At 43.5% G+C, this 57,671-nt stretch carries 40 protein-coding genes and 2 tRNA genes (1 of these 42 cut by a window edge); 2 read left to right on the top strand and 40 right to left on the bottom strand.

The genetic code is table 11. The features are described from left to right. The 12 genes from QM351_RS07360 to rsgA form a co-directional block, all read right to left on the bottom strand. Positions 1-1,635, bottom strand: partial view of an endo-beta-N-acetylglucosaminidase gene (locus tag QM351_RS07360; protein WP_414327105.1) — the 5' portion only. It extends 3,156 nt beyond the left edge of the window; the window shows 1,635 of its 4,791 coding nt (coding positions 1-1,635); it begins with the start codon at positions 1,633-1,635; the stop codon falls past the left edge of the window. A 234-nt stretch (positions 1,636-1,869) separates the two neighbouring features. Then, positions 1,870-2,880 (bottom strand): type I glyceraldehyde-3-phosphate dehydrogenase, encoded by a 1,011-nt coding sequence (gap, locus tag QM351_RS07355; RefSeq protein WP_006154814.1) that lies wholly within the window; start codon positions 2,878-2,880, stop codon positions 1,870-1,872. Between the two features lie 279 nt (positions 2,881-3,159). Further along, complete coding sequence (gene fusA / locus QM351_RS07350; RefSeq protein WP_414327104.1) at positions 3,160-5,241, bottom strand: elongation factor G; 2,082 nt, start codon at positions 5,239-5,241, stop codon at positions 3,160-3,162. Between the two features lie 285 nt (positions 5,242-5,526). Further along, positions 5,527-5,997 carry a 30S ribosomal protein S7 gene (gene rpsG / locus QM351_RS07345; RefSeq protein ID WP_003003105.1) on the bottom strand — a complete coding sequence of 157 codons (471 nt, stop codon included), beginning with the start codon at positions 5,995-5,997 and terminating at the stop codon, positions 5,527-5,529. Positions 5,998-6,016: 19 nt separating this feature from the next. Beyond that, positions 6,017-6,430, bottom strand: a complete 414-nt coding sequence (gene rpsL, locus QM351_RS07340) for a 30S ribosomal protein S12 (RefSeq protein WP_003003125.1) — start codon at positions 6,428-6,430, stop codon at positions 6,017-6,019. 205 nt (positions 6,431-6,635) lie between these two features. Continuing rightward, positions 6,636-7,208, bottom strand: coding sequence for a hypothetical protein (locus QM351_RS07335; protein ID WP_024054651.1), 573 nt, complete (start codon positions 7,206-7,208; stop codon positions 6,636-6,638). 23 nt (positions 7,209-7,231) lie between these two features. Continuing rightward, entirely contained in the window at positions 7,232-8,047 is an 816-nt protein-coding gene (gene purR / locus QM351_RS07330) for a pur operon repressor (protein WP_003012466.1), read from the bottom strand. Between the two features lie 135 nt (positions 8,048-8,182). Further along, complete coding sequence (locus tag QM351_RS07325) at positions 8,183-9,127, bottom strand: 3'-5' exoribonuclease YhaM family protein (RefSeq protein WP_227038433.1); 945 nt, start codon at positions 9,125-9,127, stop codon at positions 8,183-8,185. After that, positions 9,114-10,364 (bottom strand): DNA recombination protein RmuC, encoded by a 1,251-nt coding sequence (locus QM351_RS07320; protein WP_003012406.1) that lies wholly within the window; start codon positions 10,362-10,364, stop codon positions 9,114-9,116. The genes QM351_RS07325 and QM351_RS07320 overlap by 14 nt, the downstream gene beginning before the upstream one ends. Before the next feature lies 1 nt (position 10,365). Beyond that, positions 10,366-10,998: a thiamine diphosphokinase gene (locus tag QM351_RS07315; protein WP_414327115.1), complete on the bottom strand. Its 633-nt coding sequence runs from the start codon at positions 10,996-10,998 to the stop codon at positions 10,366-10,368. Continuing rightward, on the bottom strand, positions 10,991-11,650 hold the full coding sequence (gene rpe, locus QM351_RS07310; RefSeq protein ID WP_414327103.1) for a ribulose-phosphate 3-epimerase: 660 nt from the start codon (positions 11,648-11,650) through the stop codon (positions 10,991-10,993). The genes QM351_RS07315 and rpe overlap by 8 nt, the downstream gene beginning before the upstream one ends. A gap of 14 nt (positions 11,651-11,664) precedes the next feature. After that, positions 11,665-12,543 (bottom strand): ribosome small subunit-dependent GTPase A, encoded by an 879-nt coding sequence (gene rsgA / locus QM351_RS07305; RefSeq protein WP_414327102.1) that lies wholly within the window; start codon positions 12,541-12,543, stop codon positions 11,665-11,667. A 248-nt stretch (positions 12,544-12,791) separates the two neighbouring features. On the opposite strand from rsgA, the gene QM351_RS07300 reads away from it, so the two are divergent. Continuing rightward, positions 12,792-12,874 (top strand) — tRNA-Leu (locus tag QM351_RS07300). Between the two features lie 4 nt (positions 12,875-12,878). Then, positions 12,879-12,968, top strand: a tRNA-Ser gene (locus QM351_RS07295). 44 nt (positions 12,969-13,012) lie between these two features. On the opposite strand, the gene rsmA is transcribed toward QM351_RS07295, so the two are convergent. From rsmA to QM351_RS07155, 28 genes are all read right to left on the bottom strand, one after another. Next, positions 13,013-13,888 carry a 16S rRNA (adenine(1518)-N(6)/adenine(1519)-N(6))-dimethyltransferase RsmA gene (gene rsmA, locus QM351_RS07290; RefSeq protein WP_414327101.1) on the bottom strand — a complete coding sequence of 292 codons (876 nt, stop codon included), beginning with the start codon at positions 13,886-13,888 and terminating at the stop codon, positions 13,013-13,015. A gap of 19 nt (positions 13,889-13,907) precedes the next feature. Then, a complete protein-coding gene (locus QM351_RS07285) occupies positions 13,908-14,621 on the bottom strand; it encodes a hypothetical protein (RefSeq protein WP_003002998.1) in 714 nt (237 codons plus the stop codon). 88 nt (positions 14,622-14,709) lie between these two features. Then, on the bottom strand, positions 14,710-16,119 hold the full coding sequence (locus QM351_RS07280) for an SseB family protein (RefSeq protein WP_414327100.1): 1,410 nt from the start codon (positions 16,117-16,119) through the stop codon (positions 14,710-14,712). Positions 16,120-16,252: 133 nt separating this feature from the next. Then, complete coding sequence (gene rnmV / locus QM351_RS07275) at positions 16,253-16,819, bottom strand: ribonuclease M5 (protein ID WP_414327114.1); 567 nt, start codon at positions 16,817-16,819, stop codon at positions 16,253-16,255. 17 nt (positions 16,820-16,836) lie between these two features. Next, positions 16,837-17,310 (bottom strand): hypothetical protein, encoded by a 474-nt coding sequence (locus QM351_RS07270; RefSeq protein ID WP_214259318.1) that lies wholly within the window; start codon positions 17,308-17,310, stop codon positions 16,837-16,839. A 10-nt stretch (positions 17,311-17,320) separates the two neighbouring features. Then, positions 17,321-18,103, bottom strand: coding sequence for a TatD family hydrolase (locus QM351_RS07265; RefSeq protein ID WP_414327099.1), 783 nt, complete (start codon positions 18,101-18,103; stop codon positions 17,321-17,323). A gap of 125 nt (positions 18,104-18,228) precedes the next feature. Next, a complete protein-coding gene (gene rpmH / locus QM351_RS07260) occupies positions 18,229-18,363 on the bottom strand; it encodes a 50S ribosomal protein L34 (RefSeq protein ID WP_003003086.1) in 135 nt (44 codons plus the stop codon). A gap of 147 nt (positions 18,364-18,510) precedes the next feature. Continuing rightward, complete coding sequence (locus QM351_RS07255) at positions 18,511-19,140, bottom strand: HI_0552 family protein (protein WP_414327098.1); 630 nt, start codon at positions 19,138-19,140, stop codon at positions 18,511-18,513. A 75-nt stretch (positions 19,141-19,215) separates the two neighbouring features. Further along, positions 19,216-20,163, bottom strand: coding sequence for an RNA-binding cell elongation regulator Jag/EloR (jag, locus tag QM351_RS07250; RefSeq protein ID WP_037615603.1), 948 nt, complete (start codon positions 20,161-20,163; stop codon positions 19,216-19,218). A 15-nt stretch (positions 20,164-20,178) separates the two neighbouring features. Then, positions 20,179-20,994 (bottom strand): YidC/Oxa1 family membrane protein insertase, encoded by an 816-nt coding sequence (locus QM351_RS07245; protein WP_003015944.1) that lies wholly within the window; start codon positions 20,992-20,994, stop codon positions 20,179-20,181. A 1-nt stretch (position 20,995) separates the two neighbouring features. Then, a complete protein-coding gene (gene rnpA, locus QM351_RS07240; RefSeq protein WP_003002960.1) occupies positions 20,996-21,337 on the bottom strand; it encodes a ribonuclease P protein component in 342 nt (113 codons plus the stop codon). Positions 21,338-21,415: 78 nt separating this feature from the next. After that, the gene (locus QM351_RS07235; RefSeq protein ID WP_269796376.1) at positions 21,416-22,093 is read right to left on the bottom strand and encodes a CPBP family intramembrane glutamic endopeptidase; all 678 of its coding nucleotides are present in this window, start codon (positions 22,091-22,093) and stop codon (positions 21,416-21,418) included. Between the two features lie 85 nt (positions 22,094-22,178). Continuing rightward, entirely contained in the window at positions 22,179-23,072 is an 894-nt protein-coding gene (locus QM351_RS07230) for a TDT family transporter (protein WP_269796377.1), read from the bottom strand. A gap of 366 nt (positions 23,073-23,438) precedes the next feature. After that, positions 23,439-23,663, bottom strand: coding sequence for an accessory Sec system protein Asp5 (gene asp5, locus QM351_RS07225; RefSeq protein WP_414327097.1), 225 nt, complete (start codon positions 23,661-23,663; stop codon positions 23,439-23,441). Between the two features lies 1 nt (position 23,664). Next, a complete protein-coding gene (asp4, locus tag QM351_RS07220) occupies positions 23,665-23,856 on the bottom strand; it encodes an accessory Sec system protein Asp4 (RefSeq protein ID WP_003003066.1) in 192 nt (63 codons plus the stop codon). Beyond that, a complete protein-coding gene (gene gtfB, locus QM351_RS07215) occupies positions 23,849-25,204 on the bottom strand; it encodes an accessory Sec system glycosylation chaperone GtfB (RefSeq protein ID WP_118095593.1) in 1,356 nt (451 codons plus the stop codon). Before gtfB ends, asp4 begins: the two co-directional genes overlap by 8 nt. Continuing rightward, positions 25,188-26,702: an accessory Sec system glycosyltransferase GtfA gene (gtfA, locus tag QM351_RS07210; RefSeq protein WP_414327096.1), complete on the bottom strand. Its 1,515-nt coding sequence runs from the start codon at positions 26,700-26,702 to the stop codon at positions 25,188-25,190. The genes gtfB and gtfA overlap by 17 nt, the downstream gene beginning before the upstream one ends. A gap of 11 nt (positions 26,703-26,713) precedes the next feature. Continuing rightward, complete coding sequence (secA2, locus tag QM351_RS07205; RefSeq protein ID WP_414327113.1) at positions 26,714-29,098, bottom strand: accessory Sec system translocase SecA2; 2,385 nt, start codon at positions 29,096-29,098, stop codon at positions 26,714-26,716. A 25-nt stretch (positions 29,099-29,123) separates the two neighbouring features. After that, the gene (asp3, locus tag QM351_RS07200) at positions 29,124-29,594 is read right to left on the bottom strand and encodes an accessory Sec system protein Asp3 (RefSeq protein WP_223325379.1); all 471 of its coding nucleotides are present in this window, start codon (positions 29,592-29,594) and stop codon (positions 29,124-29,126) included. Further along, positions 29,591-31,135, bottom strand: a complete 1,545-nt coding sequence (gene asp2 / locus QM351_RS07195; RefSeq protein WP_223325378.1) for an accessory Sec system protein Asp2 — start codon at positions 31,133-31,135, stop codon at positions 29,591-29,593. Before asp2 ends, asp3 begins: the two co-directional genes overlap by 4 nt. Continuing rightward, positions 31,128-32,717 carry an accessory Sec system protein Asp1 gene (gene asp1 / locus QM351_RS07190; RefSeq protein WP_414327095.1) on the bottom strand — a complete coding sequence of 530 codons (1,590 nt, stop codon included), beginning with the start codon at positions 32,715-32,717 and terminating at the stop codon, positions 31,128-31,130. Before asp1 ends, asp2 begins: the two co-directional genes overlap by 8 nt. Positions 32,718-32,725: 8 nt before the next feature. Next, a complete protein-coding gene (gene secY2, locus QM351_RS07185; protein ID WP_414327094.1) occupies positions 32,726-33,943 on the bottom strand; it encodes an accessory Sec system protein translocase subunit SecY2 in 1,218 nt (405 codons plus the stop codon). Between the two features lie 221 nt (positions 33,944-34,164). Then, a complete protein-coding gene (locus QM351_RS07180) occupies positions 34,165-35,169 on the bottom strand; it encodes a sugar transferase (protein WP_414327093.1) in 1,005 nt (334 codons plus the stop codon). Positions 35,170-35,356: 187 nt separating this feature from the next. After that, positions 35,357-42,613: an accessory Sec-dependent serine-rich glycoprotein adhesin gene (locus tag QM351_RS07175; protein ID WP_414327092.1), complete on the bottom strand. Its 7,257-nt coding sequence runs from the start codon at positions 42,611-42,613 to the stop codon at positions 35,357-35,359. Positions 42,614-42,809: 196 nt separating this feature from the next. Beyond that, positions 42,810-48,593, bottom strand: coding sequence for a KxYKxGKxW signal peptide domain-containing protein (locus tag QM351_RS07170; RefSeq protein ID WP_414327091.1), 5,784 nt, complete (start codon positions 48,591-48,593; stop codon positions 42,810-42,812). Between the two features lie 181 nt (positions 48,594-48,774). Beyond that, complete coding sequence (locus QM351_RS07165) at positions 48,775-55,002, bottom strand: accessory Sec-dependent serine-rich glycoprotein adhesin (RefSeq protein ID WP_414327090.1); 6,228 nt, start codon at positions 55,000-55,002, stop codon at positions 48,775-48,777. 237 nt (positions 55,003-55,239) lie between these two features. Continuing rightward, positions 55,240-56,697: a glutamate--tRNA ligase gene (gene gltX, locus QM351_RS07160; protein ID WP_414327089.1), complete on the bottom strand. Its 1,458-nt coding sequence runs from the start codon at positions 56,695-56,697 to the stop codon at positions 55,240-55,242. Positions 56,698-56,867: 170 nt separating this feature from the next. Next, positions 56,868-57,650: an alpha/beta hydrolase gene (locus tag QM351_RS07155; protein ID WP_195623595.1), complete on the bottom strand. Its 783-nt coding sequence runs from the start codon at positions 57,648-57,650 to the stop codon at positions 56,868-56,870. Positions 57,651-57,671 lie beyond the last annotated feature (21 nt).

The following is a 57,671-nucleotide window of genomic DNA, read 5'->3' as shown; positions in this document are numbered from 1 at the left end:
AAAATCATAACGACCTTTCAATTGAGCACTATCCTCACTATGCTCTACCCACCAACGCCATGTTGGAAGGTAGCCAGAAACAGAACGGTAGTTCCACTCCCCTTCTTTAGAAATCTTGCCATCCACAAACCAGTGTTTTCCGTGTCCAGTATTAAAGGAAGTATTGAAATCTTCACTAGTGATTGGGGTTTTGTCCACTACTAGATTGGACATACCGTACCAAGATTGGTCTGCTGGTTTTCCTTTAGTCGGATCTCCTTGGAAACCTGTCCAGAATAGATCTTCATGGGTATGGTATCCTTCTCCAGTCTTTCCTAGCCCTGTAATCGTATCTGGCGCATAAAGACCAAGGGATAGACGCAACTTGCCATGTTCATCTAAAATGGCATTCCAGTCTACATTAGTCTTATAAGAGCCTCCTTTTTGGAGCTCGAGTCCAGCTAGAACATCATAAGGATTCCGATGAATCCATTTAGCTGTGCTGATGGAATAATCAACTTCTGATTTGCCCCAGTTAAAGTTAGCAAAGAAGGTATCCACTGGGTTTTCCCCATTTTCTGGCTGCATGAAATTGTAGTTGTATTCTCCCAGCGCATTCTCATGGTAACGGCCATATTCATAGGTCATAGCATCATACCAGGAATACTTAATCGGATAGTTCAGACTCTTCGCATATTCCTTGGTATAAAGAAGGAAATCTCTCAATTTTGGACCCAATGGTTCTACAAGATTTCCGGTTGTTTCTTGGTTGATAAAGTAACCATCAAAGCCATAGTACTTAGCAAGTTCAACTAATTTACGGGCGATCGGGAAAGTTTTAGAGCCTTCACTATCTTCTTTCAAGGTTTCTGCAAAATGTTCTTGATCCTTGATGCTGCTAGACCAGTTATAAAAGAGTGTTCCATAAATAGGAACCCCATTTCGGTGGGCAGCATCGATCACATCTGCTGATGGAACCAGCCCTTCCCAAAAGACCATGGAATCCAAATATTGCCAGTAATCAAAAGCATAGGCCTTAAACTCTTCCCCGCCGACAGACGCATGATCCTTGGCTTTAGAGTTCATGTTTGACAGCGCTTGGATCTTCGCTTCAGGGTTGGCTTGTTCATTAATTTGTTTTCCTTGGAAACGACTCGCAAGTGGGACGCTTGCTCTGTTCATATCGTCATCCACTCGTTTTCCTGGTTCCCACTTCAAGAGATCATCCCAGGTATCGAACTTAACTTCTTTGGGCCTTAATTGTTTTTCTTCATTGGTTGGTAAATCGGCCACTTTTTCAGCAGTAGCTTTCGGTTTTTCAGTCTCTGAAACAGCTGGAGTATCTGTAGTCGTCGAGCTAGCTTCTGTACTTGTAGGACTAGCCTCTGGAGTGACCGCTTCTGTGGCCGGTTTTGCAGGATCAGCCGTAGGAAGTGCCGCATCTGCAGTATAGACGCCAGCTTCTCTCACTAGATGATTAACATCTTCAGTCGCTACTGAAGAGGTTTCCAAGGGTTGTTCACTAGTAGAAACCGTCTCATCTGCAGAGACAGCGCCTGTTCCTAAAAATGCTAACCCAATCAATGCGGAACAAACTCCCACACTGAATTTTCGTATACTAAATCGTTCTTTCTTTTCAAATAGATGACCCTTCATCTTGACCTCCTTGTATGGTTTTTTTCTTTTTCTTGAGCGATTTCCATTGGCTCCTTTCTCCACGACCTGTAATCGCTTTCATTTCGTTGTATTAGAAATCTCCAATCAAGGATAGGATACCCTAATCTATTTAGCACTGTCAATCAATTTTAGCAATTCCTATAATATGATGAGAAAGCCCTAAAAAAAGTACAAAAAAAGAGGAGGTTTCCCTCCTCTCATCATACGCATGAATTATTTAGCAATTTTTGCGAAGTATTCAAGAGTACGAACAAGTTGTGCAGTGTAAGACATTTCGTTGTCATACCATGAAACAACTTTAACCAATTGTTTACCGTCAACGTCAAGAACTTTAGTTTGAGTTGCGTCAAACAATGATCCGTAAGACATACCTACAACGTCTGAAGAAACGATTGGATCTTCAGTGTAACCGTATGATTCGTTAGCTACTGCTTTCATAGCTGCATTTACTTCATCAACAGTAACGTTCTTTTCAAGAACAACTACCAATTCAGTAACTGATCCAGTTGGAGTAGGAACGCGTTGTGCAGCTCCGTCCAATTTACCGTTCAATTCAGGGATAACCAAACCGATTGCTTTAGCAGCACCAGTTGAGTTAGGAACGATGTTAGCAGCACCAGCGCGTGCACGACGAAGGTCACCTTTACGGTGTGGACCGTCAAGGATCATTTGGTCACCAGTGTAAGCGTGGATAGTAGTCATCAATCCTTCAACAACACCGAAGTTATCTTGAAGAGCTTTAGCCATTGGAGCCAAGCAGTTTGTAGTACATGAAGCACCTGAGATAACTGTTTCAGTACCATCAAGAATATCGTGGTTAGTGTTAAATACGACTGTTTTAACATCTGATCCACCAGGAGCAGTGATAACAACTTTCTTAGCACCACCAGCATGCAAGTGTTTTTCTGCAGCTGCTTTAGTAGCAAAGAAACCAGTTGCTTCAAGAACGATTTCTACACCGTCGTTAGCCCAGTCGATTTGTTCTGGATCGCGTTCAGCAGAAACTTTAACGAATTTACCGTTAACTTCGAATCCACCTTCTTTAACTTCCACAGTACCGTCGAAACGACCTTGAGTTGTATCGTATTTCAACAAGTGTGCAAGCATAACTGGATCTGTAAGGTCGTTGATGCGTGTAACTTCAACACCTTCTACGTTTTGGATACGACGGAAAGCAAGACGTCCGATACGACCGAAACCGTTAATACCAACTTTAACTACCATTCGTGATTTCCTCCTTATGAAAATCAAAAAAATTTTTTGTGAAAAGAGTAACTTGACACAGCGCCAAACATCTTTTAACAGTCTCTATTATATACTTTATTGCATTAAAAAGCAACTATTTCCCAACGAAAAGCAAGATTTATCATAGATCACCACCTCTTTTATTAAAGTTTTTCACAAAGTCTTGATCGATAGGAAAAGCGCTATTTTACTTGTACTCACTTTTGGAACAAAGAAAAACTCTTCCCAAAGTGGGAAGAGTTTTTAAGCATTGGTAAATTAAGCTTCACCTTTAGCTTTTTTAATGATTTCTTCTTGTACTGATTTTGGTACATCTTCGTAGTGGTCAAATACCATCATGAAGGTACCACGTCCTTGAGTTGCAGAACGAAGGACAGTAGCGTAACCAAACATTTCAGCAAGTGGCACATAAGCACGAACGATTTGGCTTGCACCGTGTGCTTCCATACCATCTACACGTCCACGACGAGCAGTTACGTGACCCATAACATCCCCAAGGTTTTCTTCAGGAACTGTGATGGTTACAAGCATCATTGGTTCAAGGATAGCTGGTTGTGCAGTCTTAGCAGCTTCTTTAAGCGCAAGAGATGCAGCGATCTTGAAGGCAGTTTCAGATGAGTCGACATCGTGGTATGAACCATCGTAAAGCTTAGCTTTCACGTCAACCATTGGGTAACCAGCAAGAACACCGTTCGCCATAGATTCTTGAAGTCCTTTTTCTACTGCAGGGATGAATTCACGTGGAACCACACCACCGACGATCGCATTTTCGAACTCGAATCCTTTACCTTCTTCGTTTGGAGTGAATTCAATCCAAACATCACCAAACTGACCTTTACCACCAGATTGACGTTTGAAGAATCCACGTGCTTGTGTAGAAGCGCGGAATGTTTCACGGTAAGATACTTGAGGAGCACCAACGTTAGCTTCAACCTTGAATTCACGTTTCATACGGTCAACAAGGACATCCAAGTGCAACTCACCCATACCAGAGATAACTGTTTCACCAGTTTCAGGGTTTGTTTCAACGCGGAATGTTGGATCTTCTTCAGCCAATTTTTGAAGGGCAATACCCATCTTGTCTTGGTCTGCTTTAGATTTAGGCTCAACCATCAATTGGATAACTGGTTCTGGAACTTCGATTGATTCAAGGATGATTTTTGCTTTTTCATCTGTCAATGAGTCACCAGTTGTAGTATCTTTCAAACCAACGGCAGCAGCGATATCCCCAGAGTAAACTGTTTCGATTTCTTTACGAGTGTTGGCATGCATTTGAAGGATACGTCCGATACGTTCACGTTTACCTTTAGAAGTGTTCAATACATATGAACCTGAGTTCAAGACACCTGAGTAAACACGGAAGAATGTCAAACGACCTACGAATGGGTCAGTCATGATCTTGAAGGCAAGAGCTGCAAATGGCTCTTCATCAGATGCTGGACGTTCTTCTTCTTCGTCTGTATCTGGGTTTACACCCTTGATTGCAGGGATATCAAGTGGGCTTGGAAGGTAGTCAAGGACCGCATCCAACATCAATTGAACCCCTTTGTTCTTGAAGGCAGAACCACAAAGTACTGGGTAGAACTCAACGTTGATTGTAGCTTTACGGATACCAGCTTTCAATTCTTCGTTAGTGATTTCTTCCCCTTCAAGGTATTTCATCATCAAGTCTTCATCAGTTTCAGCAACTGCTTCAACCAATTTTTCACGGTATTCTTGAGCTTGGTCAAGGTATTCAGCTGGGATATCTTCTTCAAGAATGTCTGTACCAAGGTCGTTGGTGTAGATTTCAGCTTTCATCTTGATCAAGTCGATGATTCCACGGAAGTCATCTTCTGAACCGATTGGCAATTGAATTGGGTGTGCGTTTGCTTGAAGACGATCATGAAGTGTGCTTACTGAGTAAAGGAAGTCAGCACCGATTTTATCCATCTTGTTCGCAAATACGATACGAGGAACTCCGTATTCAGTTGCTTGACGCCAAACTGTTTCTGTTTGAGGCTCAACACCTGATTGTGAGTCAAGAACCGTTACAGCACCGTCCAAAACGCGGAGTGAACGTTGTACTTCGATAGTGAAGTCCACGTGTCCTGGTGTGTCGATGATGTTTACACGAGTGTCTTTCCATTGAGCGGTTGTCGCAGCAGATGTGATAGTGATACCACGTTCTTGTTCTTGCTCCATCCAGTCCATTTGTGACGCACCTTCGTGAGTTTCACCGATTTTGTGAATCTTACCAGTGTAGTAAAGGATACGCTCAGTTGTAGTTGTTTTACCAGCATCGACGTGAGCCATGATACCGATATTACGAGTTTTTTCAAGTGAAAATTCGCGTGCCATGAGGTTTGTTTCTCCTATATTTTTTATTTCTATATTCTATTATAACATGATTTAATAAAAACGGATAGGCAGGACCTACCCGTTCTCAGTGTTTTCATGCTAAGTTTTGGTTCCAACTTGTAAGAAAAGTTGAATTGAACCCGGGCTAAAGTTAGTTAGCCGATTTGAGCTTAATTGAACCCAGGCTAAAAGCTCGGAAAATAGATAAGCTTTCCTAGAATCTTTGATTCTTCGTCAAGCTTCCTAATTTTCAGTCGCTTTTTTAACGCCCTTAGTATCTTAATCTTACCAGCGGAAGTGTGCGAATGCACGGTTAGCTTCAGCCATACGGTGAGTATCTTCACGTTTCTTAACAGCTGCACCAGTGTTGTTCGCTGCATCCAAGATTTCTTTTGCAAGACGATCAACCATTGTGTGTTCACCACGTTGACGAGCGATTGTTACCAACCAACGAAGTCCAAGTGTTGTACGACGTTCTGGACGAACTTCAACTGGGACTTGGTAGTTAGAACCACCGACACGGCGAGCACGTACTTCAAGTACAGGCATGATGTTTTCCATAGCTGTTTCGAATACTTCAAGAGCATCGTTTCCAGTAGCTTCTTTAATTTGTTCGAAAGCTCCATAAACGATTGAAGCAGCTGTACCACGTTTACCATCAAGCATAACGCGGTTGATAAGACGAGTAACTAATTGTGAATTGTAAAGCGGATCTGGCAATACATCGCGTTTAGGCGCACGGTTTTTACGACTCATTTTTCTTTATCCCCTTTCCTTATGCTTTTGGTTTTTTAGTACCGTATTTAGAACGGCCTTGTTTACGATCGTTTACACCTGCAGTATCAAGTGCTCCACGGACGATATGGTAACGTACCCCTGGAAGGTCTTTTACACGTCCACCACGAAGAAGAACCACGCTGTGTTCTTGCAAGTTGTGTCCGATACCTGGGATATAAGCAGTTACTTCGATCAAGTTGCTCAAACGTACACGGGCAAATTTACGAAGGGCAGAGTTAGGTTTTTTAGGTGTCATTGTTCCAACACGAGTTGCAACACCACGTTTTTGTGGTGAAGAAACGTTTGTTTGAACTTTTTTATGACTGTTGTAACCAACGTTCAAAGCTGGTGATTTAGATTTTTCTACTTTTGATTTACGCGGTTTGCGAACCAATTGGTTAATTGTAGGCATCTACATTCTCCTGTGAAATTTTTTATTTTTGGTGATGGTACACTTGGTGACAGCTACCATCTGTGTGTACTTTTGCAACATTTGTCAGCACGTCCCTGTACACTCTTGAGAGACCAAAAGTAAAAAGTACCGTCTATTATTATAACATGACGGCACTTTGATTGCAAGATGTTTTTTTATTTTTTAAAGAAGTCGAAAAAGTTCATTATTGTCCAGCTTCAGCAGGTTCTTCTGCCCCTGCATCTGCAGCCGGAGCATACTGCTGTTGCTGTTGTGGTTGAACTGTCGCATTGGCTCCAGCTACTCCAGCATTGGCATTGGCATTAGTATTTGCGTTCGCGTTCGTGTTGGCATTAGCGTCTGTTTGAGTCTGCTGTGTTGCCGCTGTGTCGCTCTCATAGGTCAGTCCATAATAGTTAGCGATGTATTGGATACGGGCCTCAAGCGATTGCTTTTGAGTCGCATCTTTGACTTTCTTCACAGCAGCTTGGGCAGCGTTCACAGAATCTTGACTTGGAGTTGTTTCCATTTGAACGACTGCTTTTTCAGCAGCTTCTGTATTTTTCTTTTCTTCCTTCTTTTCTTTTTCTTCCTTTGTTTCCTTTTTCACTGGAAGGGAACCTGTTTTTTTAGCAGGTTGAATTTCTGTCGTTACCTGGGCAGCCGTATTCTTTTTAACGGTATACAAACCAGCTACCAAAATAAAGGATAGAGACAGAACTGTCACCAAGCGTATCCACAAAGGACTATTATCAAATCGATCTAAAATTCTTTTCACTTTTTGATCCTCCTTTGTTGCTCTTAATCAAAGATATTCCCAACTTCGACACTCAATTTGTTTTCTTTTACATCGATGTTGGTCACGCGCAATAAGGATTTGTGTTCAAAGAATTCACGGTCGGTTGCAGCATTATCCGCAAAGACAGCTACTCCTGCTAATTCAGAATCGAATTCAGCCAAGAGACTGACCATCCCGTTAATCGTTCCGCCACCTTTAAGGAAGTCATCGACAATCAAGACCCGGCTTCCTGCTTTTAGGCTCCGTTTTGAAAGGAACATTTTCTCAATGCGATCCCCACTTGAGCCTGAAACATAGTTGACACTAACGGTTGACCCTTCTGTGATTTTCAAATCACGACGGACAATAACAAAAGGAACATTCAAGACATTGGCTACTGCATTGGCTAGTGGAACTCCCTTGGTCGCTACGGTCATGACAGCATCAATTTTCTTATCTCGAAAGGCTTTGGCAATGATGCGGCCGATCCGATTCAAAATCTTTGGATTGCTCAAAAGATCAGACAGGTAAATGTAGCCACCAGGAAGGATACGATCACTTTCAGACAGTTGCTTGCAAAGATCTTCGACGATTTCTTTGGATTCTTGATCTGAGATAGAGGGTGTAAAGATAACACCTCCACCAGCTCCTGTAATGGTCTCAATATTTCCGATTTCCATTTCTTCAAACGCACGCTTAATGATCACGATATCTTCTGAGATGGAAGACTTGGCAGACTCATACTTTTCCGCAAACGTATTGAGGCTAGTCAATTCATAGGGATGGTTGATCAAGTAATTAGAAATCACGACCATCCGTTCACTTCTTCTTAATTTCATTTTCTCACCATGTAGTTTTTTCTATCATTATACCATAAGAAGCGAAAAAAACGAACATTCTGATTTACAGAAGGCCGTTTTTTCCTGATTATTTTATTTTTGGCAGAATCATTCCCGTATTTATCCCTGTTTTTACTAGTCGAGATTCGGTTTATAGAAGGAACGATTTTCCATAGCGAAGATTTTATTGGTCATCTCGCCAGGACCAATTAAGCCAAGTGCCGTTGTCATCATCATCATTTCAGCATCCAAATTATCGATCATATGAATAATCTCTGCTTCCATAATTTTTGGACGAACAGGACTACCGTATTCCAGCAAGCCATGGTGACTCAAGATCACATGGCGAAGGACGATGACTTCTTCTTTTTGGTCATCAATCTTCAACTCTTGCAAGACCTTGGTGATTTCTTCATCGATCAGTGCAATGTGGCCGATGAGGTTGCCTCGAACAGTGTATTCTGTATTTTCAGGTCCCGTCAACTCGATCACTTTGGCCAAATCGTGTAACATAATCCCCGCAAAGAGCAAGCTCTTATTCAACTGAGGATAGATATCACCGATACTATCTGCCAAGCGGACCATGGTCGCCGTATGATAAGCGAGACCGGCTTCAAAGGCATGGTGGTTGGTCTTAGCAGCTGGATAGCTATAAAACTCTTTCTCATATTTCCCATAGAGGGCCCGGACAATCCGTTGCCAGACTGGATTTTCAATTTTGAAAATCATGTTTGACAGGTATTCATGCAATTCTTTGGGATCTACTGGTGGTTTTTCCTTAAAGTCTGCTGGATTGTTGGGCTCTCCTGCTTGTGGCAAACGCATGTTCAATTGATTGACTTGCGGGGTATTATTGTAAACTTCTCGACGGCCAGACATATGGACCACGCGCCCAGCTGTAAAGCTCTCTACATTGTGGGGTTGAGCGTCCCATAGTTTGCCTTCGATTGTACCGGTCTCATCCTGGAAGACAAAGGCGAGGTAGTTTTTCCCGGCCCGCGTTTGACGCACTTCTGCTGACTTGATCAAATAGAATCCTTCGAACAATTCATCTTTTTTCATTTGGTTAATTTTGACCATCATCTTCTCCATCTTCTATATATACATCTAGTCCCAGCAGGTCCTCATCGCTTTCGATTTGGCGGAGTGTCCGCTCGATGGCACTGGTCCGTCTGGTTAGCAAATCATCAATATTATTGGATGCATTCTTTAAATGGCGCTGAGTCTTGGCCAGAATCCCTCCAAACTTATGGAATTCTGATTTGACCGATCCCAACACCTTGCTAATGTCATCTGCACTCTTTTGGATGTTGAGCGTTTTAAAGCCAACAGACAAGGAGTTCAAGAGGGCTGATAAGGTACTTGGCCCAGCCACTAAAATTTGTTCGTCCCGACGCAAGCGATCGAAGAATTCTGGATTGCGAACCACTTCGGAATAGAGGCCTTCGGTTGGCAAAAAGAGAATTCCGAAATTCGTTGTCGCTGGTGGAAAGAGGTATTTTTGTTGGATATCCTTAGCAAAACGCTTGATACTAGCAAGAAGGGCCTTGCGGTAACGCTCGATCTCCTCTTTCTCTCCTGATTCATAAGCTTCTTCCAGACGATAGTAGTCTTCCAGTGGGAATTTAGAGTCAATCGGCAGATAGACTGGCTCCTCTCCTTGTCCTGGAAGCTTAATGGCATACTCCACGCGCTCACTGGATTGGGGAACGGTGACAAACTCCCGCTCATACTGGGCTGGGGTCAAGATATCTTCAATGATTTGACCCAGCTGCAATTCGCCCATAATCCCACGCGTCTTGGTGTTGGAGAGAACTTTATTAAGGGTTCCGACATCCCGCGCCACTGTCTGCATTTCTCCCAACCCTTTGTTGACCGACTCCAATTGTTTTGAAACCGTCTCAAAGGAGGTCTGCAAGCGGTGCTGCAAGGTTTTCTCCAATTTTTCTTCTACCGTTTGGCGCATCTGTTCTAGCCGCACTTCATTGGACTCTTGGATCTGGCGCATGCGCTCATCTGTTTTGTCCCGATTTTTAGTAAAGTGCTCATTCATCTCAGCGCGCAGAGCCGTCGTCTGCTGGTGGATCTCCACTCGCATCTCGGTCAAGCGATCTGTCAGAGCGATCTCTAACTGCTGATTGGCAATCTGGCTTGCTTGTCTTTCTTTTTCAAAACGATAGTCCAACTGGTCTGTCAAATGATCCTCATGGTCTTCCAGCATCTCTCGTAAAGCCGGTCTTGTGTCGTCTGACCGTTGCAAGAGATAGATGAGGAGGCCCAGATTGAGCAGGCCAATCAGAAGCAGAATGATATTCATATTAACCTCTGTCTTTACTATAAACAATGACAAGATAGCCACGGTCGAGACTCACTTGAATCGGTTGATCTAAAAATTCATTGGAGCCATACATGGCCTTCAAAAAATAATTCTCCGAATGGAGCGGATACTTGGCACCTGTGATCTCTACGCGACCTTGTCCGACAGGCATAAAACCAACATAGGACATAGTAGAATCTGGCTGAATCTCGTGGTGGCCAGCTGGTCTGTAGATCAAGCGATTTTGGCCATCGACTAATTGGATCTGCTCCATATAGGGAGCTAGGTCTGGATCGGTCGGCAAAAAGATATTAGACAAGAAGTGATCCAAGCGACCACCAAAGGCACCGTAAACGGTGACTGCAGCATCTGGATAGTCTTCAAAGACTGCTTTCAAGGCTAATTCCAAATCCGTATCGTTCTTTTCAGGGACGGACTGAACCACTTGCTTGGCTTGGGTGCGGATCTTGCTCAAATCAGTTTCAGAAATGGAATCAAAATCCCCCACTGCCATATCTAAAGGCAAGCCTTGTGCCAGCAACTTCAAACAGCCTCCGTCGACACCTACGTATAGATCTTGATCTTTTGGTAGTAGAGAAGAATCTCCACCCGCCAATACTCCTATATTAACCATTGATGGCATCTCGAAGCGTTTGCACACGCTCATTGACATCTCCATTAAAGACATAAGAGCCCGCTACAAAAACATTAGCCCCAGCTTCTTTTGCTTGGGAAATACTTTTGCCATCAATTCCGCCATCGACTTCGATATCAAAGTCTAAGCCTTTCTCTTCACGAAGAGCTGCTAATTCGCGCACCTTGTCCATTGTTTCTGGAAGAAAGGCTTGGCCACCGAATCCTGGATTAACGGTCATGACCAAGACTTGATCCACCAAGTTCAAGACGTGTTTGATACTGTCTACAGGAGTTCCTGGATTAATCACAACACTAGCTTTCACACCGGCTTGACGAATTTTTTGAAGAGCTCCGTGGATATGAGGAGTCGCTTCTACGTGAATGCTGATGATATCCGCACCTGCACGGGCAAATTCTTCAATGTGGTGTTCGGGATTGGTCACCATCAAGTGGCAATCAAAGACCAACTTGCTATGTGGACGCATACTCTCTACGACTCCAGCCCCAAAGCTGATATTTGGCACAAAATGACCATCCATGACATCGATATGAGCATAGTCAGCTCCAGCTGCTTCTAAGCGTTTCAACTCACTTTCAAAATTAGCATAATCTGCACTCAAAATTGAGGGTGCTAGTTTCATTGTTTTCATTCTTCTATTGTCTCCTATTTTGGCATTTTTTTCGAAACTTTTTTATAGGTTTCGCGACGGTTTTCAATCTCACTTAGAAATTGCAAGTAATCCTCATATCGGAAAGTCGCAATTCCCTCTGTTTCAACGGCTGGTTTTACCGCACAAGCAGGCTCATGCGTGTGGGTACAGGTACGAAATTTACAAGAGTGGCTCACGTCCGCAATCTCTGGGAAGGCTTGATTTAAGTCCTCACTGGTCGTCACTTCATAATCAAGGGATGAAAAACCTGGTGTATCCGCAATCTTTCCTCCATTTAAATGGTAAAAGCTGACAGCTCGGGTCGTGTGTCGACCACGCCCCAGACTATCTGAAATCTCACCCGTTTCAAGCTCTAGATCCGGAGCGATTTTATTGAGCAAGGTCGATTTTCCTACACCAGTCTGTCCCATAAAGACCGTGGTTTGATTGGTCAAAAGGGGCAAGAGTTCCTCAATTGACAAGACAAAATCATAGCCAATAGCCTGGTAGATTCCTTGGTAGTAGTGGACGTCTTCCATATCTTCTAACAAGTCCAGTTTTGAAATATAGACAATGGGATGAATCCCCTTATGCTCCAAAAGAACCAGAAAACGGTCTAAAAGGTTGGCATTGAAATCAGGTTCCTTAGCTGACATAATGACTACTGCCTGATCAATATTGACAATAGGAGGGCGCACGAGGCTATTTTTTCGAGGCGCAATGCTCAAGATGTAGCCTTCTGAATTCTCTTCAGCAGAGAACTCCACCTGATCTCCTACATAAGGAGTCTGTCCTTTTTTTCTAAAATTTCCACGAGCCCGTGTCTGGTAAATGTGCCCGTCTGACTCCACGTAGTAGAAGCCAGCCAAGGCCTTGACGATTGTTCCTTGCAAATCGTACTCCTTTGAGATTAATACTATCTATTATACCAAAAAATGAAAAATAAGGCTGGATTGCTTGATAAGAAAAAACGAAAAGTGAACCTCTCCGGACGCTTTTAGAAACGAATAGGTTCATTTTTTAAATGGATAGAAACAGAAGACGGAGTATCTGTTATGACTTGTCTTTTAGCAGAATTCGGGAAAGGACACCTTCCTTTTTTTCCTTGGCATTTTTCCTAAAAAGTGTATAATAGAACTATGCGGAGGTGGTGGAATGGCAGACACGCATGCTTCAGGCGCATGTGCCCCTTCGGGCGTGAGGGTTCAAATCCCTTTCTCCGCATCTTGGAAAGGTGGCCCAGCTCGGTACGGCACCGGACTCGAAATCCGGCAAGTGGATTTTTATTCACGCGCGGGTTCAAATCCCGTCCTTTCCTTCTAGAACAAACAAGACATGAGCACGAAGCTCATGTCTTTTCTGTTATTTTATTCCTGCATCTAGAAGGCCATCTGTTAGACGGGCAAAGTCTTCTAAGCTAAGAGCTTCTCCTCGTACAGATGGTTTCAATCCAGCTGCTTGGATCCCTGCTTCCAACTTAGCTTTGATTTCTTCGGTCTTTCCAAAGCGACTGGTCAAGTTGTTCCAAAGCGTTTTGCGGCGGTGGACAAAGCTGGCTTTACTGACAGAGAAGAAGAAATCTTCATCCTCGACAGTTACTGCTGGTTCTTCGCGACGGACCATCTTGAGGATGGCAGAGTCGACGTTTGGTGCGGGCACAAAGACGGTGCGGGGCACGATAAAAGCTACCTTAGCGGTCATATAGTATTGGACTGCAATGGATAAAGAACCATAAGCCTTGGTGTTGGGCTCAGCTGAGATGCGGTCTGCCACCTCTTTTTGCATCATGACCACAAATTCTTGGAAAGGAATCTTGGATTCGATCAAGTGCATGAGGATTGGAGTCGTAATATAGTAAGGAAGGTTAGCCACCACCTTGATCGGAAGGTCTGGATTTTTAAACTCTGCGATGTACTGGTTGAGGTCTACCTTGAGGATGTCTTGGTTGACAACCGTGACATTGTCAAAATCACGCAAGGTATCCGCTAAGATGGGAACCAAACGGTCATCAATTTCAAAGGCCATCACTTCTGCGGCATTTTCCGCCAAAAACTCAGTCAGAGCCCCAATCCCAGGACCGATTTCGATGACATTGACTTGCTTATCAATCTCAGCCGTATCCACAATTTTTTGAAGGATGTTGGTATCGGTCAAGAAGTTTTGACCGAAGGATTTTTTAAAGGTAAAACCGTGACGCTCCAGCACTGCCTTGGTCACGCTATAATCTGCAATTCTCATTTTTTCTCTTTTCTATTTGTTAGCTAAAAACAATATATAAAACCCACATAATTCCTAGTGCCAACAAAATCCAAAACACTAAAAGAACACGAGACTTCTTCCCTTGTGAATCGGCTCCAGTCATATCGAGCGCTTTCTTATCTTCTTGGGGGTTCATTTTCTTCAGTTCATCCTGATAGGCAACCGAATCTAGAATATTGTCTTCTGGCAATAATTCTGAAGCATAATAATCAGGAAAGCCCATAGCAAGACCAATTAAGTTCTTTTCTGTCAAAGAAAAATCTAAATCTTTGGGTTGATTTTCCCGAATAGCTCGTATATTTTTTAACAGTTTATCAGAAACAACAGACACTTGATCCATAAAAACAACATCTAAGACATCAAATCCGAGCACATCATCATCTTTTACGTTTGCAAGAATATAACGAACAAAGGCATCATATAATTGTAAGGTCTGAGAAGCATTTTCTTCTAAAAAAGACCGGTTTTGGAGGGCGCTTTGCCGGAATTTTTCAATAGGAAGAAAGATATCTACATTCTGCTCTTGGTAAAATCTTTCTGCTTGCTCCTCATCTTCTTCGAGTTCTTCTGCTGTTTTCCAGAGAGCAATAGGAGCTTTTAAATCTTCTTCATCCCAAAACAATTGCCAAAAATAAGGTATCGTGTAAATTCCCTCTGTTAAGATACGAGCTTCATCTCCGTTTTTTAAGTAAATATAACTTCTATTCGCCATTCCATTTCCTTTCAAAATCTTTGAAAAAGGGTAGTGGTTCAGGTAAGATGTAGATAAAACTATATAGTTTCCCAATGAAAGAAACTCTCTAATCTTTATCTCTGCCTTCTAGTTCCTCACTAAACTTTTGCATTTCCTTAAAAGCTGTTAGGCTAACATAGGCACCCGCTTCATAATACTCCGTTGGATTTATGGCATAGTCAAAGCCTTCAATCATGCCACCAGCTTCTTCAATCATGCCATTCCACTTTTCATCAAAGACCATTCGCAGACGTTTCCAATCAGTAAATACCGGCACAGAGTTGCGCCCATCTTTTCCTTCTCTGACTGGGATGCTGAACTTAGCGTCTTCTTTCAATACAAAGGAGTTGACTCCCTGACTCTTATCGGGGAATCCCGAAGTAGCATTTAAAGGAATGAGGAGTTTGGCTTTTGGCATGGCTGCTGAGAAGAATTTATAATAGAGGTTATATATTATTTCTTCGTCATCTGTCGTAGGCTTATCCATCTGCCCCATCAATAGCATCCATCTTACAATATCAGGATTCATAACAGGAACTTGTATCTCTGGTAGGTTCGAAAAATCTGGTTTATGAACCAAAACAGAAGCACTAATGCTGACTTCCTTGGTATTAAAGGTTGCTCCCAAAGCTCCATTCAAGTAAAAGGCTGTCCCAAGAAAATTCTCAATTCCTTTTTTATTTGCTGTATTTTCAATCAGTTTCACAACTGAATTTGGTCGACTATCAATGGTTTCCTTAAATTGGTGATACCAACGCGGCGTATATAGCATGATCATCGGGTCTGAACAGAGATAACCCTCTTCACCTCTATCATAGGTCGTTGAGAAAAGATACGCTTCCCCCGTTTTTTCTGAAAAGACCGCGTAAATCGAATCTGCTGCTAACAACTTGTCCTTGACTAATTCTGCTAGACGTTCTAGCTTTCGAGTGTTAGCTTGATAGCTTTCTTCACTTTCAGTTTTCTGATTTTGACGGCACTCCCATAAAAAGAGGCGCAATATTTCTATGCTATCATCAAGACTAGCAGCTTGATAGTCTTCATTGGACATTTGACCTTTTTGGACAATTACAAACGCGTTATAAAGAGCATCTCTATAGCTTGATAGCCGTTGTTCCTCATCGACACCATAACTATAGAGAACACTTCCCTTTTTAAGATTAACCAAGGAAGTTTCCAAATCGATTACCAAATGAGCTAGAGATTCATCCGTGAGAACATCTACATCCTTATTTTGATTAATGAGTTTTTTCACGACTACAGAACCAAGAGCGTCCATACCTTGATCGGGATTGCAAAATTGCAGACAATCCCCAACCTTGAGTCCGCCCTCTAAGCTCCCAATAATCAATAATTCATTCGTCTCCTTTATCGGAAATAGTTCTAGAACTCCCAAGCAAGTTTTGTCAAATGACTCTACTGTTTCATTTGTTGCTTCAGTTGTTTCTGCCTTTTTTAAAAAATCGAAGATTCCCATAAATTATCCTCATTATCTACACTCATAACAAATCCTGTGGAGTCACTTTTCTAATGCTTGCAACCAAGCCTGATTAAACCGTATATGCTTACTTCTATTGTGTCACTTTCCCCTTGCTTTTTAGGGGAGTTTCTCAATCCTCATAACTTTTCATGGTATCTTCAACTTCAGCCAAACAAATTCCAAACAACTCCAAGCGTTTGATCAATTGCTTGCCATTGCAGTAGCCGATGCGCAAGGCTTCGCCTAGATATTCCCGCCGTTTGCGACTATCGCTTCCCATCAAAAGTCCAAGCCGCATCAAGTCAGTCTTTGTGATATCAAAGAAATTTTCATCTTCGTAAGACCCGACCAGTCCAGCTAGGGCTTTTTCTAAATCTTCAAAACTAGCATGCTCCACTCCAAGAGAACGCCCCTTGGTCTTGGATTTGGGGACTGCTTCGCCACGATTTAAAAAGGCATGTTTGGCCTGGGGTACCTCTTGCATAATGATCTTGCGAATTCGCTCACCATTATAGTCTGGATCGGTAAAGACAATGACCCCACGCAACTCTTGCAAGGTAGCAATTCGTTCGAGGTCATCTTGATTAATGGCGGATCCACGTGTCTCATAGGTATCCACCTCATAATAGCGTTTCAGATTGGCCGTATCGTCCTTGCCCTCAACGACAATAACTTGAGGGATTTTTATTCTATTTATCACTATTGTCCTCCAATTCAATCATAACCTGACAAAGTTAAAAGAACGATTTCCTCTGGAAATACCAACAAGCGAACACTGCCAGTCACAGCACCGGATTCCAAAAATAATAATTCTCCATTTTTTTCGTTTAAAGAATAAATAAGCGGTCGTTTTTCTTTAATTTTTTGGCATAATTTCTGAAATCTTACCTCTAATTCAGGAGCATTGATTATTAAATATTTGAAAAAATTCAGCAAACTTTTTTCTGCAATTAGATTATCATCATAGCTGATTTCTCCTAATTCATTTAAGAGCCGGATTGTATCTGGCAGATTTTTCAAACTATATCCAAGTATTTCAAAAGTGAGAGGGGAAATCAAAATCTCACATAAATTCATTTCTTGTAGTAAGTCATTGAAAGCAATAGTTGATGTTTTATTAATCCTTGCCAGCATTTCTTCGGAAATCCCTCTAAAATAATATATATCATTATTTTGTATATCGGACAATCGTTCGCTCCTATTCATCCATGTCACTCAGACCAAACAAATTTCTTGCATTGTCATAGGTTGCCTGAGCCACTTCTTCTGTTGTTAAGCCACGTAGTTCTGCAATAAAATCTACCACATAACGAGTGTAGGCTGTTTTATTTTCCCGACCACGTTTGGGAACTGGTGCCAGGTAAGGGGCGTCTGTTTCAACCAAGATCTTCTCGAGCGGAAGGCCAGCTGCCGCTTCTTGGACATCTGTTGCCTTCTTAAAGGTCACCACTCCAGAAAAAGAAATCATCATTCCCAAATCCATGAAGCGTTTCGCTTCTTCTAAACTTCCTGAGAAAGAATGCATGATCCCACCGCGAGGACCGACTCCTTCACTCTTGATGATGGCATAAGTATCTTCTAAAGCATCACGTGTATGCACCACAAAAGGCAAGTCCAACTCTTTAGACAATTGAATCTGACGACGAAAAACCTTTTCTTGGACATCTTTTGGTGACGTCATCCAGTGGTAATCCAGACCGATTTCTCCGAGTGCGACAACTTTAGGATGTTTTAGCTGTTCAAGTAAATAGGCCTCCACTTCAGGAGTATAATCTCCCGCCTCAGTGGGGTGCCAACCAAGCGTGAGATAGAGTTCTGGATGCTGGTCTGCCAACTCCATGGCACGCTCAATCGTCGGTTTGTCAAAACCAACGATATTGTGGGCTACAACACCCATTTCCTTGGCCAAGTCGAGCTCTTCTTGTTCTTTTCCTGCGAATTCTTCCACATTGAGATGGGTGTGGGTATCAAAAATCTGCATGATCTTCCTTTTCTTCCGAGTTTTTCTTCTTTCTATTATAGCAGAAAGCGCCTCTAAATTCACTTTCGGACAAAACAAAAACCAGTAGTCTCGAGTTTCTACTGGTTTTTAGGTTTTTATCTGAATTAGGCAGCCAAAACTTTGCGTCCTTTACGACGACGAGCTGCCAATACGCGACGACCATTTTTAGTTGCCATACGGTGACGGAAACCATGTTTGCGCGCACGACGAAGTTTACTTGGTTGATAAGTACGTTTCACGATGAATACCTCCTCATAGATTTTGTATTCGTTTAGCCGGCTAGTTGTGATCAGTTACTAAACATACTTTACTATTCTATCGGATTCGACTCTATTTGTCAATAGCTATGGCAAAATTGTTGCAAATACAGGTCGGAGAACACCTTTCTACACCTGACGGGTTGCCAAGTAATAGGGTTCCAGAGCCACCAGCGCCTTTTGCAACTGATCCAGGATATCCTCAAGAGAATCTTCCTCGACTAGAGAAACATCGTATTTGACGAGGACCTTACGAACCACCCCTTCTGCTACTGCTTGCAACAGATCATGGCGATTCTTTTCTGTTCCTTCTACCCTTTGACTCTCCCCATTTTTCTGGGCGAAATAATAAACTGGCTGAGAGATAGGAAGGGTGAGAACCTTGTGTTGCTTTTGAAGGCTCTCTTCATCTTTTTTTCGCTCGATAAAACTCACCTCTAAGGAAACACCAAAATCGGCTGCATCTCCATAAAGTCTCAAGGCAAACATGGGCTCTGCCATCGTCCCTTCTCCTTTTAGATAGGCCCAAAAATGAGGCCGCAAGACCTGGGCCTGGTTCATCCATTGGCTAGTCCGATTCTGCTCCAAGTAAGGGTGACGCTTCTGAAAGGCTGAGACTAAATCGGTGAATTCCTTACGAGCCGCTTGAGCTAGGGCACGATACTGCTCCATCTCTGGGGCTAGCACCCCAGCCTTTGCTGGGGCCTGGTAGTGAATTCCTTGAAGCTTTAAAAACTCTCGAATCGCTGCAAATGCCATTTGCTTCCTTTCTAAACCTAAAAAAGGAGAGATCGGCTCAATCCCGTCTCTCCCTTATGGGAAATAATAGCTAGATTATCCTTCGATGTCTACCACCACGTAACGGTTTGGTTCTTCCCCTTCAGAGTAGCTAGTGACTCCTTCCATCTTAGAGACGATCCGGTGAATGATTTTGCGTTCACTGTTTGACATCGGATCTGTCTGTTGGGCTTGCCCATCTTCGAGGGCACGTGTTGCCAACTTCTGAGCATAGCTTTGAAGAACTTCTGCCCGGTGTTCTACATAGTCATTAACATTAATGGTAATGTAAAAATTCTTTGAGTAGCGGTTATAGAGGTAATTTTGCGCCAAAAGTTGAAGAGCCTTCAAGACTTTTCCGTGGTAACCAATGACACGTCCTGGCTCATTGGTATCAATTTGCATATTGACTGTACGGCGGTTGTGACTACTTGAGATGGTCGCATCCACATCCATTTCATCAACCACTGTTTGAACATAGGCTGTCACATCAGCTACGACTTCTTCGATATTGTAGTTTTCCTCTACCTCGATACCAAGGTTTGAGAAATCAGATTCGCTTGATTCTTTTGTCGCTGGTTCTTTAACTTTTTCAAGGATATGTTCATGTCCTTTTTCTTCAAGAACGGTATCTGCTTCTTTGTCATGTTTCAGGATTTCGGTCTTGATTTCTTCAGAGACAACTTCTCCTTCTTCTTCGACCTTTTTGATCGCTGCAACGACACGTCCGAGATCGACCGTTGCTTCGCTCACCGTCTTCACCGGTTCATTTTGCGCATTGATCTCATCTGGGACACCTTTGACAGCTTTTTGATTGGCTTTTACAACAGTTGTTTCTGCAATGGGCTCAATCTCTACTTGGGCTGGTTTTTTCCCAAACAAGCCAAGAAAACCTTTCTTTTCACGCGCTACAACCGTAATATGTGCCTTCATACGAGGAATATCTAAATCGTTCAGACCTTTTTGAATCGCTTCTTCAACAGTTGCTCCAGTATATAGGACCATATGTCCACCTCTTTCTTATTTTTTCTTTTTCTGTGCTTTGTTTAGGGCACGACGTTTTTGTTTTTCCATGTCGCGCGAAGCTTGTTCTTTTGCTTCACGCTCTGCGATAATCTTGAAGGGGTTGTTCAAGAGATAGGTCTGTCCGACTTGGTAAGCATTGGAAGTCACCCAGTAGAGTGCGACCCCGCTGGCTGAGAACAAGGCAAAGAAGAAGATCATCACAGGCATCACATACATCATGGTTGTTGCACTCCCATTGCGCTCTGGCATGGCTTTATTGGTCAACCAACTACTGAAAAATGTGAAGAGAGCTGCAAGAACCGGCAAGATGTAAGTCGGGTCGATCGCGCCAAGGTCCAACCAAAGGAAGTGACCGACTTTAAGGAATTCTACACGGCTCAGCGCTTGGAATAAGGCCATCAAAACCGGCATCTGAATCAAGAGAGGAAGAAAGGCTGAAGATGTTTTGACGCCTTTTTCCTTGTAAAGGGCCCGCATCTCTTCAGAAAGCTTGGTCCGACTATCTAGATCCTTTCCAGGATACTTGGCTTGCAATTCCTTGAGTAGGGGTTGAATTTCCTGCATCTTGCGGGTTGAATTCATTTGATATTGGAAAAGCGGCAAGAGGACCGTCCGGATCACAATGGTAAAGACGATAATCCCCACACCGATACTTCCGCCAAAGGACAAGAAGCGGATGGCTTCTGCAAAGAAGTAGACGAAGCGTTCCCAACCACCTGTCGACTGAGCTGTCACTTGAGAGGTTCCACAAGCTGTCAAGACCAATAAGGCCGCTCCTAATAATCCAGTTAACTTCAGTTTCTTTTTCACATTATTCCCTTTCTTGGTAGACATGCGCTAATTTTAAGACATGTACAAGATTTTTCTCTACTTGATGAAAGTCGAGCTCCTCCACTCCTTTACGAGCAATGACAACAAAATCATCGGTCGTAAGGAAGGCTTGGTGTTTGATCAAAACATGGCGAATCAAACGTTTGATGCGATTTCTGGTCACAGCATTTCCCAGTTTCTTACTAACAGACAGGCCGACTCGAAAATGCGGTTGGTCTTTGCGCAAGCGGTAAACAACGAATTTCCGATTGGCAACATTTTGACCACTTTTAAAAATAGCATTAAAATCTTTGTCACGTTTGACGCGGTAGCTTTTTTTCAAACCTCAACTCCCTCTATTAAATTTATTCTATTATACCATATTTTCAAAAAAAACCAATCTCACTCAGGAAATCGGTTGCTACTTAAATACAGATAAAAGTAAAGGCAAGGTGTAGTAGAGATTGAGCAAGATATGAGCTAAAATTGGAGAAAGGAGCGTCTTACTCCGATAATACAGGATCCCAAAAATCACACTCGGCAGGAGATAGATGATAGAAGCTCCTAGCGAAAAGGGATTGTGGAGAAAATGTAGGCCACTGTAGATGAGGGCTGGAAGCCAAATTTCAGCATAGAGTTTCCAGCCTTTGAAGTAGGCATTCACCAAGGCTCCGCGAAAGATCAGCTCTTCTGTCACCGGCCGGATGACAAGCATTGCAATCACTAGGATAAGCACACCTGTGGGGCTAATTTCCCGTGGAAACAGACTCAAAACAGCTGCCCGTCCTTGAACAAAACCACTGATGAAGTAATCCAACCAGTAAACCAAACAGGCCGCAAAAACGGCTTCTATCAGAGCTTGAAGAGGGTTCTTCCCCAGCTTAAACTGCGCTTTTTTAGAAAAACGGTAGACCAAAAATCCTGTAAAGACTGCATAGAGGCCTTCTAGGCCAAATAAGGTCCAATAATAGCTATTGGCGCTTGCTACACTATTGGAGACATACTGGGCCAAGGGACGAAATTGAGGCCGAACATAAAAATAAAACAAGAGCAGAAAGAGGGGATACAGCAGTGAGAGCTTTCCTTTGATGAATTTCATAGATACCTTTCCTATAAAGTCTGACAAATCGTATAGTGCATCTTACCATAATCGTGACAAGGTTTCAATGAAAAAGGATGCCTTCCTACTCTCTGAGATAGGCCACATAACCACCTAAGACAGCGACTAGAATCAAGAGACAAAGAAAAGTTTCCATCCATACGAGAGCTGTCAAGAAAGGTAGTTGCAACAAGCCTTGGGCCATTTTCAAAGAGGTCGCTGTGATAACTGTTGGAAAGGTCAGAGCTGAAAAAGCAGGTTGAAAACCTTCTTTGATCATTCTCGGTAGGCGTGTCAAAACAAAGAAATAAAAACCTTGTGAGGCAACTACCATGATCAGTAAGAACCAGGTGGGCAAGCTCGCTCCACCCACACGAACCAGGGCTGCTAAAAGAAGAGAAAAGGGAGCACAATAGATGCCTTCTTGGCCCAACAGATGACTGGGTAAAGGGGACTGCTTCAAATCATGATAGATAAGGGGATAAAGAAGAAAGGTCAAACCAAAACCAATCACTAGAGCGAGATAAGCAATCTCTCTGATTCCTACAACTGGATAGGTCAAGGCTGCTACTGCAATGCCCACATAGAGAACGGTCCAACTGGGAGTGGCATTGGCTCTTGGTCGCGCTAGGACATGGGTCTTGGTAAAATAGAGAATTAAGCTCAGATCCAAGAGAAAGGCAGACCACCAGACCAACTGTGATAGACCTCCAAAGGCGGGAAAGAGGTGCAAAAGATAGGTGGATAGAATCATCCCTGCCATGGGAAAGGTCGCCATCCCAGATAAAAGAGCTGGTTGTTGGAGTTCTATCTTGGTTTCTTGCCAGCGAATCGCATGATAAACGACAAAGAAAAACCAGAAGAACAAACCTGTCAGACTAAAGGCATGAGCAAGGAAGGGTAGCGAGTCTGCAAGAAGGTTTCCAGCGCCAACCAGTCCTAACAGACATCCTGAAAATACTAAGGGGATCTTTTTCATCAGAAGCTCCAATCATGTTGTCGTTTTCAGTATACCATAAAAGAGAAGGAAGCAGGATAAAAAAAGAGAGTGGGACAGAAATCGGTAATTCGTTAGAATTCGATTTCGTCGTCCCACCTCCGCACAGTTGAGTAGGGCTGTAAAAGCTGATGAAATCAGCGTAGTAGAGCCCACTCAACCACTGCGTCTTGCTCGACAATCCAAAAATAATTGAGAGGCTAGGACTTTTGTCCCAGCCTCTTCAAATTGTAGATATCTCTTTAATTTTTTAAGTATCATTTAGGTTGCATTATGTAAGAAACAGATGGATTACATTCTAAAAGAAGTTGGTATTCTCCAACTTCTTTTTATCCATTCTATTAGAAATTAGGCCTGTACGACCATCATATAAAGAAATAAAGATACGAGAAAGACGATACTAACAACGAGGGTCGCTAACTTGAGTCCACGGTGAGACCGCCAGTAACTTGGCTTTCCTAGGTTACTGGTCGCATCTGTTGAAAGCGATTGTTGTTGGCGAGGCTGCAGGGTGATCAGAACCACAAGAGCGAGGGATACGATCGAGATCCCGATTGCAAATACCATTTCCATCTTAGGATCCTCCTAACACTCTGAAGAGGGTAAAAATAACTCCCAGCAGAATCACCAAGCCAATGATCACATTAAAAGTGACATTGATCTTTTCAGAACGTGTCGTCTTTTCTTTTTCGGCAGGACGGCGTTTGAGAGACTCCATCCGTCCTTCTACTTCTTTATAAAATAAATCTTTCTTACGATCACTCACTGTGTCCACCTATCCCTTCTTGCAAGCGAGCTTTGAAAACAGCTGGCTCAACGCTACTTGATTGGGCAATTTGTTGAGCGACGGCTTCTCTGTAGTTATCCACAGATTGGTAGATTTCCTGGATGCGGGCCACCATATCTGCTTCTTTTCCTTGATCAAAGATATTGGCTTGGGCGAGGAAGTGGCGGTCATGCAAAGTATGGCTAAAGGCAAGGATGACTTGCTGGTGTTCGAAGGCCTTGCGAACAATGCCTTGCACCTCTGCATAGTGGTTGATATCCAGATAAATACTAGAGACCTTAAGCAACTCTTTGATCCGCTCTTGACTGATATTTTGGTACAAGACCACATTTGGGTAGCGGACCATAGACAAGAGGCTCGCAGACATCTCCGTCAAAGCTGCCACACGGAAGGTCACATTCGGCAAGTTCTCTACTAGGTAGGTCAAGGCTTCGATCTGATCCGAATTGGTCAAGACAAAGGCGTCTTTACGGATATCGTCTTTCACCTTGAAATCATACAGGTAGCCAAGGGGACCGAAATAGCTATGCTGATCTTGCGAGGTCAACTGCAAAGCACGATGATAGGTCGCGTTTTGCGGAATCAAGATCTTCTTGGTCCGGATTTCTGGGCTCTTTAGAATCAACTGCATATTGCCCGGAAGGCTGTCGTGAAGAGGCTCTTGCCACACCAAGACGTCGCGTCCTTTGATGCCTTTATTGCCTAACTGGAGACTAATGCTAAAGGAGGTAGCCAGCGTATTGTAGACCAAACCATCTAAATCAAAACCACGATACTCTAGATAAAAGACAAAGTAATCTAAGCGATTCTTGAAAATCCGCATAGGTTGATGGTCCAAGGTCAAGATCAAATCCCCTGTTTGGTGATTTTCTGTCAAGCGCTCGGTATCCCCTTCAAAGTAAGTAGTCACCAAATACTGTCCCTGATCGCCACAAGTCGTTACAGCAATCTTACGACCGTATTGGTCATAGTGCTCAACCATGACCACTTGTCCCTTATCATCTAACCACTCTAAGCGCTCGACGATGCGTTTATAGGAAGCAGCATGGTACACAATCCGAGCTTTTTCCTGACCATAGTAGGTCACTTTTCCCGAACTGTTATCCCCAGAAACTTCCCAGAAATCAGGCACTGGAACTTCATTAAAGTAGCGACCGCGCTTCTCCCCTTTTGCTTGTCCTAAGAAATAGATAAAGGGAGATTCGACACCGTCTGGTAAGAAACCGTTTGGCTCCAAAACAACGGTCGGATGGTCAAAGCCAGACTCTTTCATGGAGTGGAGCAGGTCTTGGCTTTCACGAGAATAACTATCAAATACGTTCAGCATGTGTCACCTCTTCTATCAATTGTTCCCAAGCTTCTTCTACTCGGCTGGTCAAAAAGTCTTCTGCACGCGCATAAGATGCTTGACGCATGCTGGCTAGATCATCTTTTTTGTATAGCTGGATCATTTTTTCCGCAAAGGCAGAAGCAATCTGGTCGACCACTTGATCTGCTGAAGGCGGAATGAGATAGCCATTTTTACCTTCTGTGACAAAGGTCTGGTTGCCATAAGGAACGTCAAAACCGATAATCGGAAGACCAGAACCGATCGCCTCCATCAAGGTCAACCCAAAGCCTTCACTGGTCGACGCGGACAGGTAAACCTCATAATTCTTGTAAATTTCCTCTAGATTGGCATGCCCTTTGAGATGGATATAGTCTGCTGCCCCCAATTCATCAATTAGAGAACGCAACTTGCCTTCTTCTCCACCTTTTCCATAGATGTCAAAAGACAGTTCTGGTAATTCTTTTTTGGCGCGAACCACTGCTCGCACCAACCAATCAATATGCTTTTCTGTCGCTAAACGAGAGGCGGTAATCATAGAAAATGGGGTGCGATTTTCGTTTTGTGGCAAGCTGGCAAGACTCCCAACTGGAATGGTATAGATAGCCGGCTGATGGTTGGTGTATTTGGCAAACTGCTCGGCTAAGATTTCTTTTTGGCGGTCAGTCGCTACAATAAAGAAGTCCGCCTTGTCTGCATTGGTAAATTGGTACTCGTAATAGTTATTCCACAAGATATACTGATCATCAACATTATTGGCACTGAAGTGCTCGGCATGGACGACCACACCCAGACGGGCTTTTTGCGCTTCTTCAAAGATAGGCTGACCAATATTGGTTTCCCGATCCAAAATCACCAGATCTTGTTTGGTCAATTGGAGGGTCTGCATGAAGTAGCGGATCAATTCTTGGCGACCAACCAGGTAGCGATCTGGGAAACGATAAATTTCGCGGCCATCTGCCATCTGCATGCTGTAGGCATCTGTCCCGTCTTCATTGTAAAAACGGCGCTCAATCAAGTTGGCTTGGTTGTTCTTAGGAATAAAGTACTCGGTACAATAGCGGGTATAGGAGAAATAATCCTTTCTCACCAAAATCCCTCTAGACACGTACTCACAGCGTTCGACATAGGGACTGTTTTCTGCGCGCAGGTAGCAGGTCAAAAAGTTGTCCTGGTCCTCATAAAAGAAGCGCTTGATCTTACCATCGACTTCTTCACGAGTCGGTTTTCCGGCAAATCCTGCTAAGACCTGATCAATGGTATAGGTCGTTGGCGCAATTTTTATATCTGTAAAATAGCTATAGAGCCAGATGATTTCATCATTTTTAAAACCGATATTTTCTGTTAAATGCTGGATATTATCGGCTAGAATCATATCCATAAAAACAAACTTGGCTGGTTGATGGATATTGCGTAACAACTGGGCACGGTAGGCCTGGGCATACTCAACACCACTGCTGGCCCAACCGATTCCAAGGTTGATATTGTATACTGTCATAATGTCCTCTTTTATGGGAAATGCAAGACAATTTCCCCTTTTTTATTGATTTCTACTCGACTCAGTAAGAGATTGCGGACCATTTGTTCTTTGGCCGCCTCTTTCATTCGTTCAAAGGATTGGTAGGCTTCTTGGAAAAATTCTACCAAAGGGTTTTTCTGACTGGTGTACTGACCAGAGAGCGCCATGCGCAATTGTTGCAGATAGTCTACCTGCTCGACCCAGTTTTCATCGATAGCTTTTAGGATGGCCATGCGCTGAAATTGGGCGATCACCTCATCGGTGCCTAAGATCTCATACTTAGCTTCTAACTCACTTTTAGCAATCTCCCACAAGAAATTCTCTTTGGTTTTCTTGCTACGGAAGGTTTGGTGGGCCTTTTCCGGATCTACTTGGTAGCTAACATTGTCTAACATATAGCGATAAAAAGCTACCGGTTCCTTGTATTCTTTTTTATGGACTACGCTTGAAAAAACGGAACGAAGCACTTTTTCAACGATATCATCCAAACGTCCTTCTTGTTTGATCAAGTGGTCGCGCTCTTCGTAGACGATGGCACGCTGAATGTTCATGCTTTCCGCAAATTCTAGCGTCATCCGACGACTGGCTTGACCAGAACTTTCACTAGCATTTTGGGCCCGTTCCACCAAGTTTCTATACTTGCGCTTGGTCAGAGCTTTGGCTGAACCAATCCGCTCATCTACATCATAGTCTTGATAGGTATCCTGGATCCAGTCTGGTCCCCAGTTTTTCATCAAATCGTCTTCCAAAGAGACAAAGAACTTGGTCAAACCGGGATCTCCTTGGCGACCTGAACGTCCACGAATTTGAAGGTCAATCCGCTGGTTCATCATCCGCTCAGTCCCTACAACTACTAAACCTCCTAACTCAGCTACTCCAGGTCCCAACTTGATATCGGTTCCCCGACCGGCCATTGAGGTCGCAACTGTCACGGCACCTTTTCGGCCAGACTCCTTAATGATCTGGGCCTCTCGAGGAGCATTGTTGGCATTGAGAAGATTGTGTGGAATTCCTTCACGCAAGAGAAGATTCGAATAAAGAATCGACATCTCAACGGATCCGGCAAAGACCAGAATCGGATTGCCCTTCTCGTGGATTGTCTTCACATAGTCCAAAGAAGCCACGATTTTCTCCGGCAAGGTTTGATAGATTTCATCCGGCAAATCCTTACGGATCTTCTTGCGATTGGTTGGGATCTTGATCACGGACATGGCATAGGTATCGAGAAATTCTGCCTCAGCGACCTTCCCAGTCCCCGTCATGCCTCCTAACTTCCGAAACATCTTAAAGAGGTTTTGGTAGGTAATCGAAGCCATGGCCCGTGTTTCTTGAGTTAGCTTTAGACCTTCCTTGGCTTCAATCGCCTGGTGGAGTCCTCCTTGGAGGCGTGTCATTTCCATCAAGCGCCCCGTCGCCTGGTCTAGTAAGACAATCTCCGGTTGCCCTTCAACATTGGGATGAATGACATAATCCTTATCCTTAATAAAGTTTTTATTGGCCTGCAGGGCTAAGCTGATATGGCGGACCAAGTCACGGTATTGGGGATCATAGAGGTTGGGAATAGCAAGAAAGGCTTCTGCTGCATGAGCTCCTTTCCGAGTCAACCAAACTCGTTTCTTTTCTTCATCAAACTTGAAGTCTTCCCCTTCTTTGAAGGTTTGGATCAGGGTATCAATAATCCCATATAGGTTAGATTGAACCCGAGGAGAACCAGAAATAATCAAGGGAGTCTGAGCACTATCTAGAAGCACCGAATCAATCTCATCGACAATGGCGTAATTGAAGTCAGCCAAAAATTGGCCATCTGCTGAAGCCGTCAAGTTCTCTGTTAAATAGTCAAAGCCCAGACTGGTATTGGTCGTATAAATGACATCTGACCGGTAGATCTCCCGTTTGACTTCTGGATCTAATTCTTCGTCTTCTGATTGTTTTAAAGGAACTCCAACAGTCAAACCCAAAAAGCGGTAGACCTGTCCCATCTCTTCTGCATCCCGAGTTGCCAGATAGGTATTGGTCGTAATAACCATGACCCCTTTGCCCTCTAAGGCATTGAGATAAACCGGCATAGTTGCCGTCAAGGTCTTTCCTTCACCGGTATTCATTTCAGCGACATTGCCTTGGTGGAGGACAATCCCTCCCATGACTTGCACGTCATAAGGAAACATGCCCAAGACCCGTTTATCAGCTTCCCGCGCAACCGCAAATGCTTCCGGCAAGAGATCATCCAAGGTCTCACCCTTAGCTAGACGTTCCCGAAATTCCACAGTCTTCTCCTGTAGTTGTCGATCCGTCAAGCGGGCCATGTCATCCTTCCAGCTATTGACTTCTTTTAAGATTTTTTTGATGTTTCTTAATTTAACGTAATCCAATGTAATCCTCTTTTTTTGCAGTGATGTTCGTCTATTCGAGAACTTCTGCTCCCTCAGACGATATTGGTTGAATCGTGAAATAGTGGAAGGTAAACTCTTGCAAACCTGCACTGAGCAAGCGTACTTCATAGGCGTATGCTTGATCTGGATAGATAAACGGCAAGCGACCTTCTGCGGTTACTCGACGGCCAACGACCTCTCCAAAGCGATCTTTGAAGACGATTTCTACCATAACGGTATGAGCAGGAGTCGCTTCCATCGTGATAACCAGTTCATAATCTTGCTCTCTTTTGAGCAGGGGCAGACTAGGAATTTGACGAGTTGCGCCAAAATTTGTCTGCGAATGCCAAGTTTTCAGCACTTGACCAGATGGCATGAGGGGGTTCTGAAACTGAACGCTTCCTTGGTCAGTCGCTTGAATGGTCGACCCCCAAAGATAATCTGCTAGAACGGTATCGCCCCAGTAGATTCGTCTGCTTTCATTTTCTTTTATTTTTATCATTGGTTTCTTCCAAAGTCTCTTTCCATGATTTCTTTGTACTGGGTCACAAACCACTCAATGATCGGACCACTCGCATCATTGTGTCGACCGGCACGGCTAGTGCTGATAATACGAACCGGCAATTCATACAAGGCCTCTAAAATATCTGGATAAGCCTGCTGGTCATAGTCATCATCCCTCATATAGGCAAGGGCTAAAATCGTATCCTTGAAATCTGCCTGGTCAAACCGGTCCCAGAAGCGTTGATTGAGCTGACCGATCCCTTCTTGCGACACTTGACCAATGATCAACTGCATCATGTCTAGGGATGTTCCAAACTCATCTGGACGTTTAAATTTCAGATTGGCAGCGACATCCCCCAGGTTGACAATAGGTTTTCCGACCAAGATCGCATGAGGAGAATAAAGGGCACCATAGTAAAGGGCACCAAAGGTCCCCATGGACAAGCCTGAGAAATTCATATCTTTTGGCTCAAAGCCGAGCAAGTCCAAGTGCTGATCAATAAAGGCAGTGATTTGACTTTCCAATTCTTCTGAGCCCATATAGAAGGATCCACCTTCCAGTCTTGGGTCAGAAAAGAGAATAAAGGGACTCCCCATCGCACGCATCATCCCAAACCCTTCAAAACCTTCGGCCGGGCGATACCCAGAAAAGTAAATGTTTAAAGGTGGCTTCATATCGCCAGGATGGAAATAAGCAAAAATTTCTTGGCGTTTGTGGTCCCGTAGCGTCTTAGCTCCTACGGTCATCTCTCCTAAAGGACCATGTGACAAGCGCTTATGGAGGGCTCCGATCGTAAGCGTCCCCTCTCCTTTTGCTTCCAGCGAAAAGGCTAGGTAATAAGGTTCTGCTCCATCCAATTCTAGTGGTTGTGCCATCTCTTCTTCTGAAAAGACTGCATCTTTGACCCACTCTCCCAGTGCACCAAAGCGGTAAAATTGAATCCGCAATTGCAGCTGACAGCTTGGATCTTTTTCATATTCCAACCAAAAATTGATGGGACGACTAGCATCATACACGTAGTTGTAGACCCACTGAGCAATCGGTGTAAACTCTTCACCGTATGATCCATCTAGCTTCAGAAAATGTTGCCCCAGCACCGTTTGCTGGCCAGCAAAATCCGGTCTCACTCGCAGGTCACGAACCGTAAAGGCATCTCCATATTGATTGTCGTATAAAAAGCGCTCTAAGACATAGAGAAATTGATGCTTATTTGAGAAATCCCAGGGTCTTGCTTGCTTGAGTCTTAAAAGGTGGGCCAATTCGTCAGAAGGCGCCTCTAGTTCATGGCTTTGATCATAAAAAACAGTATAAGGCTGAAAATAAGCCAGGTCTTCTCCTAAAGCTAATAAATCTTCTGGCTTTTCTAGAATCAAGGCTTTGAATTTGGAGATTTCCTCTTCTTCCATATATTCTTTGAGCGATGGAAGAGCGGTAGCTTGAAAAAAGTGCCAGCCTAGTCCAGCAGGAAGCTCCACCTGATCCTGCCAACTACTTGAGCCGATTTGGAGAATATGGGGTATTTGTAGTTTTTTATCCATGACGTTCTTTCATCCATCCTTCCCATTTCTCGATCAAGCGTTGACCGGTGTATTCTTGAATTTTTTCGATCGAGTAGACCAAGGCTTCGTTCCAAGGCTTCAATTCCAATAAGAAGTGCGTGATTGCCTTCTCTAATTCCTTGTCTCCCTTTGATAAGACATAGCCATTTTTCAAATGATCGACATATTCTGTCTGGACGCGGTTGACCTGTGGAATTCCAGCAGAGATCCCTGCAATCTGCGTATAGAGGTTGGGTTCCTCGCTTAAATCTACGATCAAGCGTGTTTTTTCCAATTCTTGAATAATGTCATTTTCATTTGAAAAATTCTTAACTACAAAACGGTAGTCCGGTGCGTCTTGTACGGACTCTTCATCGATGATCTGGTTTTCCCCAAGTCCTTCCATTTGGGCTGGTGATTGAACCAGATGAAAGTCCTGCTCGCTAGCGATCAATTCCTCGAGTTGCCCTTCTAATTCCTTAACATGCTCCGGTGATCCATTGTAAAATGCAAAAACAACTTCAAATAAAGGATGTTGCGCCAAGACCTCCAGAACCTTCTTGAGCTGGCTCTTACTTGGAAGCTCAGCTTCATTGACGTAAAAGTAAATCTTTGATTCCTTGCGTTCCTGACTTGATCCCAAACGAAGGCGGGAGTCAAAAGAGGTAATCCGGTGTGTCTTCTGAGCCAAGCTAGGAGAAAAGACCCCAATCGCTTCTTTGGTTTTTTCACTATCTGTAATCAAGAGCTGAGCATCAATCATATCAAAATAGAGGGCAAAGTTTTCGGCAGACAAGGGCTGACGATCCCCATAGAAAGACAAGACTTTCTTGACGCTACTTGCCGTATCTTGTAAAAAGGCCAAATTTGCTGGATGAGCTGCCAAAACCAACTGATCTCGTCCTGGAACCAAGGTTGCTAGCTGCTCTTTCATTTTTTCAGCGACAACGTCTCCCATATTGGCATAGCTTTCTTTTTTGAAGGCATGAAAGAAAGCTTCATTGACCATGACGGAGTGGTTCTCTTCGATCAGCATCTCTCTCAAAACCCATTGCCCATCAAAACTCAGATACTCTTGGAAATAGGGTTTTCCCTCATTGTAGTAGATTCTACTAGAGATAAAGCCACGATCATCTAAGTACTCGATGTAGCTGATCTCGTCATTCTTATAACGGGTCAAAGAGAGAAGGTTTCCATCCACTCCCATATCAAGTTTCGCTAGGTGGTGGCCCTTTCGAAATGCCATCACCAAAAAGGGAGTATAGGAAAAAGTGGTCTCACTCGGCCATTCGATGTCCTGAAGCTGAACTGGGCGCATAGCCAAATCAGACGGAACCTGTTGGATCTTATCAAAAATCGAAAGCACATCTGTCTCTAACAAATCTTGGCGGTGCAAAAAATAGCGCAGTTGTGGACTATATTGAGGCAACAATAAGATCCGATCCATTTCTGCTTCTTGAAAAATACGAACTTGATTAATGGTATCGTCAAATTCAATGGACTCTCGCATCCAGTACCAAGGGGTAGCTGTTTGCTGCCAGATGCGGTCCGTTCCATACCAGGCTGGTACAAAATAATACATGGTTACTCCTAGAATATTCTTGTATAACGTTGATTGACACGAAGGGCACGAATTTCTTCTCGGATATTGTAAATCATCCCGACAAACATGAGGAAGGTTCCTGGAATCATGGTCAAGCGCAAAAGATCTTTATCCCATAACAAGAGGGAAAAAGGAAGCGCCGTAAAGAGGATCAGATACAAGGTCCCAAAAACCGTCAAGCGTAGCACAATTTTATTGATATAGCGACGTGTATCTGCTCCAGGATAGACATGATCGATATACTCGGACGCCTTCATCATCTTATCTGCAATTTCTTCTCCGTTCACATTGACAAAGGCGAAAGCAAAAGAGAGTAGGGCGATCATCAGAATGTAAAGAAGAATCCAAATCGGATCTCCCATCACCAAGTGTTTGGCTAAATGAGCGGCCCACTTGGCATTGGAATCCATAGACAAGATCAACAGCATGGCGTATTGAGGAATGGACACCAAGGTCATGGCATACATGAAGGGCATCCCTCCTGCCGGGTTAAGCTTGATATCCAAAAAAGTATAACTTTTTAAGTTGTTGTGGATCCCTAATTTATTGACTGGAATCTGGTACTTGGAATATTCCACCAAGACTGCCACATAGACAAAAATCAAGATAAAAATCACTCCCAGAACATAAGCGATCTCTGGGATATTATTGACACTTGAAAGGGTCTGCATCACGTCTTCTGGAAGGTACATCACCATCCCAGCCATCATGATCACCACAGAACTTCCAAGCCCTAAAGCGGCATTTAGATCTGAGAGCCAAACTAGAAAGAAGGCTCCGGCTACCATAATCATGGTATTGACCGCAATGACAAGCCCGGAGTTCAACCCTGTCTTCAAGGGGAGATACATGGCCACTGCCAAGGACTGGACAATGGCGAGTGCCAAGGTCACGTACATCTTTCGTCGCTCCACAATCTCCGTGCTGGTTTTTTCGAGGTTAAAGCGTTTTGAAACGGTAAACATCCGCCACAAAATCATGGAAGACATCCAAGGGGATAGACCGATCGAAAAAATCGACATTCCGCGGAGGTTCCCCCCCATCACAGCACTTGAGAACTGTAAACCGGTTGTCGTTCCTTCATTGAGTCTCAAGGCCTTTGATAAGTCAACAAAAGGCAAGGAAATTTTACTTCCCAAAACATAAATAAAGACGAAAAATATCGTCCAACAAAATCTCTTTCCTACTTCAGATCGTTTTAACATTTCTTTTAAACTTTCTCTTACTCATTTTGACTCTTCCACCTGGGGAATAGCCTTTTAATATGTGCCTTTAGAGCATTTTATCTCAACTTATTTTACCATAATTTGCGACTTTTCCAAACTCATTTGTCACTAATATTTGATAATATTTCAAATTCCCCATTTGGTACTGTATTCAACAAAAAATCCTTCAGATGTTTATCTAAAGGATTGTTCATTGAATGTTATTCACCCAAGGCCATGATGGTATCGACGAATAATTTCTTTGTGAAATAGCCATTGCGGACCAAATAAGAAGTATAGTGAGCTTTTTGGACCATTTGGGCATACGTTTCCTCTGTGCAGTCTTGAACCAAACGATTGGCTTCTTCAAGACTGGATGCTACAAAGCCAAGCCCTTTTTCTCGAATATAGTCTGCATTTGACAAATAGTCTGGCACGACTACCGGAAGACCTGCGGATAAGTAAGTCGATAATTTGTAGGAAATATTTTCTTTGTAGTAATCTCGCTCATCCTCGGGGTTCTCTGAATTTCCCCAGACCAGCCCAAAACCACCCTTAGAAAGCTCCAAAAGCAACTCTTGCTTAGTTCGCCAGCCTTCAATATGGACCTTGGAATAATCAACTCCTTCAACTGGTTCGGTATAGACATGAAGGGGTGTATCATATTTCCAGTCGATGATATGAGGGAAACGCGACGGATTCCCTGAGAAGATCAGTTTTTTCTCAAATTGCGGGGTATAGAGATCCAAACTGTGGGTCAAATCCCACAACTTTTGTACCACATATTTTTTAACTGTAAGCCCTTCTGATACTAGACGATGGTACATTTGCTCTGATGGAACAACGACCAGATCACTCTGATTGTACATGTCGATATAGTTGGGCATCAGGTAATAATTACTCTCAAACATAAGCGGTGGGACATCGTGGATAAACATGACCAACTTGGTTTGAAGGAGTTTTAACTTATCAACCAAACGGCGGTCCCACTCAATCCCATTCCAGGAAGGCGATTGAACGAAGACGATATCCCCAAAAGCAACGCCTGCTAAAATCCCATCCATTCGCGAGTTCAATTCACTAGCTGGTTCATTGCTATGATCATAAAAGTAGATCCCTAATTCATTGACCCCAAGCTCGCGAACGACATTCATGATATCGTTTTGGGCCATCAGGGCCACGCTCTGAGAAGACTGCCCGAATAAATTTGTAAAATGGATTTTCATCTCTTTCCTCTGACTCTTCTTTTTTTATCCCATATTTCCTGAAGATATGAAGGCAAACTGAGCTTTTCACAAAGCAACCTTTTTCATACCCTTCAACGAAAACTTCCTCATTCATTATAACATATTTCACAACTTCTTAGACATTCTAGATCAATAAAAGACCGGTTCATTCCGGTCTTTTAAGGTTCTATTTGCCATCTTTTTTCCGAATTCCTAAAAGGGCTAATCCAGACAGAAGAATGGAAGCTACTATAGCAAAGATATTGTTCGAAGGATGGGCTCCTGTCTCTGGAAGAGCAGGTCCTGAAGAATGCGTCGCACTTAGCGAGCTTGGATCTGATGGAGATTCTGAGTGAGAGGTGCTTGATGAAGACACGACAGACTCTGAAGAACTGGTCATAGCAGAGAAACTTGGCGCATAAGACACACTAATCCATTCAGAAATTTCCTGCGATAAGGATTGACTCTCTGTCGATGATGCGCTTCTAGAATCTGAAACACTCGTCAAAGGAAATTCAGATACTGGCATGGACGTTGAAGCCGATTCGCTTGAAGAAAGGAGTGAAGCTGATTGGCTATAGGAGTCAGATTTTGAAACAGATGTTGACGCTAGAGATTCTGAATAGGATGTCCATTGTGAAGCAGATAGACTCTCAGAAACGGATCGAGAGAATGATCCAGACTCTGAAACCTGCGATGCAGCTCCGACATAAGAAGTTGAGGCAGATTCACTTATTAAGGCAGAAGCTTGAACTAATGAATCTGATTGACTGGCAGAAACGGATGCTTGAATCAAGGAGCCGGATTGGCTGGCGGAAACTGACTCTTGTACCAGCGACTCTGATTGACTCGCTGAAACGGATTCCTGAACCAAGGATTCTGATTGGCTTGCCGATACCGATACTTGAGCCAACGAGTCTGATTGGCTGGCAGAAACTGATTCTTGTACCAGCGACTCTGATTGACTGGCTGAAATCGACCCTTGGACCAACGACTCTGATTGACTCGCTGAAATCGACTCTTGAACTAGCGACTCTGACTGGCTGGCAGATACAGATTCCTGAACTAGCGAATCGGATTGACTAGCTGAAATCGACTCTTGAACTAGCGAATCGGATTGACTAGCTGAAATCGACTCTTGAACTAGCGACTCTGACTGGCTGGCAGATACAGATTCCTGAAGCAACGATTCTGATTCACTTGCTGAAACGGATGCTTGGACTAACGAGTCTGATTGACTAGCTGAAACGGATGCTTGTACCAAGGATTCAGATTGACTTGCTGAAACGGATTCTTGAATCAGCGAGTCTGACTGACTGGCAGATACAGATTCCTGAACCAAGGAATCGGATTTGCTAGCCGAGATCGATTCTCGAACCAATGAATTTGATTCACTTGCCGATACGGATGCTTGAATCAAAGACTCAGACTGGCTGGCAGATATCGATGCCTGAACCAAGGATCCTGACTGACTTGCCGAAACGGATTCTTGAACCAAAGATTCGGATCGACTAGTTGAGATCGACTCTTGAACCAGTGATTCTGATTGGCTAGCTGAAACTGATTCCTGAACCAACGAGTCTGATTGACTGGCTGATACAGACTCCTGAACCAAGGAATCGGACTGACTGGCTGAAACAGACTCTTGAACAAGCGACTCTGATTGACTCATTGATGTTGATTGTAAATCAGTCGATACTTGCGATTCTGACTGACTCATTGAATCAGAACGAGAAAAGGACATAGATTCTGTAATTTGAGACTTGGATTCGACATCAGAAGTAGATTGTGATTGACTTACTGAAACTGATTCTTGTACTAACGACTCAGACTGGCTAGCTGAGACTGATTCTTTAACCAAGGATTCGGATTGGCTAGCTGATACAGACTCCTGAACCAAGGAATCGGATTGACTGGCCGATACAGATTCCTGAATCAATGACTCTGATTGACTCGCTGATACCGATGCCTGAACCAACGACTCGGATTGGCTAGCCGATACTGAGGCTTGAACCAACGACTCGGACTGACTGGCTGAAACAGACGATTGAGCCAAAGAATCTGATTGGCTTGCTGAGATCGATTCTTGAGCCAATGAATTCGATTCACTTGCCGAAACGGACTCTTGAACCAACGACTCTGATTGACTTGCTGAGATCGATTCTTGAGTCAATGAATTTGATTCACTTGCCGAAACGGACTCTTGAACCAACGACTCTGATTGACTTGCGGATAAAGATTCTTTAATCAAAGAATCTGACTGACTTGCGGAAACCGATTCCTGAAGCAACGATTCTGACTGACTGGCAGATACGGATTCTTTAACCAAGGAATCTGACTGACTTGCAGAAACCGATTCCTGAAGCAACGATTCTGACTGACTGGCAGAAACTGATTCTTTAACCAGTGACTCTGACTGACTAGCTGAGACGGACGCTTGAACCAGTGATTCTGATTGGCTGGCAGATACAGACTCCTGAACTAGCGAATCGGATTGGCTTGAAGAAACTGATTCCTGAAGCAAGGAATCTGACTGACTCAACGAAACGGATTCTGACAGCTTTTTGCTCATCGAAATAGATTGTGACAAGGAAATCAGTTGAGAAACCACTTCCTCCGATCCAACCGCCGATGTTGACTGCGATTGAGACACAGAAATTGATCTAGATACTAAATTAGATAAGGATACCGACTGACTCAACGAAACAGATTTCGAGGCTTTTTCAGACTCACTCTTAGATGCTGATGCTGCTTTTGATTGTGAGTCTGATTGACTGGATGATACCGACTCTTGAACCTGCGACTCTGATTGACTGGCCGATACAGACTCCTGAACCAATGATTCCGATTCACTCGCAGAAACTGACTCTCGCACCAACGATTCTGATTGACTCAATGATGTTGATTGCAAATCAGTCGATACTTGCGATTCCGACTGACTCATTGAATCAGAACGAGAAAAGGACATAGATTCTGTAATTTGAGACTTAGATTCGATATCAGAAGTAGATTGCGATTGACTTTCGGAAACTGACTCTTGAACTAGCGAATCGGATTGACTCGCGGAAACTGATGCTTGAATCAGCGAGTCTGACTGACTGACAGATACGGATTCCTGAACCAATGACTCGGACTGACTTGCGGAAACCGACGCTTGAACCAAGGAATCAGATTGACTAGCTGATACGGATTCTTTGAGCAACGAATCGGATTGGCTAGCCGATACAGATGCCTGAACCAGCGAGTCTGATTGACTCGCAGAAACGGACGCTTGTACCAAGGATTCTGATTGGCTAGACGATATAGATGCCTGAACCAACGAGTCGGATTGACTCGCGGAAACTGATTCTTGAATCAGCGAGTCTGACTGACTGGCAGATACGGATTCCTGAACCAATGACTCGGACTGACTGGTTGAAACAGACGATTGAGCCAAAGAATCTGATTGGCTTGCTGAGATCGATTCTTGAGCCAATGAATTCGATTCACTTGCCGAAACTGACTCTTGAACTAGTGAATCTGATTGACTCGCAGAAACTGACGATTGAACCAACGAGTCTGATTGACTGACGGAGACTGAGGCTTTAACCAGTGACTCTGATTGGCTGGCGGAGACTGAGGCTCGAACCAAGGAATCTGATTGACTTGCTGATACCGATGCCTGAACCAAAGACTCTGATTCACTAGCGGAAACTGATTCTTGTACTAACGAGTCTGACTGACTTGCAGAAACTGATTCTTGAACCTGCGAATCGGATTGGCTCGCAGAAACGGACTCTCGAATCAACGAGGCTGATTGACTGACGGAGACTGAGGCTTTAACCAGTGACTCTGATTGGCTGGCTGAAACCGAATCTTGAACTTGCGACTCGGATTGACTCGTAGAAACTGATGCTTGTACCAACGAGGCTGATTGGCTAGCCGATACGGATTCCTGAACCAATGACTCTGACTGACTCAACGAAACGGATTCTGACAGCTTTTTGCTCATCGAAATAGATTGTGACAAGGAAATCAGTTGAGAAACCACTTCCTCCGATCCAACCGCCGATGTTGACTGCGATTGAGACACAGAAATTGATCTAGATGCTAAATTAGATAAGGATACCGACTGACTCAACGAAACAGATTTCGAGGCTTTTTCAGACTCACTCTTAGATGCTGATGCTGCTTTTGATTGTGAGTCTGATTGACTGGCGGATACAGATTCTTTAATCAGCGACTCTGAATGGCTGGCCGATACAGATGCCTGAACCAGCGAGTCTGATTGACTGGCGGATACAGATTCTTTAATCAAGGACTCTGACTGACTTGCGGAAACCGATTCCTGAAGCAACGATTCAGACTGACTGGCAGATACGGATTCTTGAACCAAGGAATCGGATTGACTAGCTGATACAGATTCTTGAATCAAGGAATCGGATTGACTAGCAGAAACGGACGATTGAACCAACGACTCCGACTGGCTGGCTGAAACTGATGCCTGAACCAACGAGTCTGATTGACTGACGGATACTGATTCTTTAACCAGCGACTCTGATTGACTAGCTGAGACTGATGCCTGAATCAATGACTCTGACCGACTTGCAGAAATCGAGGCTTGAACCAAGGATTCTGATTGACTTGCTGAAACCGAGGCTTGAACCAAGGATTCTGATTGACTTGCGGATACAGATTCTTTAATCAAGGACTCGGACTGGCTGGCCGATACAGATGCTTGAACCTGCGAGTCTGACTGACTGGCTGAAACGGATTCCTGAACCAACGACTCTGATTGACTGGCGGAAACCGACTCTTGAACTAGCGACTCCGATTGACTTGCTGAAACCGACTCTTGAACTAGCGACTCCGATTGACTTGCTGAAACGGAGGCTTGAACCAAGGAATCCGATTGACTCGCTGAAACTGACTCTTGAATCAACGACTCTGACTGACTTGTGGAGATCGATTCTTGAACCAACGAGTTGGATTCACTTGTCGAGACAGATTGTGACAAGGAAATCGAGGTTGAAACCTGTGAATCTGACTGACTGGCGGAACTAGATGCTTGCGACAAGGAAACGGACTCACTGACCGAAACAGATTGTGACAAGGAAATCGAATCTGAAACTAGGGATGCCGACGTTGAAGTCGAGAAACTTTGAGACTGTGATGCAGATTCTGACGACGTCATTTTCCGATAATAATAGTTCACGCTCGTCAGTGGATTTGAAACCACCATTTTTTGAATGGTTTGTTTAAAGTTAGAAAAGCCTTCTGCTCCTTGAGGTGTCGCATCTTTCCCAACAATCATAGTCTGATTGTTACCGAGAAAAGCTGATTTTGGAAGCTCTGTGAATGGTTTTGGAACCGTGTATTCTTTCCCTGTATTTTCATCAGTATAGGTGACAGTTTCCTTAGCCGAAAACCATCCGGTAATCTCTAACTCAAAATGACGATCATCCACCCGTTTTGGCGTAACATTCAAGAAATAATCTTTGTTCTTACTTTCAACTTTATTCGTTCCACCTAAATCAGAAAGGGCATCTGAAACATCTTGTTTAAACTCTTTTTCATAAACAAGGGTATACTTATCAAATACCGCCTCATTCCCGACATCGAGATTCGAAACGTTATAGACTTTGGAAGGATCCAGAACGTAGTAACGAAGGATGTAGTCACCGTTTTGACTGGTTGTAACAACTTCACTTCTTATAAAATGCTCACGCGCATTTCCATATAATTCCACTCGGCGTGTGCCAACCGTACTATTGTCAAAGATCCCAGTTGTTGCTTTTTGAGCCGAGTTCACTACCGGAACCTTGACATATCCTGCAATATCACGAGCATTGGAGGCCGTATAATGCTGACCTTCAATCCCGTATTGGGTATACTCTGCTAAGACTTCTTCCTTCCCAGTTGGCGTGTATTCTCCATCGACCCATTTGCCTGCTGGATCTACCACTTTGTAGAAAGTCGACTGTTGCCCCCACATAGATGGAACCTTGATTTCAGCTCTCGAAGTCAATAGTTCCCCTTGTTTCGAAGGGTTCATTACATCATATACATCACGTACAAGGAAACTTGTCTCAGGACTAGCGTAGGTACCTAGATAAACATTCCCAGGTTTCCCATCATCAGCCTTACTATAGGCAAACATATTCCCCAAAGGAGCTTTCTTAATCAACACTTCGTTAGGTAGTTGGAACTGCGTGCCCCCAATGACATTTGCAGAGAAGGTTTGAGAGAAAATCTCAGAACCATCTGATTTTTTTACAATACGGAAATATACATCATTTCCCACATGGGTATTCGGATCGGTATCGGTACGATTGACAGACAAGGTCGCATAATAGCCGAGTGATTCTCCTGTTTTATTAACAAAATCCCAAATCCCAAAGGTATAGCGAGTCGCATCCGTATCCTTCTTATAAGCTGCAATCTCTTCAGGTGTTTGGTTAACATAGTGCTTATCGATATGAGGATCTTTGGCAACATCTGTAGCTGTTAGAGGGGCATCTTCAACACTAGCACCGTTACGATCATCCATGTTTGGTGTAATCTCTAGTTCTTTATTACTACTCTTAGCCAACTCAGCAATAGGAGCTAATTGAGCAGAGATCGCAGGTTTTCCATCTACATTTGTATTTCCCACAAAGCCTGCAGCTGTCAAGGTCGTCATCATCTCATCGACAGCTTTCTCCAAACGATCGCGCTGGTCAGCATAAGCTTGAGCACTGGCATTGGTGTGGATCAAGTTATTGCTTGCAGTCACTTCGGCCTGCACTTTGTTAATGACCGCTTCGACAACTGATCGGCGATCGTTGTCCGTCATTTTAGATGCGTAATTCCCTGCAATTTCTTGAAGCAATTCAGCTTCAGAGGTATTTTGCTCCAAAACAGTGGCTTCTTCTAAACTAGTCGGCTCCTCAACAACCACCTCTGACTCTAAAGCTTGAGCAGACTCGCTAACTGCCGTTGATAATGCAGTTGATCCAACTTCGCTCAAGGACAAAGAAGCGGATTCACTGATTGAAGCAGATGCACTCACAGATGTAGAAAGGCTGGTTGATCCTGAAACAGAGCTGGATTCTGAAGACTGGGTAGAGGTATTTCCTAAGACCACACTATCTACTTCTGCCAAGGTTTCCTGTTTTGTCTCGGAAACCGTTGGTGCAAGTGATGTTGCATCCTCCGCCTTAGCTGTCGTAGCAAGCACAGCACCCCCAAAAACTGTTCCTACCGTAATCAAACCTTTTAAGAAGGCTTGGCCGTTCTTTTGACTTTCTATTTGATCTTGCTGTACATTGGCAATGATGGTCTCCTCCACTTGCCCACGCACCACGCGAAAGAGGCCTAGAGCAGCCGTTGATGCCCGAAGCCAATTTTTTCCTGATTTAATTAATTTGAAGCGTACGACACGATCTGTTTCACGAAAGTTTCCTTTTGAACGCTTAAATTGCATGATATTCCCCTTACATTGTAGTCATTATTAATTATACAGGAATACTACGTAGATTCAAGTAATTTGCTACAAAAAACTTCTATATTATTGTTTAATTTTCAAATTTTTTTGTAACACATAAAAAATAATTCATTCTACTAGTAAAAAAGTGAATCTCCTATGAGATTCACTCGAAAAAATGATTTTTCCTACTAGATCAGTTCCCCTTCTTTTTACGTCGGGTAAGTCCAGCAATTCCAGCTAACCCTGTAACAACCCCAAGAAGGGCTGATGTTACAGATCCTGTTTCGCCAGTATTTGGAAGGGCCACAGATTGGCTGTGTTTTTGTGATCCACTTGCTGATTCTGATGCAGACAATGACTCTGAATGAGAAATTGATTGGCTCATTGAGTTAGAGTATGAACCGCTACCAGATGTTGATCCTGATTGTGATTGACTCACTGAAACTGAAGTACTTACTGATGTTGAAGTTGATTCAGGTGCATAGGTACTCAATGATGCTGACTCAGATGCAGATACTGATGTCGAAACTGAAAGCGAAGTAGAGACTGACTGGCTTTCTGATACTGAACTGCTCAACGATGCTGACAATGATTCGGAGGTCGAGATTGATTCAGACGTTGATACTAATTCCGATGTTGAAACTGATTCAGACGTAGACACTGATTCGGATGTTGATACTGATTCGGATGCAGAAACTGATTCGGATGTTGACACCGATTCAGACGTTGATGCTGACTCAGATACTGACGCTGATGCTGATTCTGAGGTTGACACCGATTCAGATGCTGATGCTGACTCAGATGCAGAAACCGATTCGGACGTTGACAATGATTCAGACGTTGAGGCTGACTCAGATACTGACGCTGACTCAGATGTAGATGCCGACTCAGATGTAGATACTGACTCAGAGGTCGAGACTGATTCAGACGTAGACGCTGACTCAGACGTCGATACCGATTCAGAGGCTGAAACTGACTCAGATGTAGAGATTGATTCTGAGGTTGAGACTGATTCAGAAGCAGATACTGATTCAGACGTTGAAACGGATTCAGATGTAGATACTGATTCTGATGTAGATACTGATTCTGAGGCTGATACTGATTCAGACGTTGAAACTGATTCTGAAGTAGATACCGATTCAGATGCTGAAACTGACTCAGACGCTGACACTGATTCGGACGTTGAAACTGATTCAGACGTCGATGAAGATTCAGACGTTGAAACTGATTCGGATGCTGAGACCGACTCAGAGGTTGAGACTAATTCGGATGCTGAGACCGACTCAGAGGTTGAGACTGATTCGGATGTTGATACTGACTCAGACGCTGACACTGATTCGGACGTTGAAACTGACTCCGATGTCGATGCTGACTCAGATACAGATACTGACATCGAAACTGAAACCGAAGTAGAGACTGACTGGCTTTCTGATACTGAACTGCTCAACGATGCTGACAATGATTCAGATGTCGAGATTGATTCAGACGTTGATGCTGATTCAGAGGCTGACACTGACTCTGAGGCTGATGATGACTCAGATGCTGATGCTGATTCAGACGCTGACGCTGATTCGGACGTTGAAACTGATTCGGATGTAGACAATGATTCAGACGTTGAAACTGATTCTGATGTTGAAACTGACTCAGACGTTGAGACTGATTCTGATGTTGAAACTGACTCAGACGTTGAGACTGACTCAGACGTCGATACCGATTCAGAGGCTGATGCTGACTCAGACGCTGACAATGACTCTGATGCAGACACTGATTCTGATGTCGATGCTGATTCAGATGCAGACACTGATTCAGATGTAGATACAGATTCAGAGGCTGAGACTAATTCAGACGCTGATACCGACTCAGACGTTGAGACTGATTCTGATGCCGATACTGACTCGGACGCTGAGACTGATTCAGAGGTTGATGCTGACTCAGATGTAGATACTGATTCAGATGCAGATACTGATTCAGATGCAGACACTGATTCAGACGTTAAAACTGATTCAGATACAGAAACTGACTCGGATGTCGACACAGATTCAGACGTTGAAACTGACTCTGACGCGGACAATGACTCGGATGTCGAGACTGATTCGGACACTGAGGCTGATTCAGAAGCAGATGCTGATTCGGACGTTGAAACCGACTCAGACGCTGACACTGATTCAGACGTTGAAATTGACTGACTTTCTGATACTGACTCGGATTCTGAAACTGATTCTGATGTTGAGACTGACTCAGACGTCGATACCGATTCAGAGGTTGAGACTGATTCTGATGTAGAGGCCGACTCAGAGGCTGATGCTGACTCAGATACAGAAACTGATTCAGACGTTGACACTGATTCTGATACAGAAACCGACTCGGACGTAGACACTGATTCGGATACAGAAACCGATGCAGACGCTGAGACTGATTCAGACGTTGAAACCAACTCAGAGGCTGAAATTGACTCGGATGTTGATACTGATTCAGAGGCTGAAACCGACTCAGACGTAGAGGCCGACTCAGAGGCTGAAACCGACTCAGACGTAGAGGCCGACTCAGAGACTGATGCTGACTCAGAGGCTGACGCTGACTCAGACGCTGATTCAGAAGTTGACGCTGACTCGGACGCAGAGGCTGATTCAGAGACTGAGAATGATTCTGATGTTGAAACTGACTCAGACGCTGAAACTGATTCAGAGGTTGAGACAGACTCGGATGCAGAAACCGACTTAGATGCAGAAACTGATTCGGATGTCGATTCCGATTCAGACGTAGACACTGATTCAGATACAGAAACCGACTCGGATGTTGATACTGACTCGGACGTTGAAACTGACTCAGACGTTGATACTGATTCGGATGTCGAGAGTGATTCAGAAGCAGATGCAGATTCGGATGTTGATACTGACTCAGACGCAGAAGCTGATTCGGATGTTGATACTGACTCAGACACAGAAGCTGATTCGGATGTTGATGCCGATTCGGAGACTGAAACTGACTCAGAGGCTGACGCTGATTCGGATGTCGACACTGATTCGGATGCAGATGCAGATGCCGATTCTGAGGTCGACACTGATTTGGATGTTGAAACCGACTCAGACGCTGAAACTGATTCAGAGGTTGAGACAGACTCGGATGCAGAAACCGACTCAGATGTAGAAACTGATTCTGAGGTTGAAACCGATTCGGATGCTGATGTTGATTCGGACGTTGAGACCGACTCAGAGGCTGAAACTAACTCAGAGGCTGACGCTGATTCAGAGGCTGACGCTGACTCAGATGCAGAAACTGATTCTGATGTAGATGCCGATTCGGACGTTGAAACTGACTCTGAAGCCGATATTGATTCAGACGTTGAAACTGACTCGGACGTTGAGACTGATTCGGATGTTGACACTGATTCTGATGCAGATGCAGATGCAGATGCCGATTCTGAGGTCGACACTGATTTGGATGTTGAAACCGACTCAGAGGCTGAAATTGACTCGGATGTTGAGACAGACTCGGATGCAGAAACCGACTCGGATATTGAAACTGATTCGGATGCTGATACTGACTCAGAGGTTGAGGCTGATTCGGATATTGACACCGACTCAGACGTAGATACTGATTCAGAGGTTGATGCTGACTCGGACTTAGACACCGATTCTGAGGTTAACGCTGACTCAGACGTCGAGACTGACTCAGAGGTCGAGACTGATTCAGAAGCAGAGGCTGATTCAGAAGTTGACACTGACTCAGACGCAGAAGCTGATTCGGATGTTGACACTGACTCAGATGTAGATACCGACTCAGACGTCGAGACTGACTCAGATGTAGACACTGATTCTGACGTTGACACTGATTCCGACGCTGAGACTGATTCAGAGATTGAGACTGATTCCGACTCTGACACTGACTCAGACGTCGAGACTGATTCGGAGGTCGAAACTGACTCAGAAACAGAAACTGATTCAGAGGTTGATGCTGACTCGGATGTTGACACTGATTCAGATACAGAAACCGATTCGAACGCAGATACTGATTCAGACGTTGAAACTGACTCAGACGCAGAAGCTGATTCAGAAGTTGACGCTGACTCAGATGCTGATTCAGAAATAAATGCCGATTCGGATAGCGATACCGATTCTGACACTCGTTCACTCTCCGAAACTGAGGTGGAGACTGTTACGGACTCACTAGTGCTGGCTGATACCGAAGCTGATACAAGAGCACTCTTTGAAGCAAGCTCTGATGCACGAACAGATTCGAATCGGCTTGTCGAAATAGACTCTGAATTCGATACAGATTGACTATATTCTGTTGAGTCCATCGTTACCGCAACCAAATTACTTGCATCCGAATAAACCGGATGATCACCGTAGAAGATGAGAGCTTTTGCATTCACTCCACCTGACTGCAAGGGCACTGTAGGCACTACTATCACCTGACCAGAAGCATCGGCTACTGCTCTTCCAACTTCTTCGTCATTGTTATACAAAACGACTGTCGACCCAGGATTGGCACCTGTCACTGTTACAGGTGTCTGGGTATTCGCTTTCTCCAATAGTCGCGTCGTAACTGTAGGTACCGGAAGGTGCTTGACAGGGACAGTCACATCATTTGAAGTGTTATCTTTATAAGTAATAGTCACTACACCTGACGCTGAGACAGAATACTCCTTGAAGTCCTTCGAGCTCACAATTTGGGGATTAGAGGTCTTGAACGCTTCCCAGATCCTATCTTTCTCAACCTCTGCTAGATTGCTAGTATCGTTGACATAGAGCTCGGTCGCTACATCTCTAATCGGGTTACGAATGCCGTCATTTTGAGGTAAAACTTTAATTCGGAAAGAGCGATCAATAAACTGATTGTTCGAATTGGTAAAACGAACTGTAATCGTATAAGTCTTTCCGGGTTCTACGACCTCATTTTCTCCAACTTTCCCTTCGATCAACATAGGTGCGAACGGAGATTTCAGAGTCGCATTGGGAACTAAAACGCCTTCAACGCGCTCACTATTTGGAGCATATCCCATATAGGTCAAGATAACCCCACCATTTCGCTCTCTTACAATGTACTGTAGCTTAACAGGGTCTGAATTGTAAGCTGTAATCAAATAATTATTCGCAGGTCCACTCATGAAAAACGGCGCACGAAAACGATTCTCTGCATCTAACGAACTGCCCGTGCGCGGATCTCGTTGACCCGAAGTAGCACGGAGCACCGCATTAGCTAAGCGATTCCGAGCACTCTTTGCTTGGCTTTCAACAGCTTCAATTTGAATCGCTGGATTGGACAAACCGCTACGAATCGCTTCTAAAGCAAAATCTCCACTCTCAATCGCAGCTTCCGTTCCAGGTATCTCCAAAGCCTGAGCACGATAGGCGTATAAATCCAAAGCCAAGGCTTGTAGACGTTTTACGTCTTCCTCTGAGCGAGTGGTTTGATTCTCGTTTACTTTCTCACTGATTTCAGGATCCTGTTCAGAAACTAACGGACTGTCTACATGACTAACTGAACCACTTGTAACATAGGATTCGCTCAAAGAAACCGACTGTGATAAAGAACTGCTTTTTGAAACAGACTGACGACCTGACTCCGTATGTGATAGGGATTCACTGACAGACCGGTTCATTGATCCAGAATCTGTAGCAGATGTCGTTCCCAAAACAAAACTGTCCTGACCAACCACACCTGTTGTTGGAATGATTTCAGATTCGAGAAACGAACTCACCTCATTTTCCTCTGCCAACACAGGGGTAGCAATTGTAGTTGCTCCAGCAAGAGCCCCCAACACAAGGATCCCTTTAGAAATCGGAGCAGGAACTGGATCAGCAGAAGTTTCGAAAGGTCTCACGATTTTATCAGTCGCATCACCACGAGAGATACGAAAAAACCCTAGTTGCGAGATAGATGCCCGCACCCAAGTTTTTCCTGACTTGATTAATTTAAATCGCGTGATTCGCTCCGTTTCGCGAAAATCACCCTTCGAACGTTTAAAAAACATGTCCGCTCCTTAAAAATAAGATATCGAGTTATTATACACTAATTTTCCCCAAAAGTAACTAATTAAGACTAGTTTTTAACATAAAAAACAGCACACAAAAAGAGAACCCGGAGGTTCTCTTTTTGGATCCTTTTTCATTTCCCACATACCTGAAATGACCGAATCAAATTAGGGTAGAAGATTATTTTTCATCTTCTTTTTTGCGGCTTCCAAGTGCTGCAACCCCTGCAACACCTGCAACTGCTCCAAGAAGAGCTGAAGCTACAGATCCTGTTTCACCAGTATTTGGAAGTTGTTCAAGAGCTGGAGCTGGTTTAGATGATTGCTCAGGAACTGGGTTCACTGGTGTATTAGGTGTTGGATCTACCGGTGTGTTTGGTGTTGGATCCATTGGTTTATTAGGTGTTGGATCTACCGGAGTATTTGGTGTTGGAGTTGGTGGCACCGGAGTATTTGGTGTTGGAGTTGGTGGCACTGGAGTATTTGGTGTTGGAACGTTTGGAGTCTTCACAAGTTTGTAAACATAAGTAACGTTCTTATCACCTTCGATAACTTTACCAGTTGTTGGGTCAGTTGTTGTCAAGTGACCTTCACCGTCAACGTTACCTACTGGGTAGTTACCTTGTGGTACCAATTCATAGACTTTACCATCTGCAGTTGTGATTGTCTTAGGACGGTTATCCACAACTGTATCGTAGTCTTTACCTACTGGTTGGTCTTTTTCATCCACTACTGAAGTCTTGATCGTGTTACCATTTTCATCTACATAGTGAACGTATACATTACCCTTAGGTTGTACAGGTTCTTCGACAAGTTTGTAGATGTAAGTAACGTCTTTACGTCCTTCAACCACTTTACCAGTTGTTGGGTCTGTTGATTCAAGGTGACCTTGAGTATCTACTTTACCAACTGTGTAGTTTCCGACTGGTACGATTTCGTAAGTTTTACCTTCGAATCTAATGTACTGTGGACGGTTATCTTCAACAGTGTTGTAGTCTTTACCTACTGGTTGGTCTAACTCATCTGTTACTGATTGTTTAATAGTGTTACCTTCAGTATCTTTGTAGTGTACGTATACGCTACCCTTAGGTTGAGTTGGTTCTTCCTTCACTTCTTTGTAAACGTAAGTGATGATTGAACGTGGTTTATCAACTTTACCTTTAATTGGATCAGATGATTCCAAGTGTCCATCGCCATCAACTTTACCTACTGGGTAGTCACCTTTCGGTACGATCTTGTATGTCTTACCGTCTGGAGTCTTGATAGTATTAGGTTTTTCACCTTCCTCAGTTGTGTTATATGGTGTGTCATATGGTGAGTTTGGTGTGTCTTGACGAGGTTTTTGAATTTCTTTACCATTTTCGTCTACGTAAGTGATGATTACGTCACCTTCTTTAGGTTTCGTTGGATCTTCTTTCACTTCTTTGTAAACGTAAGTGATGATTGAACGTGGTTTATCAACTTTGCCTTTAATTGGATCAGATGATTCCAAGTGTCCATCGCCATCAACTTTACCTACTGGGTAGTCACCTTTCGGTACGATCTTGTATGTCTTACCGTCTGGAGTCTTGATAGTATTAGGTTTTTCACCTTCCTCAGTTGTGTTATATGGTGTGTCATATGGTGAGTTTGGTGTGTCTTGACGAGGTTTTTGAATTTCTTTACCATTTTCGTCTACGTAAGTGATGATTACGTCACCTTCTTTAGGTTTCGTTGGATCTTCTTTAACCTCTTTATAAACATAAGTAATCTTAGAAACTGGTTTTTCTACTTTACCTTTGATTGGATCAGAAGTTTCAAGATGTCCTTCACTATCAACTTTACCTACCGGATAATCACCAGCCGGTACACGTTCGTATTTCTTACCTTCAAACTCAATGTACTTAGGTTGTTCATCGTTCTCAGTAGTGTCATAAGGCGTGTTGTAGTCTGACTTAGGAGTATCTTGACGTTGGACTTTAATTTCCTTACCATCATTCTCACGGATATAAGTAATAATAACTTCACCTTGAGGTTTTTCACTTTCAGAATTTGATGAAGAGTTAGATGCTGATTGTGATACAGATGTAGAAAGTGATGTTGAAGCTGATGTGCTCAATGATGCTGATTGACTAGCTGATACAGAAGCTGATGCTGAAGCCGATGTACTCAATGACGCTGATTGACTAGCTGATACAGAAGCTGACTCAGACGCTGATGTACTCAATGATGCTGATTGACTAGCTGATACAGAAGCTGACTCAGACGCTGATGTACTCAATGACGCTGATTGGCTTGCTGAAGTAGATGCTGATGCTGAAGCCGATGTGCTCAATGATGCTGATTGGCTCGCAGATACGCTTGCTGATTCAGACGCTGATGTACTCAATGACGCTGATTGGCTCGCAGATACGCTTGCTGATTCAGACGCTGATGTGCTCAATGATGCTGACGCTGACTCAGATGCTGAAACAGATTCAGACGTTGATGTTGAAGCTGATTCTGATGCTGACTCAGACGCTGATGTTGATTCAGAAACTGATTGGCTTGTTGAAGCTGATTGTGATTCTGAAACAGATTGCGAAGCTGATTCTGATGCTGATGCTGATGTGCTCAATGACGCTGATTGGCTTGCTGATACGCTTGCTGACTCAGACGCTGATGTGCTCAATGATGCTGATTGACTTGCTGATACTGATGCTGACGCTGAAGCCGATGTACTCAATGACGCTGATTGACTTGCTGATACTGATGCTGACTCAGAAGCTGATGTGCTCAATGATGCTGATTGGCTTGCTGAAGTAGATGCTGATGCTGAAGCCGATGTACTCAATGACGCTGATTGGCTTGCTGAAGTAGATGCTGATGCTGAAGCCGATGTACTCAATGACGCTGATTGACTTGCTGAAGTAGATGCTGATGCTGAAGCCGATGTACTCAATGACGCTGATTGGCTTGCTGATACGCTTGCTGACTCTTGCGCTGATGTGCTCAACGATGCTGACTCAGATGCCGATACTGACGCTGATTCTGATGCTGATTGGCTTGCTGATTCTTGCGCCGACGTGCTCAACGACGATGACTCAGATGCTGATACCGATGCTGATTCCTGTACTGATTCAGACAATGATGTAGAAGCTTGTTCTGATACAGACTGTGAGTTAGATACAACTTCTGATAATGATTGTGAAGCTGATTCTGATGCTGAATTTGAACCTGAATCTGATTGAGATTCGTCTTTCAACTTATAGATATAAGTAACATTCTTCTCACCTGAAGCCACTTTACCAGTCGTATCATCATCACCTGTCCAGTGACCTTGGCTGTCAACTTGACCTACTGGGTAATTACCAGCTTCTACAAGTTCGTAAGTTTTACCTTCAAATTTAATTTCTTTAGGACGATTATCTACTACAGTATCATAATCCTTATCAAGTGGTTGATCTTGCTCATCAATAACAGATCCCATGATCGTATTTCCGTTAATATCTTTATAATGAACAAAGACACTTCCAACTTCTTCATAAACGTAAGTAATGGTTGATTTTGGTTTGTCAACTTTACCAGTAATAGGGTCTGAAGACTTCAAATGACCGTTTTCATCAACATCTCCTACTGGGTAATCACCTTTAGGTACAATCTTATATGTCTTACCATCAGTGGTCTTGATGATATTTGGTTTTTCACCTTTTTCAGTTGTATCATATGGTGTATCATATGGTGATTTAGGTGTATCTTGACGAGATTTTTGGATTTCGTTACCTTTCGTATCTACATAAGTGATAACAACTTCACCTTCTTTTGGTGTTTCTTTCACTTTATAGATATATGTTATATTCTTATCTTCTTTAGCTACTGTTCCAATAACATCATCTGTACCTTTAACTGTAGAAAGATTAGATTTAACTAGATTACTTTCTCCACCAACCTTACCAACAGTATAATCTCCTGCTTGAACACGTTCATAGGTCTTACCATTGTACTCAATTGTGTCTGGGCGATTATCTACTACTGTGTCATATTTTTTGTTGATAGGTTGTTTATCTTCATCTGTTACTGATGCTTTGATTTCGTTACCTTCAGTATCTCTATAGTGAACATAAACACTTCCTTTTTCGTCTGACTTAACAAAGTAATAATTTACATCAGTCGATGGTTTAACTGCAGATGGAACCGAGTAGTTATTTGAGAATGAAGTGAAACCTTTCAATCCTATGTAAGAAACTTTACCAGTGGAATCTGTTACTTTGTCCTTCGCAACTACATCAGCATTACGTCCAGCAATCAAGTTCCATTTGTTATTTCCTTTACCAGCTGGTGTTAATGATACATCTGGTGCCCCTGTAAATGGTTTTGCAAATCCTTCAGTAACCTTAGTTTCATCGTGCGTAAGGTTAACTTTTTCTGTAGTAGACTGCCAACCAGTAATTACTAGGGAGTTGCTACCTGCAGTTTCGACAACATCAATATAATAGTCACCATTTTTGCTGTTTACACGAGTAGTTTTTGATCCCGTTGAGTTCCATGTATCACCAGCTTTATTTACAGATGATGTGTAAATAAGTGTGTATTTAGATACATCTTCTGTACCAACATCACTTGCACTGAAGTTGCTTACTTGCGATGGATCAAGAGCATATAATTTCGTTACTGTTGAACCATTGGTATCTACAACTTCTGAAATACGTTTTACGTAGTAGTGGTTGGCTCCACCTTGAAGTTCAACCAATTTTTGACCAACAACTCCCTTACCAAGGATACCTGATGTTTTTTGAGTTGCGTCTGTTGTTGCTGGAACTTGTTTGTACCCCTCAATAGTACGGTTTCCTGAAGCTGTGAATTGTTGCCCTGCAAGACCGGTTTGCGTATAGCTTGCAAGAACTGTTTCATTTCCAGTTGGTTTGTATGTTTGACCTTCTGTGTACTTGCTACTGTCAACGACTTTATAGTAAGTTGTTTGATCAGCTTTCGCATAAGGAACAGAAGTTTGAACGTTTTGTTTGTCTTCACCTTGGTTACCTGGGTAGTTGGTATCACGGATTTGAAGTGTTTCATACTCAAGGTTCGCATTTACCAATGAGAAGGTTACGTTACCTGGATTAGTTCCGTTAGCAGGTGCGTATGTCAAAGTGTTGGTTACATCAGAGTTGTTGTTGGTGATGTAGCTTGGAAGTGAGATATTGCTTTCTCCAGCATGAATAGTACGAGTGTAAGCTTCTGTACCATCAGACTTCTTAACGATACGCAAGTAAACATCTGGGTTAGCTGAAAGGCTACCTGTGATTGCTGAACGGTCCACTGAAAGTGTAGCGTAGTAATCAAAGTTTGTTTTAGCACCAGTAGCGTGGTTTGTTTTAAGGAATTGCCATACACCGAAAGTGAAACGATCTGTGTTTGGATCCAAAGCATAACCAGCTTCATTGAAGGCTGCATCTTCAATCGTTGCACCATTTGCATTTGAGATAACCGGCTTAGTAGCTACACTACCAGAAGTAGATGTTGAGATTGGTGCCAACTGAGCTGAAATTGCTGGAGCACCGTTTACTGTTGTGTTTCCAGTAAATCCTGCTGCAGTCAAGGTTGCCATCATGTCATCTACTGACTTGCTCAAACGTTCGCGTTGGTCTGCGTATGATTGAGCTGAAGCATTGGCATTGATCAAGCTGTTGCTTGCTGTCAATTCTGTTTGAACTTTAGCGATGGCAGCTTCAAGTGCTGCTTTCTTTTCTGGAGCTGAAACAGTTGCTGAGTAGTCTCCTGCAATCTTGTTCAACAATGCTGCTTCTGAAGTGTTTTGTTCCAAAACAACTTTATCTTCAGCTTTCGCTACTGTTGTAGTGCTTTCTACACTTGCTTCAGAGCCAGCTGCTACAGTTGATTCGCTTGAAGCTGCTGAAAGTTCTGCTGAACCTTGTTCGCTCAATGAAGCTGAGTGAGATACAGATACGCTTGTAGAGGTTGAAGCACTTGCAGATGCAGAAGCGCTAGCTGATTCTGTTGTTGATTGAGATTCAGTAGTTGACTCAGTTGTTGATGCTGTTGTTGATTCAGACTGAGATTCTGTTGTTGATGTTGTTCCAAGGACTGTACTTCCTTGTTCTACAAGTGCTTCACTTGAAAGCTCAGATGCAGTCGCAACGTCTGATCCTGTTTCATCTGCTTTGGCAGTATTCGCTACTGTAGCTGCACCAAGAACAGCCCCTGCTGCTACGATCCCTTTGAGCAAGCCACGGCTTGTCATTTCTTTCACTGATACTGCGTCTTCACGCACTTCAGCTACAACAGTCTCTTCGACTTGACCACGAATGACCTTCAAAAGACCAAAGTTAGAAGTCGCAGCACGCAACCAGTTTTTACCTGATTTGATCAATTTGAAACGAGTCACACGATCCGTTTCACGGAATTCACCGTTCGAACGTTTAAAAAACATTTCTGTCTCCTTATTACATTTTTTATTTCCCTTACATTATAGACTAATGTGTCGATTTTTGGAAGCAATTATCCTTAATTATTGCTATTTTTTTATAATTTTTGTTTTAGATAGTAATAAAATCGTTTTCAGTAGGATCAATTTGTCAAACCGGGGCAATTTTTTGAAAAAACCCTATAATACTTTTACTTTAGAGGTAAAACAAAAAGCCCCATTTAATAGGGACTTTTCTGATAATTATCTGATTTTTTCCAACATACTTTCAATGTGTTGGATGGATTTTTCGCGTCCAAGTAAATAGATGGTATCTGGCAATTCAGGACCATGCATTTCACCTGAAACGGCGATACGGATTGGCATAAAGAGATTTTTCCCTTTGATCCCAGTTTCTTTTTGAACCGCTTTGATTTGTGGGAAGATATTTTCTGCCACAAACTCATCGTCTGACATGGCTTCAAGTTTTGCTTTGAAGGCTTCAAGTACAGTTGGCACAGTTTCACCAGCCATGACTTCTCGCTCAGCTTCTGTCAATTCTGGGAAGTCTGAGAAGAAAAGGTCTGTCAATGGAACGATTTCATCCACCGACTTCATTTGTGGTTTGTAGAGTTCCACCAATTTTTCAGCCTTATCAGTCAAACGACCTGCTTCTTCAAGGAATGGTTTGGCCATTTCAAAGATGGTCGCAAGATCCGCATTCTTGATGTACTCATTGCTCATCCAGTCCATTTTCTTTTGGTCGAAAGCAGCTGGAGACTTGCTGAGACGATGTTCATCAAAAAGTTTGATGAGCTCTTCGCGAGAGAAGATCTCATCTTCCCCACCAGGGTTCCAACCAAGAAGAGCGATAAAGTTAAAGACTGCTTCTGGAAGGTAGCCCTTCTTACGGTAATCTTCGATAAATTGAAGGGTGTTGGTGTCCCGTTTAGACAACTTCTTACCAGTTTCAGAATTGATGATCAAAGTCATGTGACCGAACTCTGGTGCTTCCCATCCAAGCGCTTCATAAACCATGAGCTGTTTTGGGGTATTGGCAATGTGGTCATCTCCACGGATAACGTGAGAGATTTGCATATCGTGGTCATCGATCACAACGGCAAAGTTGTAAGTTGGGTAGCCATCTTTCTTCTGGATGACCCAATCCCCACCGATATTGCCACCTTCAAACTCGATATCGCCTTTGACCATATCATGCCACTTGTAGATACCAGACTCATTCACTGCCAAACGAACCGTTGGAATGATGCCCGCTGCTTCACGTTCTGCGATATAAGCAGCTTTTTCTTCTTCGCTCATGCCGAGATATTCGTTGATATAGCGAGGTGTTTCACCCGCAGCTTCTTGGCGTTCACGTTCAGCCGCTAACTCTTCTTCAGTGACGTAAGATTTGTAAGCTTTTCCTTCCGCCAAGAGTTGGTCGATGTATTTTTGATAAAGTGGTAGCCGTTCTGATTGGCGGTAGTTTTCGTGCGTCTCAGGGCTTTCATCCCAGTCCATGCCCAACCAACGAAGGTTTTCAAGCTGTGAACGTTCTCCGTCTTCGACATGACGTTTGCGGTCCGTATCTTCGATACGGATGATAAAGGTTCCACCATGGTGGCGCGCATACAAGTAGTTAAACAATGCTGTACGAGCATTTCCGATGTGTAGTAGCCCTGTTGGACTTGGTGCATAACGCACACGAATATCTTTTGCCATTTTTCTCTCCTCTTATCTTGTTCGCTATTTCTAGCTCATTTTTCAATCGTTCCTATTATACCACAAAGAAAGCAGGACTGAAATGAATAAGTGACCTTTCTAGCCTTTCTTCCTATATATATGAAAAAGCCAGAACAAATGCTCTGACTGATATCCAATCTATTTGTATCTTAGCTTAACCGTTCTTCTAATTCAAAGTCGATTGGTAGGGTTTGTAAAAAGTGCTCCAACTCACGTTCCCAGTAGAACCATTCGTGCTTGCCTGGACTGTGGGTATAGGTGACATCCAAACCTAACTTTTCTAGTTCCTTGACTTCAAAATTATTGGCCTCATAAAGGAAATCCTGCTCCCCACACCAGATCCAGAGTTTGGTCTTCTTATCTGAAAACTTCTTGGCAGCAGTCTCTAGCGAATAGGGACTGGTCGTCCAATCCTCAATCTCTCCAAAGATCCCCTTCCAAAAAGCTGGTTGTTCCAAGTCATTGTTTTCAAAATCTCGATCGTGGAAACTTAGGGCACCGGAAAAACTAGCCGCACGAGAGAAACGATTTGTCTTGAGAGCCAAGAGCATCGATCCATAGCCGCCCATGGATAGGCCAGCAATAAAGGTCTTCTCCCGTTTCTTGGTCATATTAGGGAAGAAGCGAGAAAGAGTCTCTGGCAATTCCTCTGCAATGGCCGTGTAGTAGTTGTAGCCATACTGGGTATCTGTGTAAAAGCCATTATTGGTATTGGGGAGGACCACGATTAGATTGGTATTGCGCAAAATGCGTTCCACATTAGTCCGCTTCAACCAGGAATGGTGGTTGCCATTCATCCCGTGTAAGAGATAAAGGACTGGGATATCCGTATCCGCTGGATCTTCCACGCGCGATGCATCAGGATAAAGGACGGACACGCCCCACTCCATCTTCAAGGCTTCTGAATAATACTCAATCTGCATAACTGCCATTTGATTTCCTCTTTCTACTGT

It is taken from the genome of Streptococcus parasanguinis (genome assembly GCF_047465465.1).
Lineage (GTDB): Bacteria > Bacillota > Bacilli > Lactobacillales > Streptococcaceae > Streptococcus > Streptococcus parasanguinis_AI.
The sequence above is the reverse complement of the archived record's forward strand: the minus strand, read 5'-3'. Positions and strand labels throughout refer to the sequence as shown.

Bases quoted from the DNA above. Each gene is read 5' to 3' on its own strand.
- QM351_RS07180 (WP_414327093.1), bottom strand. From the start codon at position 35,169: ATGAAAATCCATTTTACAAATTTATTCGGGCAGTCTTCTCAGAGCGTG.
- QM351_RS07175 (WP_414327092.1), bottom strand. From the start codon at position 42,613: ATGCAATTTAAGCGTTCAAAAGGAAACTTTCGTGAAACAGATCGTGTC.
- QM351_RS07155 (WP_195623595.1), bottom strand. From the start codon at position 57,650: ATGGCAGTTATGCAGATTGAGTATTATTCAGAAGCCTTGAAGATGGAG.
- QM351_RS07235 (WP_269796376.1), bottom strand. From the start codon at position 22,093: ATGAAATTCATCAAAGGAAAGCTCTCACTGCTGTATCCCCTCTTTCTG.
- QM351_RS07265 (WP_414327099.1), bottom strand. From the start codon at position 18,103: ATGCAGATTTTTGATACCCACACCCATCTCAATGTGGAAGAATTCGCA.
- rsmA (WP_414327101.1), bottom strand. From the start codon at position 13,888: ATGAGAATTGCAGATTATAGCGTGACCAAGGCAGTGCTGGAGCGTCAC.
- purR (WP_003012466.1), bottom strand. From the start codon at position 8,047: ATGAAATTAAGAAGAAGTGAACGGATGGTCGTGATTTCTAATTACTTG.
- QM351_RS07280 (WP_414327100.1), bottom strand. From the start codon at position 16,119: ATGGGAATCTTCGATTTTTTAAAAAAGGCAGAAACAACTGAAGCAACA.
- QM351_RS07255 (WP_414327098.1), bottom strand. From the start codon at position 19,140: ATGGCATTTGCAGCGATTCGAGAGTTTTTAAAGCTTCAAGGAATTCAC.
- gltX (WP_414327089.1), bottom strand. From the start codon at position 56,697: ATGGCAAAAGATATTCGTGTGCGTTATGCACCAAGTCCAACAGGGCTA.
- rpsG (WP_003003105.1), bottom strand. From the start codon at position 5,997: ATGAGTCGTAAAAACCGTGCGCCTAAACGCGATGTATTGCCAGATCCG.
- jag (WP_037615603.1), bottom strand. From the start codon at position 20,163: ATGGTCCTATATACTGGAGCAACTGTTGAAGAAGCGATTCAAAAAGGT.
- rpe (WP_414327103.1), bottom strand. From the start codon at position 11,650: ATGAAAACAATGAAACTAGCACCCTCAATTTTGAGTGCAGATTATGCT.
- asp2 (WP_223325378.1), bottom strand. From the start codon at position 31,135: ATGGATAAAAAACTACAAATACCCCATATTCTCCAAATCGGCTCAAGT.
- QM351_RS07170 (WP_414327091.1), bottom strand. From the start codon at position 48,593: ATGTTTTTTAAACGTTCGAAGGGTGATTTTCGCGAAACGGAGCGAATC.
- QM351_RS07230 (WP_269796377.1), bottom strand. From the start codon at position 23,072: ATGAAAAAGATCCCCTTAGTATTTTCAGGATGTCTGTTAGGACTGGTT.
- QM351_RS07325 (WP_227038433.1), bottom strand. From the start codon at position 9,127: ATGGTCAAAATTAACCAAATGAAAAAAGATGAATTGTTCGAAGGATTC.
- secY2 (WP_414327094.1), bottom strand. From the start codon at position 33,943: ATGTTAAAACGATCTGAAGTAGGAAAGAGATTTTGTTGGACGATATTT.
- rpsL (WP_003003125.1), bottom strand. From the start codon at position 6,430: ATGCCTACAATTAACCAATTGGTTCGCAAACCGCGTAAATCAAAAGTA.
- QM351_RS07285 (WP_003002998.1), bottom strand. From the start codon at position 14,621: ATGGCGAATAGAAGTTATATTTACTTAAAAAACGGAGATGAAGCTCGT.
- gtfA (WP_414327096.1), bottom strand. From the start codon at position 26,702: ATGACAGTATACAATATCAACCTTGGAATCGGTTGGGCCAGCAGTGGT.
- asp5 (WP_414327097.1), bottom strand. From the start codon at position 23,663: ATGGAAATGGTATTTGCAATCGGGATCTCGATCGTATCCCTCGCTCTT.
- fusA (WP_414327104.1), bottom strand. From the start codon at position 5,241: ATGGCACGCGAATTTTCACTTGAAAAAACTCGTAATATCGGTATCATG.
- QM351_RS07315 (WP_414327115.1), bottom strand. From the start codon at position 10,998: ATGGTTAATATAGGAGTATTGGCGGGTGGAGATTCTTCTCTACTACCA.
- gap (WP_006154814.1), bottom strand. From the start codon at position 2,880: ATGGTAGTTAAAGTTGGTATTAACGGTTTCGGTCGTATCGGACGTCTT.
- QM351_RS07320 (WP_003012406.1), bottom strand. From the start codon at position 10,364: ATGAATATCATTCTGCTTCTGATTGGCCTGCTCAATCTGGGCCTCCTC.
- QM351_RS07165 (WP_414327090.1), bottom strand. From the start codon at position 55,002: ATGTTTTTTAAACGTTCGAACGGTGAATTCCGTGAAACGGATCGTGTG.
- asp1 (WP_414327095.1), bottom strand. From the start codon at position 32,717: ATGTATTATTTTGTACCAGCCTGGTATGGAACGGACCGCATCTGGCAG.
- asp3 (WP_223325379.1), bottom strand. From the start codon at position 29,594: ATGATAAAAATAAAAGAAAATGAAAGCAGACGAATCTACTGGGGCGAT.
- gtfB (WP_118095593.1), bottom strand. From the start codon at position 25,204: ATGCTGAACGTATTTGATAGTTATTCTCGTGAAAGCCAAGACCTGCTC.